This is a genomic window from Listeria cossartiae subsp. cayugensis (assembly GCF_014229095.1).
Classification (GTDB): Bacteria; Bacillota; Bacilli; order Lactobacillales; family Listeriaceae; genus Listeria; species Listeria cayugensis.
The window spans coordinates 1-57671 of record NZ_JAARZC010000002.1 but is presented as its reverse complement, the minus strand read 5'-3'; the positions used below and the strand labels follow the sequence as shown (position 1 = coordinate 57671).

Genomic DNA, 57671 nt, shown 5'->3' with positions numbered 1-57671 from the left:
AGTGAAACACACGCATGTTTCAATTAAAAGCAAACGGTACAGATGTTAAAACGGAAGTCATCTCTGGTTTTACTACATTCCTAACGATGGTATATATCGTAGTAGTTAACCCAGCTATCCTCTCCGCAGCAGGTGTTCCATTCAATACAGTCTTCATGGCAACAATCATTTCAGCAGTAATCGGTACATTATGGATGGCGATTTTCGCTAACTATCCAATCGCGATTGCGCCAGGACTTGGTATGAACGCTTACTTCGTCACAGTAGTTACAACACAAAAACTAGATTATTCGGTCGCATTCGCTGCGGTCTTTGTAGCAGGTATTATTTTCTTATTACTATCATTAACACCGCTTCGTGAAAAAATCATCGAAGCCATTCCACATAATTTAAAAGCTGGGATTACAGCCGGTATTGGTTTATTTATCGCTTTCCTAGGTTTCCGCATGACAGGCATTATCGTTTCAAACGACTCAAACTTAGTCGGTTTAGGTGATTTACATTCCAAAGAAGCTATTTTAGCTATTGTCGGTCTTTTAATTACTTTAATCCTACTTGCTTTAAACGTAAAAGGAGCTTTATTCATCGGAATGATTGCAACTGGTATTATCGCGTTTATCACTGGTGAACTTAAATTTACAGAAGGTATTGTTAAACTTCCACCAATGCCAGAATTTGTTTTTACTAATCCACTTAATGCTTTTGGGGATGTAATGAGTTACGGGCTATACGCCGTCGTCTTGTCCTTCCTACTCATAACGATTTTTGATACAACTGGAACAATGATCGGTGTTGCGAAAAAAGCCGGCTTAATGAAAGGCGAATCATTACCAAATGCCAAACAAGCATTAATGGCTGACGCAGTTGCAACAAGTGTTGGTTCGATGTTTGGTACAACACCTACAAGTGCTTACATCGAGTCATCCGCTGGGGTTGCAACAGGTGGACGTACTGGTCTGACAACACTTACAGTAGCAATTTTATTCATGATTTCCGCATTCTTCGCTCCACTTGTTGGTGCTGTATCCGGAATTTCTGCTATCACTGCACCTGCTCTTATCATTGTTGGTAGCATGATGATTGGCGCTGTTAAAGAAATTGACTGGGATACGCTAGATGAAGCATTCCCTGCTTTCTTAGTTATTCTAGCTATGCCACTTACTTCAAGCATTGCAATCGGCCTAGCGTTCGGTTTCATTTCTTATCCAGTACTAAAAGTATTCACTGGCAAATGGCGCGAACTTAACTGGTTCCTAATTGTGATTGCCGCACTATTCTTCATTCTCGTAGCATTTTTACCACATTAATAACGAACTAGCGTCTGCCGAACTCGGTAGGCGCTTTTTTATTGGACAAAAACCCTGTCTTTTGCTATAAAGAAGAGAGAAACTAATTAGAAATGAGTTGAACTTGTTGTGTTTTTAAAATCACTGCTCGCCGGTGTCGTACTTGCTGTTGCTGTTTTTCTAGCAAGCTTTTTGATACCTGATTACACTGTATCCACATTATATTCCATCGTTACAACTATTATTGTTTTTGCATCCATTATTCTATCCGCATTCGTTTCCTTTGGCGGGCGAAGTGGAAATCCTAGCCGAAAAAGCCAATTACGCTGGAGTATCCTGCTTTTAGTAGCAGCAATCCCTAGTTTCATCGGCTTTATCGTTACTTTTTACTTCTAAACTAAAAAGAAGCATCCCCCACTCGAGGAATGCTTCTTTTTTAATCTTCTAAAGCGGAAATGAACGCTGGTAAATATTCTGGTAGGTCTGGTGGGCGACGACTTGAAATAATGTGTCCGTCTGTTACAACCGGCTCATTATGCCAAATAGCACCCGCATTTGTCATATCATCTTTAATTCCTGGCGTACTTGTTACATTCACACCTTCTAAAATCCCGGCAGAAACAAGCACCCAACCTGCATGGCAAATTTGTCCGATTGGCTTTTTCGCTTTATCGAAAGCACGAACCAAATTCAGTACACTATCAAAACGGCGTAACTTATCTGGGGACCAGCCACCTGGGACTAAAATTCCATCATAATCTTCTGCGCGAACAGAATCAAAATCATAATCAGAAGTAACAGGAACTCCGTACTTACCGTGATAAACTTTCTTCGCTTCCTCCGCCACTAAATGTACCGAAGCACCAGCCTCGCGTAATCTAAGCACTGGATACCAAAGCTCTAAATCCTCAAAGTCTTCACTGACAAGCGCAATAACTTTTTTACCTTTTAAAGTCATATAAATCTCCTCCTATCCTCTCCTACAGTATAACAATAACTAGTTTGTTATTAAATTATTCCGCCTATAAAAGAAGACAAAAAAAGACGCTCGAAATAAACATTTCCAGCGTTGCCATCATGTTCGGGCGCCTATGCATAACGGGATGAGGCATAGACATGAACTACACGGCCAATGAGATGAATGAAAACAAATAATGATTTTGGTGTCTAAACAGATGTCTGACTAGTTGCCATTCTATTGGAAGATGGATACACCAAAAGTCATTATAACCATGATAGGGTCTTATCCCCATGAAAATCACATTAGTAAAAATGAAACTTTCATCGAGGTAAAACTCTATCCTATAACTTATTTTACTATTGTTCTTGAAAAAAGCAAGTAAATAAATATAGATTTTTTGTGACGAAGCCAAGAAAAGCTATAAAAACCTTACTATTATCACTGTTTTCTGTATAGAAACAACTATATTATGCACAAAAAGAAACCTTTGCGGGTCTCTTTTAGCTGAAAATTTCTACAATCATCCAAGAAACAATAGCGACTAATGGAATTAAGACCCATACATTATGACCGAGTAAACTAGAACGAGCAGCTGGTTTATCTTCAAGCAGTTGAATTCTAGCACGTAAATCATGCACTTCAAGCTCTAGGTCTTGTACTTTATCTTCTAGTTCATATAAACGTTCTTCCATTTGAATCCCTCCACACCTTTTCTATTGTCTATTATACGCCACACGAAATGAAACGCATCATTCCATAGGCTGATTTATTGCTAATTTATTGTCATATCGTTCAGGCATTTGCTACAATAAAAGAAAACAATCAACTGTTGGGGTGGAAAAATGGAAATTCAAGTAGAAGAAGCTGTTGTAAAACTTATTTTGCATGGTGGAAACACACGAAAAGAAGCATATAAAGCTATTGATTATGCAGAAAAGTATCAATTCGACAAAGCAGATGAACATCTACAAATGGCACAAGACCAATTTCAAGAAGGCCATATTTGGCAAACAAAATTAGTATCCATTCGTGACTCAGAAACAGTAGCTCACCCGTCATTTTTATTAATTCACGGGCAAGACCACTTAATGACTGCACAAGCAGAATTACAACTCGCTAAAAGAATCATCGAACAATACAAACATCAACAGCGTTTAGAGGAACGTCTGACAAAACTTGAAAATCAAGCGTGAGAAGTAGCTGGAAACAAGAAATAAGGCTCACTTGTAAGTATATTGGGACGCACAAACAACATATCTTCTGTTTCAATGATATGGGCCGCATCAATGTATTTGCTCTTTTCTGGCGTAAATAGAAGATGAATCGTTTCGATTTTTTTAGCTGGCAGATAACTTAGAACTTCCACCACATCTAGTTTTTTCGTACTAAGGATATCAAGTACATATAAATCAGCATCTTCCTGTTCCATCAGAACGATCGTATCTATTTCTTCAATATAGTAAAGTTCATTTTTTAATGCGATTAATACATAAAACATCAGTAAATCTTCACTTTCTTTGACATCTAATATGTTAGAAAGTGGAGTTTTTTCAGATACAATACGACTTATTAGCTGAAAATCGGCATTATTATCGGGATTCAGTTTTTTTATATTAGCAGGTTTTCTTTTCAAACTACTTGCATCGACAGTAAAACTACTTTCCTCGACACGCTCAAAACCAAATTTTGGATAGAAATCTAATACAGAATCATTGGCAAATAGATACAGGAAGTCATATTGTGCTTCATATTTGGCTATTACATGCTCTAATAATTTCTTAGCAAGCCCTTGACCGCGGTAATTAGGGTGCGTCATAACGGTGCCAATTTGGAGTGCGTTATAATCCTCGCCTTGATAAATTAAGCTCATTTTATTAATGGAGACATTCGCGATGACTTCCTCATTATCGATATAAGAATAACAAACGTATTTATCATTCCAAAAACCTTGATGGAACCATTCTTCAAAATTAATATCAAACGTACTTTCAGCAAGTCTATTAAAACTATCACGATATAATTTATTATCTTTGTAGTCACTTATCATTTCATAATTCATTGTCTTATTCCTCTACTCATTTCTATAAAAATAACAGGTACAACGCGAATTACGTTCTACCTGCTCATTTTTATTTAATTAGCGTATCCCGAGCGCTATTTTTGCATAGCGTGACATACGATCTTTAGTCCAAGGTGGATTCCAAACAAGGTTTACATTTGTATCCTTCACTTCCGGAATATCACTTAACGCCATTTGTACTTGCTCAGTCAAAATACCAGCAAGCGGACATCCCATTGTTGTAAGCGTCATTGATACCGTGCAAAGCCCGTCATCATCTAACTCAACATCATATACAAGCCCAATGTTCACAATATCAATACCAAGTTCTGGATCGATAACTTGTTCTAGTGCGCCCATTAGGTTTTCTTTCAGTTGCTCATCCATGAAGCATATGCCTCCTTTTTGCAATTTTGTACACTTATTGTATCATATATGAGAATGATTTTCATTATAAGAATTTCTCGAAAAAACTAACTCCTTGCAGCATTCCTTCGACGGAAACTTTATGTTTCGCATTATCGTCAATGATAAATTGTACATTATCCGCCAAACTTTCTTCCACAAGTGTTTGATATAATTTTTCACTATAAGCAAATGGTACAACATCATCTTTTTTTCCGTGCCAAAGTAGCAATGGACGGTTGTTTATTTTAGTAATATTTTGAGTTAAGTCGTATTTTTGTAAGGATAAAATTCGCTCATCAACGTCATAAGGGAATGTTAATCCTTGCGCCAATGCATATTTAGATAGCTCCTTAGCAAAATCAACGTAATATGCGCTCCCCATTAAACTAACTGCCACTTTAATATCTTCATGTTGCCCAAGAAGTCCTAGAGAAGTTATAGCCCCCATCGAAACTCCGCCAACACCAATACGATTCGGATCCGTTTTCCCAGCTTTAATTAGTTCATTTGTAATTAACGGGAATTCCTTGATATTCGTTTCTATCACATCCCAAAAGAACGTAGCTTGATCTTCTGGATTCGCTCCTTGAAGACGTTCCCCGTGTAACTTCGCATCTGGTAACACCACTCGAAAGCCGCGCTGTGCAAGTAAATAACCATAATGTAAATACAGTTCTTTTTGAGAAGTAAAACCATGATAAAAAATGATTGTTGGTAACATTTTATCAGCATTTTCGCTGTTGCTAATATGTAAAACTGGTATTCCCGCAATTTGTTCATTTTCTACTTGAATCATTGTGAAGCCTCATTTCTATAAGGTTTATTAAGCTATTGTAAAGGTCAGAATCATTTACAAATTTGTGATTAACGTCTATCATTAATGTGTGCCCTTATTTTAGCATGAAGGGGCAGTTTTCAACCAACCATATGAATTAAAGGAGCAAACTATGTCTAAAAAATTAATCGTACTAGACCTTGACGGCACAACACTTAGAGATGATCTAACTATCTCCTCGCATACAAAAAATACGCTAGAAAAAGCACGCATGGCTGGCCATGAAGTAATGATTGCAACAGGCCGTCCATACCGAATTAGTGGTTCTTACTATCACGAACTTGGATTAACCACACCGATTGTTAATTTCAACGGCGCTGTCTATCATCATCCTAGACTCACTACATTTGCTGAAGGATACCATCATGCCATTGATTTACACGTTGTTCACGAATTACTTGATTTCTCCAACGGCTTTGCATTAGATAATATCGCAGCCGAAGTACAGGATAATGTCTTTTTGAAAGAACACAACAACAGTGTCCCTGAAACATTCCATTTAGGTACGGAAAATATTGTATTTGGAAATATCCGTGACGCTATTCAATCTGATGCTACTTCCTTATTATTTTTCGGGAAAATGGATCAACTAGATTTAATCAGCAAACATTTAGATGAATCACTTTCTGGCGTTATTTCCCACCATACCTGGGGCGCATCCGCTTGGCCTGCAGTAGAAATTATTAAATTTGGTATCCACAAAGCAATCGGTGTTCAAGCTGCTGCCAAAACACTAGGCTTTGATCGTAAAGATATCATTGCATTCGGTGATGAAACGAATGATTTACAAATGCTAGATTATGCAGGTGTTGGTGTTGCAATGGGAAATGCTGCTGAATCTGTAAAAAACGTAGCGAACGTCGTAACCGCCTCTAACCAAGATGATGGCATCGCTCTATATTTAGAAGAAAATTTACACTTATAATAAAAAGCTGCAAGTATGGTCTTACAAAAGTTAGGAGTTCTAATTTTTGGTTCAAGAGCCATTACCTTGCAGCTTTTTTACATCATTTTATTTTTGTACATTGCCATTGCCAATTTTTGGTCTGCTTCAGAACGGAAATCACCGAACACGCTAGAGGTTTCCATGACATTAATAAAGGCTTTAGGGTCGAATTCTCCGACAATATGCGTAATATCATATAATTCATAACGCGTGATTACCATAATCAGCATCGCCACATCTTCTTTTGAGTAACCGCCCATCGCATCTACAACTGTAATGCCCCGCACCATATTTTCATGAATTGCTTTAATAACGGTTTCGGAGTGTTGCGTCATAATCATCACTGTTAATTTCTGATGTCTCGTATGAATAATATCAATCACTCTACTTTGAACATACAAAGAAATGAGCGTATAGAGCGCGAATGTCCAATCATACGCGAACCCTGCCACAATTATAATAACCCCATTTAGAAGCAAGAAATACTTTCCGAAAGAACGCCCGGTCTTAATTGTTATGTACATTGCTACGATATCTAGTCCACCAGTAGAAATACCGAATTTCAAAGCCAAACCAATACCTACAGAAGCAATTAACGCCCCAAAAATCGCATTAAGCAAAATATCGTTGGACACTTGCACTTCTGGAATAACAATCAAGAAAAAAGACATAAAAGCAACTGTCAAAAAGCTGAAAACAGTAAAGGATTTCCCTACTTTTAACCAGCCTAAAATTGCCACTGGAATATTTAATAACAGAACAAGCAGCCCTGTCGAAATTGAAATATTCATTGAATCACGTAACATGTCTGAACCTAGTTGTGCAACCCCATTTAATCCAGCAGCGTAAACTTGTGCTGGTATTAAAAAGAAGTTCATGCCAATTGCATTTAAAAGTGCTGCTATAATCGCAATGGCGGTTTTTTTAGCATATTCTCTATATACTATTTTTGAACTCATTTTCTTCTCTCCTTTTTTGGCCCTAACATAACATACCAACTTTCCAGAGAAAAGAGAAGTCTTTTTCATTATTTTTTTGATTTTTAGTTAAATAATGGATATCCGCCTGATAAATAGAAGCCCAGCGATACTGTAATTACTACCACAATAACAAAAATCATTAAAAACATGCCGGTCGGTTTTTGTTGTTTTCGATAACTAAGTAGCATCTCCACAACACCAATCACAATAATCCCCATTAGAATTTTAAATATCGCTAGAATCCAACTTTGTTCCACGCTGTACTGTACCATCATAATTCCACTTAATATAACGAGAATATAAAAAACGCGATTAATCATTTGTAACATCGTAAAACTTTTTGCTGATTTGGAATAAATGAGTAAAGCTGTAACTGTTAATACAACAATGGCTACCCAAGAAATTAAATGAATATAACCCCACATAATAATTCCTTCTTCCTTTTTAAGATTTTCTTACTTGATTAGTTAATGTTCCAATTTTATCGATAGTAATTTCAACAATGTCCCCGTCCTGTAGAAACGTTGGAGGGTTCATCCCCTTACCTACACCACTTGGAGTTCCCGTAGCTATTATATCACCAGGAATTAGCGTATGTCCTTTTGATAGATCCGAAATAATTCGAGCCAAGTTAAATATAAACTTATCTGTAGAGTCCGATTGCCTCACGTCACCATTCACTCTCGTCTCAATATGGAAAGTAAGTTCTTCGCTTGAATCATTTTCAAGTACATACGGACCAATCGGACAACTTGCATCAAGGCTTTTCCCAATATAAAACTGTTTATGTTTTTTCTGAAGGTCTCGAGCTGTAACATCATTTAAAATAGTGAATCCAAAAATAGCAGATAATGCTTCTTTTTCGGATATATCTCTGACTTCTTTTCCTATAATAACCGCGAGTTCCCCTTCGTAATCGAGTTGCTCGGTTACCTTTTGATGAAGCTCAATCTGACCGTTGTGAGGCAATAAACTATTAGCACTTTTTGTAAATACAAGAATTTGCTCCGGAACATCTTCTTTACTTCCCATTTCCAACACATGATTATAATAATTTTTTCCAATAGCGATGATATTATTTGGTGGTGTAAAAGGAATTTGAATTTCCACATCAGCTAAATCGATATTGCCATGCATTTCTTGTAATACAGGAAGTGTTGGTTTTTCTTTAATGAAATCCAAAAGGGTCGCTGGTGGATTTGCAAAAATTGTTTTTGCAGGGATAATTTTACTTTCAGGTGCTAACAGGCCATATTCAATGTTCCCTTGATACAGATAACTCAACCATTTCATTTAAAGACCTTCCTTTGTGTTTATTTGACATATATGTTGTCCATCGAAGAAATATAGATATGCTTTCGTTACTTTTTTCCCAGTAATAGCTTGGATTGCTTCTGCATAAAGCTTAATCTGTATTTGATATCGTTCTTTCATTACTTTTTCAGCAGCTTCCCAATCCGCGTAGCGCCCTTCTATTTTATCTGTTTTATAGTCAATTAAAATAATGGATTCTTCCTCTTCAATCATACTATCAACAACACCTTGAATGAGTACATGTTCGTCTATATCGGCTTGTTCATATAGTTTGGATACAGGGAGCAAATAACTGAAAGGTACTTCGCGCTTGACTAGATTTTTTTTCTGTAACATTGTTTTTCCTAATGGCGATTCAAAGAAACCGATTATTTGTTGTATATTGATTGCTTTAATTTGCGCCTCAGTTAAGATATCTTTTTCACGCATCGTTTGTAAAAGGTGCTCTAAGTCTTCCTTCACCGGTTGCCCCTCTAGCGGAACTGCTTGCATAAGGGTATGCATTGCTGTACCAATTTCTGTGGCAGACAACTTATTTTGTTGCAAAAATTTGGGTCTATCTAGTGATACTTTTTGGAATTCTTTTAGTAAGGTGGTATCACTCCAGCTATCTTGCAAAGAGAATTGTCGTTTAAGCTCTGTTACAGACTGTTTAGCGCGAATTTCTGTCGCTGCCTCGTTTCCGTACTCATAGTTCATATATCGCTGAATTTCGTCTTTATAAGGGCTGTGGACAGGTACTGGTTGATGTCCCTTTATGTTTTCCATCCAATTATCCGATTCTGATCTTTCTTGCTCATTTTCTAAAAACATTTCTTTTGTTTTGATTTCAATCTGGAGCTTCATATCTGTCGGAAGCGTTTGAATCATTTCTTCACACAATAAATCTTTAAAACTTTCATGTCTAATAGTCGCGTTCCCTATCCAATCCAAATAACACTTCGCCTTCGCTCTAGTTGCTGCTGGTAGAATAGTTTCTTTCCCTTTGGCAACTTGCAACCAGTTTTTACTTGTTTTTTCAAAATCTGGTACAGTAGCCGTCAAAATCAACTTTTCTTCCGCACGAGTGAGGGCAACGTATAAAACACGCATTTCTTCCGCAATCATTTCGCGAGATTTTTTTTGTTTAATCGCTTGTTGCATAATAGTCGGATAAACAATCATTTTCTGGATATCTCGATAATTAGATGCAAAGCCATAATCTTTGTCTAGCAGTGTTTTACTATAGATATCACGCATATTAAATTTCCTGCTGAGTCCAGAGATGATCACCACGGGAAATTCTAGTCCTTTGCTTGCATGGATAGTCATCATCCGAACGACATCTTCTTTTTCACCAAGTGTTTTTGCTGTTCCCAGATCATCACCCCTAACTTCCAAACGCTCGACAAAGCGAACAAAACGGAATAAGCCACGGAAGGAAGTCTTTTCGTATTGATTCGCACGATCATACAATGCTCGTAAATTAGCTTGGCGCTGTTTGCCACCAGGTAACCCACCGACAAATTCATAGAAGTTCGTTTCTTGATAAATTTGCCAAATTAAAGAAGTTAAATTTTCTCGGATAGATAATTCACGCCAAGTGTTTAGTTGCTGAATAAAGTCACTTATTTTATCTGCTGTTTCTGAAACGGTTATATCCTTATATGCTAATAAAGCATCAAAGAAATAGCCATTTTTCTTCGCCATACGTACTTGTCCTAGTTCTTCTTCATTTAAGCCGATTATCGGTGAACGTAGTACAGCCGCTAAAGGGATATCTTGATACGGATTGTCGATTACTTTCATAAGCGCAATCATCGTGGCTACTTCTGTCGTTTCAAAATAGCCAGAATTATTATTAGCATAGAATGGAATATCTTGAACTTTCATCGCTTCTTCCATATCCGGAGCACTCGTCATCGCTCGCGCTAAAATAACTATATCTCGGTATTGAATAGGTCTGTTCTGCTTTAGTTTTTTATCATAAATAGGAAACTTGTTATCTATCATTTCTCTAATTTCCGTGGCAATTGCGCGTGATTCTACTTGGCTTTTCTGCAATTCTTGTGGTGATAATTCATCTTCTGTTTCTTTTTCTTCTGATTTCATATCAATCAATAAAAGTTCCGTTGCCATTTCATTTGTTTCTGGAAAACTTGCGCCTAAAGTCAACTCTGCCGCTGTATCATAGTCAATTTCCGCAATATGCCTATCCATCAATTGATGGAAGATAAAATTAGTTGCATCTAACACTTCTTTTCTACTTCTGAAATTTTGTGATAAATCAATACGTATCCCAGTTCCATTACCGTCTTGCTGATATGCTTGATACTTCGTCATAAATAAAGTTGGCTCGGCTAAACGGAACCGATAAATAGATTGCTTTACATCTCCAACCATAAATAAATTTCCATGCTTATCATCTGGATTAGTTACAAGGCGTAAGATGGTTTCTTGGACCATATTAGTATCTTGATATTCATCGATTAATACTTCTTTAAATTGTTTTTGATAATTGCGAGCAACTTCCGACGCTTCATTGTCTTTTAATAAAATTTTTAATGCTAAATGTTCTAAATCATTAAAATCCAATACGCCTCGTTGTTGTTTTTCTTCAAAGAAATTCTTGGCGAAACTTTTTACTAATTCACTCAAAGTTTGAATGTCTGGTTTCATTTTTTCTAAATCCGCCAAATAATTGGTCTCTGCTCTCGAAAACCAATCTATCGCGATGTTTTTAATTTCTTTTTTTGCAGCATCTCGGAATTTTTTTGTTTCTTCAACATAAGTTTCATCATAATCACTTTTATTTTTGAGTGTTGGAATTCGTTTGAAATCAATGCTTTCGGTAGCTAACTGTAGATTCTCCCAGCTAGTCCAATCCAACGCGGATAATGTATTGATTTGAGCTAAATCATTTTCTAATGTAGGTAAATATGGTGCCGGACCGCCATTTTCGTTTGCATAGTCTATCGCATTCAACAAGTAATTTTTAGCTTGATTAACTCTTAATTCAATATCTTCTTTAATGATTGGAAAATAGGGTAATTCTGTAATCGAAGTAATTTGTTCGGTATTGTAGAAATCTACCATTGTTGCTAGCCATGCATTTGGATCTGGATTCGCCCTAGAGAAATCATAGAGTTTAGATATTAGCATGTGTAACTCTGCATCAGATCGATCTCCGGTGAAAGATTCTACCAAGTGAAAAAAAGCCTCATTATTTTCAATACTATATTCTCTTTCCAGCTGTTCTTCCAAAACTTCATCTCGAATCATGCTACTTTCAATTGGTTCAATCAAGCGAAAACTTGGATCTATATCTGCTTCAAAATAATATTTTCTAATAATTTCTAAACAGAAGGAATGGAGTGTGGAAATAGAAGCATAGTTAAGTAAAGCTACTTGCCTTTTCAAATGGGCAGAATCTGGATTTTGTTCTAAAGCTTCCTCCAATCCTTTCCCTATTCTAAATTTCATTTCGGCAGCAGAAGCATTTGTAAAAGTCACTATAAGTAACTCGTCTACATTTAAATTGGCCGATTCATCTATTAACCTTTCAATAATCCTAGTAACTAGAACGGCCGTTTTGCCTGAGCCCGCAGCAGCAGCTACAAGTACATTATTTCCTTTTGCTTGAATGGCTTTCCACTGGTCATCCGTCCATAAAGAATCAGTTGGTTTTGATGGTATATCTAAGCTCATGCTACTGCGTCCCTCCTTCTACGTCCATTTTTGTTAAAATTGTTTCTGACTTTTCATTTGTTAAATGTCTATATTGATTGCTAGTTAAAGATGGATCGAATCCGCAGAAAGAACGGAAACCACAAAATTGACAAGGTGTTCTTTCTTTTAATTTATAAGGGTTAATCGCAACTGCCCCATCAAGTATTTTATTACCTGCTTCTTGGTATTTATGTCGCACAAATTGGCGCATTTTATCAAATTCTGCTTTTGTAGCTGTTCTTGACCTTGCACTTAAATCACCATTTTGCTTAATTTCGGCTGGAATAATGTTGGATGATTTTCCTTTTTCAAGTGTCGTATCCATTAATGACACAGCAACTGGGTCTGACAAAATCAACCCTTTCATTTTGGAACTTTTTTGTAATTCTTTTGCGATAGCTTCATCGCTTAATTCCTTCTCCGCTTGCACAAATTGATTGTGCATATGGAAATACAGTACGCCAGCTGGTTCTGCAGTTTTCCCAATCATTTTCTGTGCATTTGTTACAACAATATCTAAATACGTAAGCATCTGTAGCGCTAATCCATAATAGACCTCAGTAAGCGCCAAATCATGCGAACTAGATTTATAATCAATGATTCGAAGGAATGTTCGATCATCCTGTTCCGCCATATCTATTCTATCAATTCGCCCTTGTAAAAGAAGCTCACTATTAGAATGTAATGGGATTTTTAATGGTGGAATATCTCCTTTTAGCCCAAAATCAACTTCTAATCCCACTGGACGAAATGCGCTACTTTTGGCTTGTTCATTTAAGACTGTGGTAGCTCTCGTTATAATTTGGAGTAACTTATATTGAATGTATTCCATTCGTTTAGAGCTTAGCAAAATCTCATGCTGAATCTTCGGTGCTAAAAACGTCATCGCCAGTTTCGCCATTTGTCGACATTCTTCCTCTGTTAAATTGCCCCAGTCTAAATTATTTCGCTTTAATTCAGCTGAAATCCACTCCATAGCACCATGGAAAATCTCTCCCATATCTACAGCTTGCAACTGAAAATGACCTCTTTCTTCTAGTTTTAATCCATATTGCGCAAAATGTTGGAATTCGCAACTGAAAAATTTCTCCATTCGAGAAACACTTGCATGAATAGTTTCTCCAAATAGATTTTTGGCTGTTGTTTCTTGTAAAGACTTAGTTTTATTTTCATAATATAAACTGGACAATATTTGTTTTGCCATTTTGGATTCTTTGGCATCTTCAAAATAGCTATTATAGGCATCCCACCACACATTAGATAGTGGATAACCTCGTTTGTACATTTGTAATTGACTCGTCAACAAGCCTAATGTTGCTTGTTTGGAGCGAATATAATTACTTTGTTCTTCATCACTTAATAAACTCGGATCTGTTAAGTAAACCGATTCGTTTAATTCTTTAAACTGACCTTTTATTTTTCTTAGATAATTTGATTCGCTAAGAACTTTTCCTTCTTCATCAGCAACTGGATAACTAAGAAATAATTTATCGCTTGGTAGACTAATAATTTTATATGCTAATAAATCTTCTTCACCAATATTATTTTTAGCAGATGGCTTTAAATTACTATCTTCTGCACGCAAAGCATCTCGATCTTGGTCAGACAGAATACCTTTATCTTTTTGGCGAAGTGGCATAACACCATCATTCATTCCAATTGCAAAAATAACTTTCATATCTAGCAACTTTGCATTTTCCATATCAGCTAAAACGACTTGATCTAAGGAAGGTGGTAAAAGCGAAAATTCAAGTGCGTCTAAGCCAGTTGTAATGATTTCCGTAAAGCTAATTAAATCTAACGTTTCCTCGCCTAGGACCTCTACAAATTCATCCAAAAGGGCAGAAATGGAACTCCATGCTTGCTCATGTTCTCTCGCAAGTTCTAAATAACCTTGCTCTTCTGCTCGTTGTCTCCATGATTCCAAGCGCTCTACAGCTTTTACTTGCTCTAAATAATGATAGAGTGCTAGCGCAAATTCCATTCCAGTATTCGCTTTGCGTAAATTACTTTCCAATGTTGAAAGAGGCGCTACTATCAAGTCTCTCATCTCATTAATAATCGATTGTGTATGGATTTCTTCATCCGTTTGCGGTAATAGATTGGTAGAGAGTCCCCGAATTTTCCGGTAAATCCAATCACCTTCTTTTTCCCATTTCCATTTATTTTGAATACCGTTTTCTAGTACATAGTTTTCTAGTATATCTGATTTACGTCGCAAGTCACTTGAATTATCTGTAATATCAAAGAAAAATTCTGTTTTAACTGCTTGAAAAATAGGTTCATACTTCCAATTAAATATAATAGCCTCTAAGCTGGAACGAACAAACTCAATAAACGGGTGTTTGGCCATGGCTCTTTTTTTATCAATAAAAATTGGGATATCATATGATTCCATCACTGTTTCACATAAAATATCATAATCTCCAAGATTCCTTGTTAAAATGGCCATATCTCGATATCTATAGCCACTCAATGCAAGTTGTCTGATTTCACGTGCTATGCCTTCGATTTCTGCACGTCTATTGTTTGCTTGATGAATTTTTAAATTACTTGGTTCTTCTTTGAAAGCCATAAATTTATTATGACCCCAAGCATTTGCTAGAAATTCTAATGAGTCTGTTTTTGCTCGTTTGTTTTCTAAGAAAAACTTATCTTGCTCTACTTGAATTCCGTTCGATTTAGCCAAATCTAATAAAGCATAGTAAGCTTCTGTACTTGCTTTAAACATACTATATTCATCTAAACCATGTTGGATTTCTGGAACATTTAAAGTTAGCGAAACTGTCACTTTATCACATTTTCGCATTAATTCTCCAATAACTGAGAGTTCTTGTTTTGAAAAAGAAGTAAAACCATCAATGACTATTTCAGTCTGATTTAGATAACCGCTTTCTACAATTTTCTCTGCAAGCAATCTCAAATAGTCTTCATTTTCGAGAAACTTATCCGCTAAAAGTTCTTCATACTTTTGATAAATCAGTGAAATATCATGTACTTTGCTATTTACACTTGTAGACAAATTGGTAGCGCTGTTAACCATATCTTCTATAGAAACTTCTTCTTGTTTCATTTCTTTAAATAAATTTGCTAACTCTGAATAAAAGCCCTTTCTAGAAGTAGCTTTAGAAAAAATCTTTAATTCATCTTTTTGATCAAGTGCAGCTTTTCGGATAACCATTTCGATTCCTGTTTGACTTAGAAAAGTCTTGGATAATCCACCTGTTTCCTGAAGGATTTTCCATGCCAAACGACTAAAGCTGAATATTTGTGTCCCAAGCATACCCGCTAAATTTTCTTTATTTAAAAAGCTCGTCTCCATCTGAAACGTCATTTGGTCTGGAACGATAAAAATATAGGTCTTGGAATTTTGTTTAATTTTCGCTCCAACTTCATCCATTAAATAAGTTGTCTTCCCTGTTCCTGATCTACCAGCAATTATTTGAAGTGTCATACCCTCACCACCGAACATATGTTTTTATTTAGTTTACCATATTTGAGCAATCTGTCCAGAACTTTTTTCGAGACTTTTTTTGCTTGAAAATCTATAAAACAGCTCAAAAAAACTAAGATAGCTCTCACTATCTTAGTTTTTCATATATTCTACTCAAAAGCCAGCATTTCCTGTTGAATTTTATTCATTTTTTCTGTTAGTTGCATAAATTCAGCTTTGTTCCTATTATCGAGAGCTTTATCAATTTCAGCTCTAAGTTGTTCTAATTTTCTCTCTTCTAGGAGCATCGTCAGGAAGCATTCGATAAAAACGTTTGTTAATTCTTTTTCTCCTTTAAGGACACCCACCTGATTCATCAATGAATTAGAAAAATCACGCATTTCCACGACTACCACTCCTTCACTCATATTTATTACAATCTCAAAAAATTGTAATATGCCTAGAAAAAACAGAAAACAGCTTGAAAATACAACTTTACGAAAATCTAATGACTTGTAAATTTCCATGTGCTATAATGACAAAAAATAACTCATATCTTACTTTGGTGCTCAGTCGTTATTTGGAATTGTTGCGTATTAAGCAATAATTCTAGGTTTCTTCTTAGACATAAATACAAACATAGAGGAGTTGAATGAAATGAAAAAAGAACAAATCAGTACTCAGTTTTATGAAGTAAACCCGCACACGATGATTATTTTTCCGAAAAAATCTGGAAGTATAGTCTATTCAGAAATTTATGAAGTTGATTCTCATTATACTTCTAAATTTACCCCGTTTGAGCTAATTAAAACCAGCTGCAACTTTTTCGGATCAAGCTATGAGGGTCGTAAGGAGGGCACCAAGCATTTAATAGGTGTTACTCATAAGCCACCTATTATTATTGACCCTGTTACTTCCACTTATGTATTTCCAACTGTAGCACCAAGTTCAGTAGACTGTATTTGGATTTTCCCGCAACACATCAAAGACTATCATGCAATTGGATTTAACCACACTTTAATCACATTTTCTAATATGGAAACTTTTGAAATCGATATGTCTTTAGCATCTTTTAATAATCAGATTGCTAGAACCTCCATGTTACATATGAAATTTTCTCAAAAAATGCGTATGATGGAGAGTAACTTCCCTTCAATGAATATGTTTTTTCCACCTACTACACTAGCCGCTGAATCAAGACGTTTTTACAATACTATGCTTCCCGATAAAGAAGACCCTAAAGATCCTGAGCAGTAAATTTAAACTAAATAAAGCCAGCTACACAATTGCGTAGCTGGCTTTACCTTAAATTATTTTTTATTCTCAATCGCATCTGCAATTCGTTTTAACATTAATAATTCATCTTCTGAATATGTATACGGCAATTCTAAATACCATTTCTCAAGCTCAGGATTTCCAATCAACGGAAAGGCGTTTACTGAATTTTTTTCTCGTAAACCCGCTACATCATCTAATAAAAAATCTGTCGTTGTTCCAAGAATTTCTGCTAATTTTGCCAAAATAAAGATTGGCGGTCGGTGGTTATCATTTTCATATTTGCTTATTGTGGATGCAGTTGTCCCAATTTTCGCCGCTAATTGTTTTTGTGTTAACCGATTTTTCTTTCGTAAATGAATTAATTTTTCTCCAAATTCCAATACGCCCACCTCGCTTCATTTCCAGTATAGCAATTTTTTAGAAAGAATTCGAGAATTTACTAAAAAGAAATCGCCTTTTTAGTTTCAAAAGACGATTTCAATATTATTATACAGTTGGTTTCTTACGTAGAACACCAATTAATGCTGCACTGATTAATGTTCCAATAATAATTGCAATGATGTAGAACCATGGTTGAGATACTAGGAAGATAACGAAGACTCCTCCATGTGGTGCTAATACTTTGATATTCAAGAACATAACGATTGCGCCTGTGATTGCACTTCCGGCAATGAAACTTGGAATCATTCGAAGTGGATCTGCCGCCGCGAACGGTATAGCTCCTTCTGTAATGAACGAAGCTCCTAAAATAGAGTTAGTTAAGCCTGCATCACGTTCTTGAGCTGTAAATTTATTTCTAAAAATAAGTGTCGCTACAAATGTTGCAAGTGGTGGTACCATACCAGCAGCCATTGTCGCTGCCATGATTGCACTACCGCCTGTCGCTACACTTGCTGCGAGCGTTCCAGTTGCGAAAATATAAGCTGCTTTGTTAATTGGCCCACCTAAATCGGCTGCCATCATTGCTCCAAGCAGTAATCCTAAAATAACTGCGTTTGTACCACTTAAACTATTTAAGAAATCATTTAACCAAGTATTCAACGCGCTCATTGGCACATTTAATAGCAACATTAACAGTCCTACAATTAAAACAGATAAAACTGGATAGAATAAAACTACTTTGATACCGTCTAGTGTTTTTGGTAATTTTTTAAGTGCAAGTTTTACTAGTTCTACTGCATAACCTGCAAGGAAACCGCCGACTAATGCACCTAGGAATCCTGCGCCGCCAACAGATGCTACTCCGCCTGCTACAAAACCTGCTACAAGCCCTGGTCTATCGGATATACTGTAAGCAATGTAACCGGCAAATACTGGTAACATAAAGCCGAATGCAACATCGCCAATTTGTTTTAATAATGCTGGAATTTCGTTATATGAACCTAGTTTTGCAAGTTGATCTTGAGGAACACCTAGCATTTGATCAAGCATAAATGCAATTGCAATTGCGATACCGCCACCAATAACAAACGGTAACATGTGGGAAACACCACTCATTAGATGTTTGTAAATTTGTTGACCGATTGAAAGTCCATCTGCGCTTTCTACCGCTTGGCTTCCTTCTTCCGCTTTATACACTGGGGCATTTCCAGATATTGCTTCATTAATTAATTCTTCTGGCTTATGAATTCCCGCTGCAACTGGTTTAGCGATTAAATGCTTTCCATCAAAGCGAGGCATATCCACTTGTACATCAGCAGCGATAATAACACCGTCTGCTTCGGCAATTTCTTTATCTGTTAGACGGTTTTCAACACCTCTGGAACCATTTGTTTCTACTTTGATTCGAACGCCTAATTTATTTGCTGTTTCTTGTAATTTTTCTGCTGCCATATAAGTATGCGCAATACCTGTCGGGCAAGCTGTAACTGCTACGACTGATTTGCCAGTATCGTTATTTGATGTTGGACTGACAACTGTTTCTTCTGAATCTTCTTGTTCATGATTAAAAAGATTGATTACTTCATCTGGAGTTTTAGCATCTTTTAATGATTGAACAAATGCCGGGTGGACTAATAATCTAGAAAGTGCTGCTAAGGTTTCTAAATGAGTTGCATTAGCGCCATCTGGAGCGGCAATCATAAAGAATAAATGGGCTGGTTGACCATCTAAAGCATCATAGTCTAATCCTTTTTCGCTTTTAGCAAAAACAACGGTTGGTTCATTTACAGCTTTTGTTTTCGCGTGTGGCATTGCAATCCCTTCACCTACACCAGTGGAACTTTGTGCTTCACGGTTCATTATCGCTTCTTTAAAAAGGACCTCATCATTAATTTTTCCATTGCTTTTTAACGAAGCAATCATTTCATCGATAGCAGCTTCTTTTGTCGTTGCTTGTAATGACATAATCATAACATCTTTGCTTAATAAATCAGTGATTCTCATTTTAGTTCCTCCCTGTTATTTTAGTTATCTTCACTTGTGGTAGTAATTCATCTATTAATTCCTTTTGGGCTAAATCTGTTGAGAAAGCAGTTGCTCCACCTGTTGCAACACCAGCAGCGAAAGCTTTAACTGGGTCTCTTGTTTTATCAAAAGTTCCAACAAATCCTGCAATCATAGAGTCTCCAGCACCAACAGAATTTTTCAGTTCCCCTTTTAAAGCATCGGCGAAATAAACATCTTCTCCAGTAAATAGAAGGGCTCCGTCGCCAGCCATGGATACGATTACGTGTTGCGCACCTAGCTCCAGACATTTTTTCCCATATGGGATGAGATCCTCTACGCTTTCTAGTTTAGCGCCAAATAGTTCTGCTAATTCATGATGATTTGGTTTAATCAGAATAGGACGATTTGGCAATGCATCTAGTAGTTCTTGTCCTGTAGTATCAATCATAAACTCTGCTTGTTTTTCTTTACAAATCTGAATTATCTTATCGTAAAAATCATTTCCAAGTGAAGGTGGTACGCTACCAGACAAGATAACAATATCTCCAGCAGTTACTTTGTCCATCACTTTTAAAAATTCATTGATTTCCGTTTCTGAAATTGCTGGTCCTAAACCATTAATTTCTGTTTCTTCACCGTGTTTGAGTTTAATATTAATTCGAGTATCATCTTTTACTGTTACAAAACCAGTTTTGATACCTTCGTTTTGTAGCCAGTCGTTAATAAAATTGCCAGTAAATCCACCTAGAAACCCTGTAGCGAGACTCGGTACTTTCAATTGATTTAGCACTCTGCTGACGTTGATTCCTTTGCCACCAGGTAATTTATAATCTTGTTTCATGCGATTAAGTTCACCAAGGTTTAATTGGTCGATTTGCACAATATAATCAATTGATGGGTTTAAAGTAATTGTATAAATCATTTTTCTACCTCGATTATTTTAGTTTTTTGGATAAAGGATTCTTTTAATGCTGAAGGAATATAGTCTGTCACAATGGTAGCTTCTTCTATTGAAAACATTTTTGAAAAATTCACTTCATTAAATTTTGTATGGTCTGCTACAACAAAAACGCGATCAGCACGTTCTTTTGCGGCACGTTTTACAAAGGCTTCTTCCATATCAGGTGTTGTATAGCCATGCTCCGGATGCATCGCGTTAGTACCAATGAAAGCTTTATCAAAATGGTAGTTTTGGATATTATCTAAGGCAACGGCACCAATTATTGCTTTTGTATGCACTTTCATTTTGCCACCTAATAGATAAGCATCAATATTTTGACGAACTAGTTCTTCGATATGAGTTAATCCGTTTGTAACCACTGTGATATTTCGATTAGCTAAATGAGTAATTAATTCTAGTGTGGTGGAACCTGCATCTAAATAGATACAATCATTTTCTTCCACTAGGCTTGCACAATATGCAGCAATTACTTTTTTACTTTGAATGTTTTTGAATGATTTCTCATTCATACTTGGTTCTTGGTTATGAAGCTTTACAAGTTTAGCTCCGCCGTGTACACGCTGGATTAATCCTTGTTCTTCTAATTCGATTAAATCGCGACGAATGGTCGACTCTGAGGTATCAAGGCCTTCAACTAATTCTTGTAATTTAATCACACCAAGTTTCCCAATACTCTCCATAATAAGTTGTTTACGCTCTGCATTTAACATTATTACTCCTCCATCCAAAGTTAGTTTATCATCTTTTTCTTTCAAAATCAACCGTTTTCATTCAAAAACAATCACCGTAATTCAAATTCATTCATATTATAACATGTACACGCTCAAAAACCTTCATAATTATTCATCCAGCGCTTTTCTTATACAGTTCTAATTTTTAGCAGTATACTTGTTTAGAAGATAATTTTTGGTATTAGGAGGAGTTATTCATGCATACGGAATTAACATTCGATCAATTAGAAAGTTTTTCAAAGAAATGGCGTGAAAATCCAGATAAATTGGTTTTTCAAGCTAGTATTATGAAAAATGGGATTAAAGCCGCTACGGAGAATCCAATTTCAAAAGTGAACGTTCAGCCTGTTTTTTCTCATGAGGTTACTACAGATAAAGTTTCTAATCAACAGCAAAGTGGAAGATGTTGGATGTTTGCAGCATTAAATACATTTCGGCATAAATTGAATGGAACACTTGGTTTGAAAGATTTTGAGTTGTCGCAGAATTATACTAACTTTTGGGACAAACTTGAGAAAGCTAATTATTTTTTAGAGAATATTATTGAAACTGCTAATGAGGATGAAGATAGTCGCTTAGTCTCATGGTTGCTTGATACACCACAGCAAGATGGTGGTCAGTGGGATATGCTAGTTTCGATTATTGAAAAATACGGGGTTGTTCCTAAGTCTGCTATGCCTGAAACGTTCCAAAGCAGCAAGTCAGCAGATTTAAATCATTTATTAAATGAAAGACTTCGCACGGATGCGGTTATTTTGAGAAAAGCTGTTACTGAAAAGAAAGATACTGCCAGTTTGAAAGAAGAAATGCTTGCGGAAGTTTATCAGCTTTTGGTAATAACTCTTGGTGAACCGCCTAAAGTATTCGATTTTGAGTATCGAAATAAGGACAATGAATTTAAGCAGGATTTGCAGATTACGCCCAAAGAATTTTATGCGCGGTATGTAGATATTGATTTGAAATATTATATTCCACTAATAAATGCGCCGACCAAGGATAAACCTTTTAATCAGGCTTTCACGGTCGATTATTTAGGAAATATTGTAAATGGGACGCCTATTAAGTATTTGAATGTAGAAATGGATGTATTAAAAAAAGCCGCCGCTGATCAAATCAAAGACGGTGAAACGGTTTGGTTTGGCTGTGATGTTGGTCAACTTTCAGAAAAAACTACTGGTATTATGGATACGGATATTTTCTTGTTTAATCAGACTTTTGGATTTAAAACTGCAATGACAAAAGCAGAACGTCTTGATTATAAACATAGTATGCTTACACATGCGATGGTTCTTACTGGTGTGAATGTTGCCGGTGGTGAGGTAAATCGCTGGAAAGTGGAAAATAGCTGGGGAGAATCCATTGGTAATAAAGGTTATTTTGTTGCTAGTGATACTTGGATGGATGAATTCACATTCCAAGTAGTCGTGCATAAAAAATATTTATCCGAAGAATTGATTGCTGCTTTTAATCAGGAGCCGATAGCATTAAAACCTTGGGATCCAATGGGCTCACTGGCACTTTAAATCGTAAATTCTGAAATAATTTTTATGCCGTTCATTTGAAAAAGAGCTGCTGCTACGCCGGTACCGTCTTTTATTTTTCCAGAGAAGGTGCCGTCGTAAATAGCACAGCTACCGCAAGATGGACTTTTTTCTTTCATAATTATTTGTGTAATTCCGAGTTCTTTCATTTTAGCTAAAGTGAGGCTCGCTCCGTTTTTGTATTCTTCTGTTACATCTGTTCCTTGATTATCCATGACTTTAGCATGGCCTAACCAAACATCTTTACCGTCTCCTCCTACTATTTCTGCTGGAAACCTCGGTGTAGGCAGGCCACCTATAACTTCTGGGCAAAAAGAAATCGCTTCGCCGTTTTCAACCATTTGCTTTATTTTAGTAATTTCTTTATCTTTTCCATCATATCTACAGGCAATTCCCGCTAAACAAGCACTTACTGCTATCATTTGGTTTTTCCCCCTTTATTTATGTTTCATTTTAACATAAAAAGCTGTCACCATATGTAGGCGACAGCTCTTGTGTTATTAAATGTTTTGATAAGCTACGGCGATTTGGGTGCCGATTAATGCATTGTGTTTTACTAGTTCGATGTTTGCTTCAAGGCTCTTACCATCTGTTAGTTCTTTTACTTTTCCAAGTAGGAATGGTGTCACGTCTTTTCCATGGATGTGGTTTTCTTCTGCTTCTTTAAGCGCTGTGTGGATTACGTCGTTAATTACTTTTTCGTCCATCGCGAATTCTTCTGGGATAGGATTTGTAATTACTGCGCCGCCCTCGATTTGAAGATCCCATTTTGCTTTAAGGGATTCTGCGATAACTTCTGGATTATCTGCGCGTAATGTTAATTCTACATCGCTTGAACGTGTGTAAAATGCAGGAAGTACGTCTGTTTGGTAACCAATTACTGGAACGCCTTTCGTTTCTAGGTATTCCATTGTTAAGTTTAAGTCTAGAATTGATTTAGCTCCGGCACAAACTACAGCAACATTGGTTTTTGCCAATTCTTCTAAGTCAGCTGAAACGTCCATTGTTGTTTCGGCACCACGGTGAACGCCGCCAATTCCGCCAGTTACAAAGATGCCAATTTCTGCTAATTCAGCACAAATCATTGTTGCTGCTACAGTTGTTGCACCTAGTTGTTTCGTTGCAATAAGGTAACCGATATCACGACGAGAAACTTTTGCTACATTGCTGCTTTTAGCGAATAGTTCTAATTCTTCATCAGAAAGTCCGATTTTAATTTTCCCGTCAATTAAAGCGATTGTGGCTGGTACTGCGCCGTTATCGCGAATAATTTGTTCCACGTCACGCGCCATTTCCACGTTTTGTGGATAAGGCATACCGTGAGAGATAATAGTAGATTCTAGGGCAACGATTGCTTTTCCTTCTGCTTTTGCTTGTTTTACTTCCTCGGATAATGATAGATAATTTTTCATTTGAATTCCTCCAGATCTTTTTGTAGTTGGGATGTGGATAAATTTTGACGAACAGTGTACTCAGATTCGAGTGTTCGTGCAGCATTTACACTTCCCGCTTTTAAAATTTCTTGTAACGCTTTTCCTTCTAGCCATGCGTAGATAACCGCGGAGCAAAATGCGTCTCCTGCTCCAGTAACATCGACAATATTTTCAATCACAATTGCTGGTTCAAAAATGATGCCTTCTGCTTTATTTGCTGCAACTGCGCCTTTACTGCCATTTGTGACGATGACATTTTTCACGCCTAAATCTAACCATTTTTGTGCAGCTAAGCGCCAGTCATCATCATTTTCGATAGTCATTCCTAGGTGCGTTTCTGATTCATCTCGGTTGCAGATTAGCCATGTTACGTGATCAAGCCGTTCTGGTAAATGAGACATTTTTGGTGAAGACACAGGAACTAGGACTAATGGAATCGAGTTAATCTCAGCGAAACTGCCAAGATATTCTAATGTTTCTTTCGGACAATTCAAATCGGCAATGATGGCACTTGCTTGACTCAGCAAGCCTTCATTTTTTGCAAGCACATCTGGGGTTAGGTGGTCGTATGCATCCATGTCCGCTAGTGCAACGAGCAAATCTCCGTTGTTTTCGAGTACTGCTGTATAAGAACCTGTTGCGATGCTCGGGAATGCCGTGACATAATCTAAGTTCATATATGTATTACTGGCACTTTTAACAGCTTCCCAATCGGAATCTGTTCCACAAGCAGTGAGTAGTATAACTTCTTTTCCAAGGCGGCCAAGGTTTTCACCAACATTTCTAGCGACTCCGCCAGCACTTTGTGTTGAGCGCACTGGGTTTGATGTAGCTAGTTGGGCCTTGTCTTTAATATAAAACTTCCGATCAACATTCGCTCCACCTATACAAACAATTTGTTTGGCTTCATTTAAAATATAGGCTTTTCCTAAAATACGACCTTTTTTAATCAGGCCGGAAATGAGGTTCGCTACTGTCGGTCTCGATAAATCAAGGATATCAGCAAGTTCTTGTTGAGAAATGTAAGGATTTTTACGGATGGAATTGAAAATTATCTCTTCCTTTTCGTTCATTTTCGCTTTATTATTCTCCACGATATAATGCACCTCCATTCCAAACTTTTGTTTTAATTTCAAACACATGTTTATTATATATGTAAATGCTTTCTTTTGCAAACTAAAAAACGAAAATCCACTTCTTTTTAGGAAGAAAATTTTCGTTTAGGTTTATTTATTTTGGAGGATAGCTAGTTCTGCTTCGGTTAATGGGCGGTATTCACCGAGTGCAAGTGACTCATCTAATTGTAAATTTCCCATCGAAATTCGTTTTAAATAGCTGACTGTTTTTCCTCGAGCGGCGAACATTCTTTTTACTTGGTGGAATTTGCCTTCTTGGATAGTTACTTTTATTTCGTTTGGTGTGATAATTTCTAAGCGTGCTGGTTTGCAAGTGTAGCCATCGTCGAGTTCGATTCCGGCAGCGAAAGCTTCTACATCCTCGGCCGTAACATCACCATCAATTTTAGCATAGTATGTTTTATCTATATGCTTTTTAGGCGAGAGCAAATTGTGCGCGAGGGTGCCATCGTTCGTTATAATCAGCAAACCTTCTGTATCTTTGTCTAACCTGCCCACTGGGAACGGATCTGTAAGCGTGTCTTCTTGAGCGAGCAAATCGATGACGGTTTCTGACACATTATCCTCGGTTGCGCTCACGACATTTTGTGGTTTGTGGAGCATGAAATAGACGAATTCTTGGTAAACGACTGGGGTTCCGTGGACAGTTATTTGATCTTTGTCGGGATTTACTTGGGTTTTGCTGTCTTTCTGGATTGTGCCATTAACGACAACTGCCCCTGATTTAAGCAGTGGTTTCACTTCTTTTCGACTCCCGAAACCTGTATGGGACAATAATTTATCTAAGCGCATGGTTTAGCTCCTTTTTTCTTTTATTGTAACAAAAAAACGAAGCTTCCTCAAAGGCGCTCCGTTTTCTTTCTATTATTTAGTTTCGACGGCTTGTTTATTTTGGGGTATCGTTAAGCCGAGGTTACCTCTTAGTGTTGTCGCTGGGTATTCGTTTCGGTACAAGCCGCGACTTTGTAAAAGTGGAATAACTTGTTCGACAAAAGTTTCAAACGTTCCGGGAATGTCGGATGCGATAATGAAGCCATCCGCGGCCTCATTTTGAAACCAAACTTCAATTAAATCGGCTACTTGTTCTTTTGTTCCGATGAAAGGTGTTTTTGGTGTTGCTGCTTCGGTCGCTACTTGGCGAAGGGTTAGCTGACGTTCTTTGGCTTCTTTTTTGATTCGATCTGTAGTACTTTGAAAAGCATTTTTGCCAATATCGCCAAGGTCCGGGAATGGTTCATCCAAATCGAATTGGCTTAAATCATAGTCATCGAAATAGCGTGCTAGATAAGTGACGGCATTTTCTATTGGAATAAGATTGGCAAATTCAGTATATTTAGCTTCTGCTTCTTCCAAAGTATCGGCAACTATCGGGCTAATTCCCGGGAAAATCCGGATTTCTGCTGCATTTCTACCAGCTTTTTCGGCGCGAGTTTTCACATCTTGATAAAATTCGACAGCTTCTTCTAAGGAATCGGAATGCGTAAAAATAGCTTCTGCATTTTGAGCAGCGAAATCGCGTCCTGTACTGGAGGCGCCTGCTTGAAAAACGACTGGTTCGCCTTGTTTGGAGCGCCCGATATTTAATGGACCTTCGACTTGAAAATAATCACCTTGATGATTTAAGCGATGTAATTTTTCAGGATTAAAAAATTCACCGGTTGCTTTATTATAAGTAAACGCATCGTCTTCCCACGAATTCCAGAGCCCACGAACCACTTTTAAATGTTCTGCCGCAATGGTGTAGCGGTCGCTGTGGGTTGGGAGATTTTTCTTGCTATGGTTTCGCGCGGCACCTTCTTGCGGAGAAGTGACTAGATTCCATCCTGCTCGACCGCCGCTAATATGATCGAGGGATGAAAGTTGTCTTGCGAGTGTGAATGGTTCTGTAAATGAAGTCGAAAATGTCCCAACAAGGCCAATGTTTTTCGTAGACTCAGCTAATGCCGATAAAATCGTAATTGGTTCAAAACGGTTAAGAAAATGCGGAATCGATTTTTCGGAAATAAAAAGACCATCTGCAATAAATACAAAGCTAAATAGTCCTTGTTCCGCAATTTTAGCACGAGTTTTATAAAAATCTAAATCCGTACTTGCTGCTGGGTTAATGTCCGGATGGCGCCAACCGTCTGTTGTTCCGCCAACGCCGTGGATGATTGCGCCGAACTGGATTGTTTCTTTTCTAGTCATTTTACTTCCTCCTTTTCAAATAATGCTTTTTCTAAATGGTCGATGCCGATTTCTACGACCGCTTGGTAAGTCCCTTTTTCAATGTCGCCAATTTCTACGACTGGAACATGGCGAATGCCGTATTTCGCTTGCAGTACTTCTCGCAAATAATCATGGTCGGTAACGTCGATATCTTGGAAGACAATTTTTTGCTCAGTTAAATAATCTTTCACATCTTTACAATAATGACACCCTACTTTACTCCAAACAACGACATTAGCCATGAACAACTTCCTCCTTTATTGATTCACTTAATAATTGGTATGAATAACGCTTGATTTCAGTTGATTTAATTGGTGTTAAAATGACAAAATCTTGGATATTATATTCTGCTGAAAGTCGTTTGATCTCTGTTCCGACTTCTTGTTTTGTTCCTGTGATTGCGCCAATTCGTTGGGTAATAAACTGATATGTTTGGTCGATATCTTTTACGTAGGCTTCCGCTTGTTCGCGCGATCCGACATTAACCCTCCGTCCGTCTGCAAGCTCGACTTTGATTGATTCTCGCTCAGGAATATGTCGGTCTGCCGCGATTTTGGTTTCCGCGACTACGACAATAGGCGCTAATTGAAAACTGGCTTTTGGATTAATTTGGTATTCATCAAAGGTTTCGCGCGCTTCTTTCAAGACGCTCTCTTCTCCGTTAATAAAATAAGCGAAAACAAAGGAAATTCCTAGCTCAGCGGCTTGTTTCGCGCTCGCCGTACTCCCTCCGAGTAAAAAGATTTCTGGATTAGTTGCTGGAAGTGGTTTTGCTGCGATAGCGGTGGGTGATTTATGCGAAATCAGCTCAACTAATTCTGCCAATTTAGCATCGAAGGTTCGGACTGGTTTGGCAAAGTCTTTTTGGAGGGCATCGGTTGCTGGTTGGAATCCGCCTGGTGCTTTTCCGACTCCAAGCGAAATCCGGTCTGGCGCTAAATTTGCTAGCACATGAAATTGTTCGGCAACTTTATAAGGGCTGTAGTGTTGGAGCATTATCCCGCCAGATGCAAGCTTGATGGTATTCGTTTTTGCAGCGATATATCCAAGCAGTACTTCCGGCGCAGCCCCTGCTATTTCGTCTGAATTATGATGTTCCGCAACCCAAAAGCGATAATAGCCAAGTTGTTCCGCGAGTTGCGCAAGTTCTACAGTATTTTGCAAAGTTTCACTTGGGTGCTCGCCCGGATTAATAATACTTTGATCCAAAATGCTCAATCGAATGGTCATATGACACGCTCCTTTTTCACTTCTTTGATTTCATATAAATAATCCGCTGAAACTCGGTGTAAAAAGCGTTTAGTTCGTTCTTCTTTTGTATGATTGAATACTTCGTCAGGCGTGCCTTGTTCGACAATTAATCCCCCGTCCATGAAAACGACTTGATCCGCGACCCGTTTCGCGAACTCCATTTCGTGTGTAACAACTATCATTGTCGCTCCCGCCCGCGCAATCTCTAGCATCACTTCTAAAACTTCACCGACAAGTTCTGGATCCAGTGCGGCTGTTGGTTCATCAAATAAAATGACATCCGGATTAATCGCAAGTGCTCGCGCAATGCCAACGCGTTGTTTTTGTCCACCAGAAAGTTGGGAAGGATAAGCACTGTATTTATCTGCTAATCCTACTTTCGTGAGCTCGCGTTCGGCAATTTCGCGCGCTGCTTTTTTCGGGATTTTTCTCGCAACGGTTAGTCCTTCCATCACATTTTGAATGACCGTTTTATGCGAAAAGAGATTATATTGTTGAAAAACCATCGCGGTATTTTTTCGCAGTTGCAACACTTCTTTCTTGCTTGGTTTCTTGCAGTTAATTATTTGGTCATGCATCGAAATTTCGCCATTTTCGGGTCGTTCCAGTAAGTTTAAGCAACGTAAAAAGGTCGTTTTCCCTGATCCACTTGGACCGAGAATCGTTACTACTTCTCCTTTTTTCACGGTTAAATCAATTCCTTTTAAAACCTGATTTTCGCCAAAGCTTTTTTGAATATTTTTAATGGTAATCATACTGCCCCTCCTTGGTATTTAGCGATATTCTTTTCCAAAATATAATTAATTGCTTCAATCAACATAGTTAAAAACCAATAAATGAGTGCGGCACCAATAAATGCTTCGAGAAACGCGTAATTGTCGGATGCTACAATCGTTGCCATTCCTGTGATTTCGGGGACTGCGACGATAGCTGCGATGGATGTAGTATGTAAAAATCCAATGCATAAATTGGTGAAATTCGGCAGAGCAATCATAAAAGCTTGCGGCAACAGAACCTTCCGAATCGCTTGACCATGCGTGTAACCCATGGAGTACGCAGCTTCCATTTGCCCAATATCAACTGCAATGATGCCAGAACGCAAAATCTCGGTGAGGTAGGCCCCCGCCGTGAAAGATAGTGCGATAATCACAAAAATCACAACCGGAATTTTATTCGCAGATATGCCTAAATCAAATGACTTTCTTAAAAAATCAACAACCAGTGGAATTCCTAGGTAAATTAACATAATATGCAAAATTGCTGGCGTACTTCGAAAAAAGGAAACATAAAACTTAGCAATTGGTTCTAAAAAACGTATATGATACATCCGAATCAGCGTCAAGCCAATTGCGATAATAAAACCGAACAGTATCGGAAAGAAGGTCATCGCAAGTGTTAGTGGTATCGTTTTTAGCATTGCCATTACGGCTGTTCCAATAAAAGGCACATCAAGCGGCATCATCATCTCTCCTTTACAGTTCTATATCGAAAACACTTGTAAATCTGGTATTTTCCTTTTTGACTCGTTTTTCAATCCATTTGAAGGAATATTCAAGTAAGACGGCTGTAATATAGTAAATAATCGATAGCGAAATATAGACTTCCAGCGCGTGATTGCTCAGGGTTATTAAGGTTTGTCCTCTTCCCGACATATCCATCACCCCTATCGAAAACGCGAGCGATGTATCTTTCAAATAGCCAATGACTAAATTTCCGAAATTCGGTAACGCTTGATACAACGCTTGTGGCAAAATAATCCGCAAAAATGTCTGACGCCCGTTTAGCCCAACACTATAAGCTGCTTCGGCCTGCCCAGCATCCACACTATTTACCCCAGCGCGAATCACTTCTGCAATCGTCGCCGCACTACTTAACGCATAGGTTGCAATCGCGGCATAAAGTGGATCCATTTGGGATAAATCAATCCCAAAAACACTGGAAAGCGCCGGAATTCCGTAGAAAACAATAAATAATTGCACCATAATCGGTGTCCCACGGAAAAACGAAATATACACTCGCGCAAATTGATTCAAAACCGGAATCTTGTAAATTCGGGGTAACGATAAAATTACGCCTAATATAAAACCGAAAATAAGCGAGAGTGCCAAAATATACAACGTAATCGGTAAATAACCAGCTAACGTTGGAATAAAATCAGCAATCATTTTCACATCGAACGCTTTATCCATTTTGATGGCACTCTCCCTCTTTTAATATTGTTCTTTTGAATAATCCGCACCAAGCCATTTTTCACTTAATTTTTTTAAGGTCCCGTCGTCAATAATGGACTGCAGCGCCTTATCTACGTCTTTACTCAGTTTTGTTTCATCTTTTCCAAGCATGAAATATACTTTCGCATTAGATAAAACATCGCCAACTACTTTTTCTTTGATTGCACTCGTTTTATTTTGGAAATCAACTGCAAATGGTGTGGAAATCGTTGCATCAGCGCGACCTGTTTTTAGTTGGTTCGCTGCGTCATTTGATCCTTGCCCTTCATACGCAATTTCAAAATTATTACCTTGTTCTTCATTAATTTTCTTCAAAATTAGTGCGCCGTTTGAAGTGGCACTTGTGATAACGCGTTTTCCAGCTAAATCTTTTGTGCTATTGATGCTGTTGTTACTATCTAGTACCGTCAACTGCAACGGGAAATTATTATACGCTACATCATTAAATAAAAATTTCTTCTCACGTTCTTTGCTTTTTTCCATTTGATGCGCGACAATATCCACTTTTCCAGCACCAAGGCTAACGAGTAAATTGGAAAAATCCATCGTTTTAAATTTGAACTTATAGCCTGGCAAACGTTTATCGATTTCTTTCACTAGTTCGACATCATAGCCAGTCAATTTGCCATTTTCATCTAAAAAGCAGACATTTGGAAATTGCGTCCCTGTTCCGACCGTGATTGTTTGTACTTTTTCATTGGCTGCTTCTGGTTCATCTCCTGCTCCACATGCGCCTAATGTTAATACCGCCGTGAGTGCCAGTGCTAAAATCCCGTATTTCTTTTTCATCCTTTTTCCCCCTTTTTATGTCCAGCTAGGTATTCCAAGTAACGCGGCGTCGAATTTTTCTGGAATTAAGATTTTCCGCATCATCACGCCAACATCACCGTCTTCTTCATGTTCAAAATAAACTTCATAACCACGGCGCAAATACATATCAAGCAGCCACGGGTGTTTTCTGGCAGATGTTCCAAGCGTAAGCGCCGGGGCTTTCAATGTATCACGAAGGACTCGCTCTTCCACATACGTTAATAATTTATCGCCAATCCCTTGTCCTGCAAGTTCTGGAGCCGTTGCAAACCACCAAACAAATGGATATTTGGAAGGTGGAGAACTACTCTCCCATGGAAAACGAACGGTAATTGTCGAGATTAATTTACCATCCCGTTCTAGAACAAACGCAGAAGAATTCACAATATTTTCTGTTACCATCGTCAAATCTGCATTAGTTGAAGGCCAATCAATCCCTAGTTCCTTCACTGATTGAAAAGCACTTGATAACAATTCCAGAAACTCTGGCGCATCTTCTACAGTCGCCACTCTAAAAATATCTTCTGTCATTTACCGTTCTCCTCCTTACACTTCCACTGAATTTTGATTTAATAATGAAATAAATTGGCTTAATGCGAGATCTAGTCGTTCTTTTGCAGTAGCTTCAATTTCATAAAGCCCATCCCCGAGCCGTTCAATTTGCTTGTCCACCGTAAACTGACCTTTTAAAATGGTTTCAGCTCCAAGCTCTTTTAAAACTGGATCAAGTGCATATTGCAGTGCCAACAAATGACCATTTGACCCGCCAAGCCCGAGTGGCAATACGACTTTCCCTTTCAACGCTTTGAGTGGCAATAGGTCTAAATAGGCTTTTAGCACACCCGAATAGGCCGCTTTAAAAATTGGTGTTGCGATTATCACACCTGAACTACTCTCCACTTCACTATTCGCGAGCTGAATATCTGGATGTGCGAAATCCGCGTTCACTAAAGCTTCTGGCTGAATTTTGTGCACTTCGATAATTCTCACTTCCGTACCATTATTTACTAATTCATTTGCTGCTAGTTGGATTAAACCCGTAAGTCGAGATTCCGTTTTGATTCCCCCAGCAATAATTGTCACTTTTCCCATCAAATCGCCCCTTTTAATTCACATCAACTTACTTGGTTTTCAGATATTAGCTATACTATAAAGTAAAAGATTCTGTTTGGCTAATCAAAAAAACTAATGGCTAACCACAGTAATACTAATAGTTAGACTTCAATCCGCATTATTCCTATGAATTTTATCAGATTAATAAATTGCTTCTACTAATTTTACGGTGTATACTGTTAGAAATATCAAAAAACTCCAATATGAAGGGGGAATTATATTGGAATTTCGAACCATTAAAACTTTTTATACAGTGGTTAATACGGGAAGTTTTCAGCGCGCAGCAGAAGTATTAAATTATTCGCAGCCGACCATTTCGATGCGCATTAAGCAATTGGAACAAGATTTAGATGTTCAATTATTCGAACGTGGCAAAACATTAAAACTAACACACGCAGGCAGACTTTTTTATGAAAGAGCCGGTCAGCTTATCGCACAATATGAAGTGCTTGACCACACCATTTTCGACTTAAAAAATGGCAACGCTGGACTAATTAAAGTAGGCATATCCGAGCCTAGTGCCAGCCTTGTTTTACCGCAGATTTTAAAGCAGTTTCTTACTGATTTTCCAAAACTCATGGTGAATGTGGCAGTGGATGACGCCAACACATGTAGTCAAAAATTAATTGACGGGGAAATTGATTTCGCAATTTGCGGGGAACCAGAGCTGATTTTGGAGAATTTTTACTTTCCATTTTTCCATGATACGTTAGATTTAATTGTGTCAGAAAACCACCCTTTGGCTTCGAGATCATCGGTAGATTTACTTGATTTACGTGATGAATGCTTTATTTTCACTCCAGCAAACTGCCCGATTCGCATTCAAATTGAACAACATCTAAAACGCGCTATTGGTAGTGATTATAAAAAAATGGAACTCACAAGCAGCATGTCGCATAAATATTTCGTGCGTGAAAACGTTGGTGTCTCTATCTTTACTAGCACTGCACATTCTGAACTACTGGACGGGACGGTACGTATTCCAATTAACAATCTACCAATTTCACCACCGATTGGTCTGCTAACTAACCAAAAAGAAAAAGATTTTGATAGTACGACAAAGGAATTTATCGACCGAATTATTTATTATTTTGATGATAAAAAAAGACAGGTAGACTAACCAAATAGTCTACCTGCCTTTTTCTTAAAATTCTAATTGCAAATTTGCCTCAATTGCGAGCAAGTTATCACGATACACTTTCATTTCTTTCCGAGTAATCGTCCCTTTTTCAAAATACTGTTGAATCGTCTCACGTTCAATTTGAGAAGCTAAGTCAATGGTTGTTTGTAGCGTCTCATCATCGCTCTCTTTTTTATTCGACCGGTTACCTAACGCTCGCTCAAAATTCATCAAATAAAGTGAAATGATTTCTGGGTTAAACTCATTCGGATCCAGTTCTTGCAGTTTTTGAATGACGAATTGATTATTTTCATTTTGCAATTTGGCACGTTCTTTTCGGCGTTCTTCAAACGTAAGCGGTACAATGCGAAAATCGCGAATGCTGTGGCTAAGTAGTTGGCGGTACCTTTTTCTTGCGCGGTACTTCTCTGCTCGTGTTTGGACATAAAGTCGTTTCCCGAGTCGCATCATTAGCGAAAGCCCTACCCCAGTGTCAATTTCTCGCTCAAAAACTAACCTTCTCGTATTTTCAAGTTGCCATTCTTGCGTTAATCGCCGCAACTCTCGCTCCGTCGCACTGACTTCTTTATGTTCCATTAATGAGAAAATCCGATTATTATACATATTTAACACTTTATTCATTTCTACGGTATTTTCATCTGTTTTATAAGCTTGAAGTTGCTGTACGATATCACGAAGCAACAGTATGTCTGTCGTATGGTCCGCCGTAACAACATCCTTTTTCGCTGCAAAAAGTGGTAACGTAAAATTAGCCAGAAGTAGCGTCGTAATAATAACTCCTGCCGCAATAAAAATCAGCAAATCTCGCTCAGGAAAAGCATCGCCATTTCCAAGCACAAATGGTAATGACAGCGCACTGACTAAAGTTATCGTGCCACGAACCCCAGCCACCGTATATAGAAAAGTATTTTTCAACCGACTAACTAAATCAGCTTTCGGATTTTCCTCGTAATTGCGGAAGAATAAAATCCATAAAAATCGTAGTCCGAGTAGCAAGAAAGTAATTCCTATAATATAGACAAACAGCATGCCTTTTTGGATATTTGCATCTTGCCAAATGGTCGTCAAAATTTGCGGCAACTGCGTCCCAAGCAGAATAAATACTAAGCCATTTAAACTAAAAGTAATTACTGACCAAGTGTTTTTTGACAGCAAATTCAATTGCGCCATTTCAGGATTTATTTTTTTATAACTAAATGAATGCACCATTCCACCGCTGACTACGGCCAAAATCCCGTTCACGCCAACTTTTTCTGCTACCATAAAAATCAAAAATGGCAACAAAATTTCCATTAGCATAAAGGAAGTCATGTTTTCTATCCCCAACTGGCGTAAACCGCGCATAAGACCAATTTTCAGCACACTTAGTAACGCTCCAAGCGCAATCCCACCTAGCGACAATAGCAAGAAACTAGTTCCCGCAGACATAAAGGAAAAGGTTCCCGTCACAAGTGCCAAGACGGCGAATTGAAAGGAAACAAGTCCAGAAGCGTCGTTGATAAGCGACTCACCTTCTAAAATGTGCATAATTTTATGTGGCACTCTTACTTTTTCAGCTAGCGCACCGACCGCAACTGCATCGGTTGGTGCCAGCGCCGCAGCAAGTGCAAACGCAGCCGCAAATGGTATCGCTGGAATTAAGTAATGAATAAACGCACCTAAAATCCCCACCGTAACAAAGACTAATCCAATCGACAACGACAAAATAGCCTTCCGATTTTTCCATAAAGATTTTTTATCCGTACTAGCCCCATCATTAAAAAGAATCGGCGCCATAAAGAGTAATAAAAACAACTCCGGATTCAAATCCATCGTATGATCCCCAAGCGGAATTGCTAAAATAATCCCGAGCAGCACCTGAATTAAAGGTACCGCAATACTCGGCAAAAATCGACTTAGCACATTCGACAAAAACACTGCGCTTAACATTAATAAAATCAGTTCAAAAATCTCCATTAATACATCCCTCGTCCCCATCTTCCTGCCATACAACAAACCCCCGAGCATGGCATTTCTACCGTTCCCATATTAGCAAAAAAACTTTGCGGAAGCATCCGTCTCTGTATGGAGTTTTTTATCTAGCATCCTCTTTTTGATAAACGATTTGCTCATTCACAACCGTCATCACAACGTTCATATCACGCAGTTGCGCTTGTTTCACTTGGAATGGATCTTCCGCCAAAATCGTGAAATCCGCTACAAAACCTGGCGCAATTTGTCCGCGTGTTTCCTTTTTATAGCTCGCAAACGCAGCACCTTTTGTATAAAGTTGAATCGCTTCAAACACCGTGAGCGCCTGATCGGACCAATACACTACTCCGTCCAAATCTGCATTTGCCGTCCTCGTAACAGCAGCATGAATTCCCCAAAATGGATTCGGTACTTCAATCGGCGCATCACTCCCTCCAGCTAAAGGAAAACCAGCTTGTAGCAATGATTTCCAAGCAAAAGCAAGTGGCGGATGATTTTCGCCCAGCACATCTAAAGCCCACGGAAGGTCACTTGCCATGAATTGCGGCTGTATATCAAACAATACCGGCAAACCCGCCGTCTCTGCTATCAATGCTTCTGTAAGCCAAGGCGTATGAATTAATCTGTCATATTGCCCTTCTTTAGGCGGATATGCTCGTAACGTACGAATTACATTGGCAAAAGCTTGATCTCCTAAAATATGGATCGCAACAGGCAATCCCGCTTTTCTTGCCGCTTTCACCAAATCTTCAAACGCTTCATCAGAATGAATTTGTAGCCCTTTTTCCGCGCTATTATCCGCATATCCTGCACTCATTAGCGCCGTACGTGAGCCAACCGTTCCATCATAAAAAATCTTCATAGCACCTAATTCTAAAAATCCATCGCCATTAACAAAACTTTCTTCTGAAGCTGAAAAAGCTGCTAGTTCCGCATGATGAATTAACAAATGCGCGCGAAATGGCAAAGCATCTGCCCCAACTGTATTCCGAAATGCAGCAAAAGTAGACTCAAATCCTGTGAAATAATGTAAATCTTCCGAGTGTGCACCCGTTACCCCTTTTGACCATAAATCCGTTATCGCGATTTCTAGCCATGCTCTTAATTCAGCAGGAGTTGCTGCTGGAAAAGCATCAATCGCTAAAGTCGTTGCATTATCTCTTAAAACACCTGTAAACTCACCCGCTTTGTCGCGAACAATTTCCCCACCACCATCAAAACCATTTTCCGAAAAGTCCACGATATGGGTTTTTAAAGCAGAATTAATCGATACGCTATGATAATCAATTCGTCGCACTAAAATCGGGTTCGTCTGACTCACTGCATCTAAATCCGCCAAAGAAATCAGACTTTGTTCATCTGACCATTTATTCTCGTCATACCCTTCCACAAATAGCCACTCATCAGGCGCTAGTTGCTTGGTTCGTTCCGCAATCAGTGATAGAGCCTCTTTTTTCGTTGCCGTTTGGTTCAAGTTAAGTCGTTCTAACGCTTGACCATACCAAAGCAAATGAATATGCGCATCAACAAATCCAGGAAAAACAACTTTGCCATCCAAATCAATTGTTTCCGCAATTTCAGTCTCAAATTGTCGTTCTAAGTCCGCCGCTTCACCAACCGCACGTATCTGACCATTTTTTGTTACAACTGCCGACACTCGCTCGCCTTCCGTAGTCATTTGATAAAAAATACCGTTTTTCCACAATTTCATCATTTATTCCCCCTGATTAATGGAAATTTTCAAGGCTGCTTTTTCTTGTTGGTCCTTTTTCTGTAAAATTTGTTGTAGTGTGATGCTGACTAGCGCGCATCCTAGTAAAATAAATGCGCCAATGAATAGAGCTTTCATACCGCCAAGATTTTGAACAACGATGGCACCTAAAAACGGTGCGAGCATTCTAGCTGCTGTTGCCATACCGTTCACTAGCCCTTGATACAACCCAGCTGCTCCTTTTGGTGCCAGTTGATAAGCAATTGTTGGAATCGCTGGCCAAGCAAACATTTCCCCAATGGTTAAAAACGTCATCCCTAACACAAATCCGCTATACGCACTTGCATTCATTGCAACAACAAACGATAAAATAAATAATACAATCCCAATATAAATTTGCACTAATAAGTACTTTTTAAATCTATTAACAACTGGGATTAAAACTAGTTGTCCCAGTACGATAAGTGCCCCATTCAAGCTCCATAAATTACCGTATTCGCTAGATGTTACACCTTTTATTTCTGTCATATACGTAGACAAGTTCGACTGCCACTGCACATGCGGCAATTGGCAAAGCAAGTATGTCAGCAATAATAGCACAAAAGAGCATAGCGCGAGTTTTGTCGGAAATTCTCGTTTTGCTCCTTTTTTACGATGTTTCGTCTCAGCACTGACATTTTCTGATTTCCAGTCAATCTTATGGAAATAAAAGAAAAAATAGGCCGCAAAAGCAATCGCAAAGACAAACGAACCGATATAAACATGGCTCATTCCTTGTTTAGCTAAAAGTCCTGCAAGTAAAGGTCCGATAGCAACGCCGATATTTTGAGCCACATAAATTGCATTAAACCCAGTTCTCCCGCCAGTCGGATGTGTTAACCCCGCCGCTGCATAAAGACCTGAAAACACCATTCCCATTGCGATTCCAACCGCCCATAAATTCCAAATAAAGAACGGAAAACCGTGAAAGAAACATAGCGAAGCCGTTGAAAGCACTAAAATAATCGTGCCAATCGTAAGCGAAATAAAACCAGAAAAACGGTCGAAAATAAGTCCACCGATAATACTAGAAATAATCCCTACGCCTGAATTAATCAACAATACTAATGAAGCATCCGTTGTCGACATGCCTAACTCTTGTGTCATATAAATCATATTAAAAGGCCAAATAAACGAGAGCCCTGTATATAGTAACACCATTCCAATAATAACAATCCATAAATCTTTTGGTAACCATTTTGTCATTTCCTACACTTTCCCTTCATTAAAACTCACCTTTTTTAGGGTATCACACCCAACCACTTTCGCAAAGAAAAATTTCACCAAAAAACCACCTAGCAAAATTTGCTGGTGGCTAATAAGGGACTGGTGATAAATCCCTATCATGGTTACTTCTAAGTGTACTATGAATTCGAATATTTGTCTGTGCTAATATAGGAAATATTTCAATTAATTTTTTTTACTATTTTATCATACGCTAAATCTCGCAAATAGCTATGAAATTCTGCTACATCTATTTCAAGATAATAGCCTAACTCAAAAATAATACCATGCTCTTTCAGTTCCTTTACTTGGCAAGCACATAATTCTTTCGGGACAACTTGCATAGCTTCTTGACGAAAAAAATCTTGCGCAATTTTCCATGAGGTAGTGTGCAGTCTCAATGGCATTTCTTGAATAAACCACTGAATACAGTCATTTGTCCCTCTATCTAAAAAGTTCATTTCCACAGCAGTCAAATCTGCTATATCCATGTCACCCATTGTTTTCAATATTTCGCCCACATATGTTAAGGGAATTTTCCATGCTACAGTTTTACAAAGTGGTTTGATCGTTGTTTGTTCTCGCGTAAAGCCAAGGATACTTCCTTTGCCCCAAGAACTATTTTTTTCGGCACATTGTGTTACGTTGCCTTCATCAATTGCGTAAACATACTCACTATTTTCTGGGCAGTTAATGATTTCGTCCTCGTCCCAATATACTAGTTCTGCTACTTCTTGAAATCTTGGGTCGTTTGTCAAAGTAAGCATCAATTCCATAGTAAACTTTTCTTGCATTTGTTTTGCCTCCTAAAAAATCATTACGCCATTGCAGCTCCCTTTATCATAATAAAAAAGAAGCAAATGAATAGTTCTCAAAGAACCATCTGCTTGCTTCTTTTGTCCATTTTGTGACAAAATTACTGACACACTTTTTACAATGTTAATTTTTTAACATTTTATTTGAAATTAATATAAAAATACATCATTATTTCCCAGACTCACCTTTTCGAATAACCCACCAAAGAGAAAGACAAGTAATTCCTTGGAAGACGAAAAACAATCCAAGAATAATACCAATCGCGATTGCTACTAATGTATTTGTGAACAAGGAAATGACCGCAATAATTAATCCGATAATCCCCATAATAAGCAACAATGTCCATCCCGGAAAACCTTTGACAGCAAAAGCCGTTAAGATTCGTAAAATCGCGGATGCTAAAATCCAAATCGCGAAAATGATAATGAAGATACGTTCCGCCATATTCGACTCAAAAATCGCAAAGCCACCAACAAGGATAGATAAAATTCCATCAAGCATAATCCATTTGGAAATACTCCAATATTTTCGTTCGCCAAAATAAGAAATCACTTCATTGATCCCATTTAAAACTAAAATAATCCCAATGAAAATTGTTAGTGCTTGCAGTGATGTGCTTGGGTTAAACATTAAATAAATACCAAGACCAATCATCGCCACACCGAGAATTAAAACAAAATATGTGTATAACTTTCTCATGTTTCCACCCCTTTTTAATGGTTAGTAAGTAATGATCCCGCCGCTTCATCGATAATAAAGACCACATTCGGATGGTTTCGTAAAATCGATGCTGGGCAACTTTCGTCAATTGGTCCTTCAAGTAAGCCTTTGACCGCTTCTGCTTTACGTTCGCCGGAAGCAGTTACTAAGATTTGTTTCGCGTCCATCATATCTGCTAAGCCAAGTGTCAGCATTTGGGACGGCGCTTCATCTTCTTTTAAATTGTTGTACATAATCGTGCTTTTGATAGTAGATTCATCGCTATCCGCCAAAAATAAACGCGCATCAAATGGCGTACCTGGTTCGTTCGCGCCAAGATGTCCATTTACCCCTAAGCCTAAAATTTGCAAATCGCGTTCATTTTCAGCCAAAATTTTCTTATAACGAGCAATTTCGTCTGTAAAATCAGCTAAACTACCATCTAGTAATTCTACTCTTTTTGGCATTTTGGTAATTAAGTCATAGAATTTTTGGTGCATGTACGTGTACACGGTGAAAGAATCATCGCGCTTCGCCACATACTCATCTAAATTCATTAAAAATACTTTCTCGATTGGAATTTCGCCGGCATTGATTCCTTTGACAAGTCCCTCGAACATACCATCAAAACTTGCTCCTGTTGTTGTGTTGATGACTGGATTGTCATTTGCGCTAATCACTTGTTTGACAACTTCCAGTGCTTCTTGTGACATTTCTTCGTATGTTTTTGTTCTAATTAATTTCATTAAAAAATCCTCCTCTATATGCTTTCATTACCCGAACTATTATTTCTAAATCAAGCCATGCTTTTGGAAACTAGCAAATAGGCCATCTTCATCAACTGATTTAGTTACGTCATCCGCCAGTTGTTTTAATTCTTCTTTGGCGTTTCCCATAGCAATACCAGTTTCACAGTATACAAGCATTTCGGCGTCATTCATGCCGTCACCAATGCCAATCGTAGCTTTTTTATCGCCACCAATATGTTGAAGCAAGAACTCAATTGCCGTCGCTTTATGAATATCCGGAACCATTAATTCCCCGCTGTCATCTCCAAAAATAGGCACAGTACAATGCATTACTTCAAACTTGCCGCTAAATTCTTTCTTAATTTCTTCAAATGGCACAGCTTTATTTTCTAGGAAACAAGCTTTATTCACATCTGTACGATACAGGTTTGTTTCCCCGTAAGTTAAACCTTGGACAAATGGATGCGGGTTGTTCACTTTTTTCTCGCGTGCGATTGGGTCGTTTTCCACATCACCATACACTAATTTATCTAAACGGGCTTCAAGTTTTGGACTAGCAAATAAGCCCCCATTCGATTCTAAATAAAAGTCTAATTCTTTTTCCATAAAGAAATCTACCATATGAACCACATCTTCGTTCGCTACTTTTTTATGATAAATAATTTCGTCATCTACTTCAATGTAACCACCACCAGCTCCGATAATACCATCAAAACCTATCGATAAAATGGAGTCATATAGTTCGGGTTTTGAACGTCCTGTACATAAATATACTTGATGTCCGTTGTTGCGGGCTTGGATTATCGCTGTTTTTGCAGATTCTGGAACAAGTCCATCATCACTTACAAGCGTACCATCTACATCTACAAATACTATTTTTTTCATCATGCAATACCTCTTTTCGCTCGTTAATAGTTTAATTATAGCATTTCTTCGCAGGGTAGGCGCCCCATTACACAACAAAAAACATCGTACCATGAATTTCCATCACGATACGATGTTTTTAATTACTATTTTAAAACTGGCCAAAAGGCTTCATTTTCAATAATCATTTCATCTAGTACTTTTTTAGCAACGGTTGCGTTTGGTACAGATTGGTTAAGCGTGAATGCTTGCAAGGCTTTTTGATAGGAATTTTCAAAGAATGCGTCTACTAAAAGTTTTTCAGCCGCAACTTGTGCTTCCATCATCCCTTTGTGGAAATCGCCAATCGCAGGTAACGAAATTGCTTCCACACCAGTCGCACCCACATACGCTGGTACTTCCACTACTGCGTCACTACGTAAATTAGGAATAGCTCCTTTGTTTTCTACAATCAACATAAAGCGACTTTTCTCGTCGTTCAGCAAGGATGTTGCGATATCTACAATATATAAGCCGTGTACGCCGAAGTAGAAATCAAGAACATCTCCTTTTGCTTTATTACGAATTTTTTCTGCCATTTCATGTGTTTTTTGTTCGCGTCCATCCATGACTGTGTTGGCACGTGTATAGTTTGGATCTGCGTAATCAACATACATATCTGGGTACAAGTAATATTCTAGATAGTTATTTGGTAAGTTATCTGGGAAGGTTTGTACCATGAAGCGAATCATATTGAATGCACGGTTCCAACTTGGATCTTCTTCTTTGATTTCCTGTACTTTTAGTTTTTCTAATAGTTCTGGCATAATATCACGTTTTAAGGATTTATCATAGATTTTTGTATACCAGCCAAAATGATTTAAACCGTAGTACGTAGCAATCCAGTTATCACGATCATAACCATAATTTTTTGCTAGAGTATCTTCAATACCAATCGTCATATCACAAACATTAATCATCTGAATACCAGGGAATTGTCTGCGTACTGCTTCAGAAATAATTGTTTCTGGGTTCGTATAATTTAAAATCCACGCTTCCGGTGCATACTTTTGAATATATCCAACTAATTCTAAAAGTGGTCCAATGCTTCGTAGTCCGTATGAAAAACCACCAAGGCCACATGTTTCTTGTCCAACTAAACCATGTTTCAACGGGATTTTTTCATCTTTTTCACGCATTTTAAGTCCGCCAACACGAATTTGTGAGAAGATAAAATCCGCACCCGTAAATGCTTCTTCCGGGCTTAATGTCTGAACTAATTTAATAGAGGAAAATCCTTGTTGGTCTAACATGTATTGAATGATTAAATACATGTTGTCATTTCTTGTTGCATCAATATCATATAAACGAATTTCCGCAACTGGCAATCTTTCTTGACCATTTAGTACGGCTTGAATAATCCCAGGTGTGTAAGTACTGCCACCACCGGCGATAGTAATAATTTGTTTTTTCATGTCTAGTCACTCCTTATACTTAATCATTGTTGTTATAAATAGTCTGTAGTAACTCTATGCATTGATTGTATGTCCCGCACTCACTTATTTTTTCTACATATGATTTATTAGATGCTATCAATGACAAAAAATCATTAATAAGTGGCGCTTCCGTTCCATCTAATTCTTCAATCATCGGAATAGTAATTAGGCTAACTTTGTGCGCATCCCACGTACACGGCTTTTTCAAAATGCAAAACAGGATACCACTTTTATTGGCAACATTTTTAATCGGATGGGGTAACGCAATACCCGTCGGAATCGCCGTTGAAAATAGTTGCTCTCGATTGTATAATTTTTCTGTAAAACTAGCCGGTACATAATTTTTATCAATACAATATTGGCTGAGCACTTCGATTGCTTGATATTTCTGTTCATAGTCAAAGCTAGTTAAGAACAATTCTTCGTGCAAATATTTCTCTTTAATATAGGCAAATTTTTTCTGTTTATTCGCTTCCATCGTTGCCGAAAGTTGTTTTTTGATTGTCACTTCTTCAATTAAACCAATATTACCAGATAAAACGATACAGGGGACTTCTGCCGGCAAGTCTATTTTTTTAGTAGAAATGCACAAATCTACATCGATATTTTCCGATAATAACAATTGAAACTGTTTGTTATCCGTAACGTCAATCACTTCTACATTGACGCTTCTTAAAACTTCTGCCAATTGTTCACGTAAGTAATACAGTGCAGCCTTGCCTTCCAAAACAATTAATGCAATCCGTACTACTTGGCTCAATTGGTGCCTAGCTTCTATTTTCCGGTAATATTGATACAAATACATGACTAATAAAATAATTTCTTCTTGATTCAAAATCACCCCAAGACGTTCGAGTAATTTTTCACCAATAAAGATAGCAATATCGAGTAAATAACTGTACTGTTGCGTAATAATATGGGTAACTTGATTTTTAATAACAATACCTCGTTTAGCACGTTCAATCGCAATAAAAATATGTTTCGTCATATCACTTGTTATTTCTAAATCAGTCGTAAAATCGATCAAATACACCTGTTTTATCTCTTCTAAAACTAGTAAAATTTCTTGATATAAACCATCCTCGAGCACCATTTTGGTCGTAACTTTTGCTTCAAAATCATTCATCGTAACTATTTTTTCGTGAGCAGCTACTATAAATTGTTTCATTTCAGCAGAAACATCATAACCCTCCTGATGTAATGTCTCAAAAAGTTGTTGTAAAAATGGGTTATGAATGTCAAATATTGTCTGTAAATCTGGATGTTTTCGGTAAAACGCACTACCATAAATAAGTTGCGCGAGTAGAATAGTTTCATCAAAATATTTTAATACTAGCTTGTGTTCATCCATCACCGCTAAAACGATTTGGCGGATTTTATCATGGTTAATCTCCGGAAAGCATTTTGTTAATAACACTATTTTTATCGCATCATCAAAACTCGCAATCCGGTTTAATAACTCCATTTTCATTAGTGGCGTGGCGCTAATTGCATAGACCCCATCACTCGAATGGATAACGACATCCAAGCCGAGTAATTGCTCAAAGTAACCACGTAGCCACTGAATGTCACGTTGTATAGTAGATTCAGAAGTGAACGTTTCTGTTGCAAATTCATAAAGGTCCACGCCATCATCTACAAGTAATTTTTGAATTAACAGAGCAATTCGCTTTTGTTCAACTCCGGTTTGCTCCTCAACGTCAAACGGGAATGGTTTTTCCATATTATAGGCATATCCCAACTTTTTAGACGTAAAGATAAAATCCTCACCTAAATTTTCTTTAATAACACGTATATCATTTCTAATTGTCCGATCACTTATTCGGAATAAGTCCGCTAATTTTTTCCCAAGCAGCCAATTATTTTCATTATACAATGTACTTAAAATGTTTTTTTGACGTTGATTAAGCATTTTTTAATCACCTATTTCATTTTTTTGGAATATCATGATAGGAAATTAATTCTACAATATTGTCATTAATAAACTGGCGCATTCTTGTGGAAATCAAACTTTCTAATTCATTCGCGCGTGGCATTGAAAATGTCGAATTTTCCAGAATAAAACTATCAAGATAACCAGGATGAGTCATGATTTCTACATAATCATAACATAAAATGGAAGACGCATAATCATAAATATAATCTAAGTTTTCATATGCTCCATACGGAATTCCAAGCGGCTTTTCCCACATAAATTCTACATGTTCAAACCCATTTGTATCATGATTTCGAAGCGGAATACCCACTTCTTCCGCAAGTTGTTTCGCTGCATTAATCGCCGCTTGATAAATATCTGTTGAGAATAAGTGACTATCTAGATGACTTGGTTTTTTCTTCATAAATTGAACGAATCTTTGGTATTGCGCTTTAAACTCTTGGTAGACTTCTTCTTCGACATACGGATAATCCGGCGTAATAAATTTTGGCTTAATCATTTCACCAGTTTCATCAACTAAAGATGCTCCATTTGTCATTGGTTTCCCAAGTGTTAAATTGAGATGTAAACCAATTCCAAGCGTTGGCGTTTGTTTAGACAGCTCCACAGCATGTTCAAATGCTGGCATTGTTACCATTAAGGTCGTTGAAGTAAGTACACCTAAATTATGCGCATCAATAATCCCGTAGTTAATCGCACGTGTGAATCCAAAATCATCTGCATTTATAATTAGCTTCATTGCTGCTCTCTCCTTACTTTTCATCCAAGCGCTTATACAAGTTAAGCACTGATTTTACTAGGTCGCAGTAAACGAAAGCATTCATTAAATGATCTTGCGCATGAATAAGTAGTAGAGAAACTTCTTTAGCATCGCCACCTGATTCTTCTTGAATAAGCGCTGTTTGTACATGATGAGCATCTTTCAAAGACTGATTCGCTTGCTCGATGCATTCTTCCGCTTTATCAAATTCACTTTTTTCGGCGTGTTGGATTGCTTTTAGGAATAATGAAGAGGCATCTCCAGCACTTGAAATGATTTTAAATGATTGTAATTCTGTGCCTTCCATTATTTCCCCTCCGTCGTAAATGTATTCGTGCCAGCTTCTTTGATCTTTTGGAAAGCAGCGATAAGGATTGGAACTGCATTCATATTTCCATAGTCTTCTTTATCAATAACCTCAACAGGTACATTTAAACCGCGTTCTTTTGTTGTTTCGATAACTTGCTCGTAAGCCATCGACAATTGTGGTCCAAGTAAAACAATCGATACGTTGTCTAGGTGGTCCGAATACTCATCTTTACCCCAAGCCTCAATTGTAATACCTTTATCTTTAAATTTTTCTGACGCGGCAATAGCTTCTTCCATTTTTTTCACTAAAATAGAAGTGGATAATCCGCCAAAACATACTAACATAATTTTCATAACAATTGTCCTTTCCTACTTAAAAATCGAAATCATCTAGACTAGCTTCCAAATCACCGCTATTTTCTTGCGTAAGCGCCTCTTTTTCCGCTATTTTAAAGAATGGATAGTAAATAAGTGCTGAGCAAATCAAGATTAAGCCAAGTACGATTACGTATCTCCAGTCAAATGAAGCGATAATAGCCCCGATTGGAACTGGAACATACGGAGAAACCATCGTGAATGGATTCATTAGCCCTAATTTGATAGAGAACCAACCAATCAGTGCAGCAATTTGAGGTGCAGCCATCATTGGAATGAAAAATCTCGGGTTTAATACAATTGGAACCCCAAACATTACTGGCTCATTAATGCTGAAGAATGTTGGCAGTAACGCTAATCTGCCAAGTGTTTTATAGCGTTTCGATTTAGAGAACATCATGATAACTACCAGCGCTCCAGTCACTCCAGCTCCTGTTACACCAACGATGCTCCACATGAAGTCAGGTGTGAAAATAAGCATGGAAGAAAGCGGCTCTCCTTTTGCAAGTGCAGCTGCGTTCGCGTCCACATTTTGGAAAGCAACACTAAGCCAAACTGGCGCCATTACAGAATAACCATGAATACCAAACCACCATAATAGTTGTTGAATAAAAATGATTAACATAATACCAGGTAGCGTATTTACAAGTGAAGTTAATGGCGAGAATAACGTTTGAATCAACGCAACAACACGAATTCCACTAAGTGACTCCACCCCGAAACTTAAAATGGCAATAATTAATACGGAGAATAAAATCGGCCATAAGTTTTCAAAAGAGCGTAAAATTGGCGTTGGAACACCTTGCCCTAAATTAATAGTAAATTTCAGTTTGTTTTTGAAAATATGAAGAATTTCTACAGATAGTAAACTAATAACTAAAGCAACAAAAATCCCTTCACCAGCAAGATAAGTGACATCACTTCCGCCAGTTTCAAGTGGTCGTACAGCAACAACTACAAAACTCATTAAAGCTGTAACAATAGCACCGATGTCCCATAAGTTACGTTCCTTGGCATAGTAATAGGCAACAAAAACAGCAACATACACAGACATCAAACCGAATGTAGCAAAATAAATCGGTGAGGTAATGTTGTTAATATACGCGGCAACAGATGCGATCCAACTAGGTAATTTTGGAATTCCGCCTAGTTGTTGGAATAATACAGGTACAGCACCTACTAAAGTAATTGGTACTAATGCCATCATTCCTTGACGTATTGCCTTCATCTGGGTGTTACTTTCTAAAACTTTTGCAAACGGTAATAGCCATTTTGACAGAAATCGTTCTAATGCTTTCATTAATTTCATTTCCTTTCCCTAAGCTGTTATAACCTTATGATAGCGCATACAAAAAAACCTCACAATTATTCTTATTTCCTAAGCATAGGAAATCATTATCCACTTTCTTATAAACACAAAAAAATCCTTATAAAGTAGTAGCTACTTTATAAGGATTTCACTATTTTAGTTTTCTAAAGCCATTAATTTTTGATTATCGTCTAGTGCTGATTCGTGCGCATCGTGACGTTTTTTCAAGTGACTCATGGATAGATAAAGTAAGCCAACACATGCAATCATGATAATTGTAAGAACGAGCATCGACATACTGTATACATTTGGTCCCATACCGGCTGCCAGTGACTCTCTAAAGGCATAAATCGAGTAAGTCATTGGTAGGAACGGATGGATTAAGTTGAAGAACCATCCTGTAAGTGGCATTGGGAATGTTCCGCCTGATCCCGCTAATTGAACAATGAGTAATACCATCGCGATGAATCGTCCTGGATTATCAAATGTCATAGCAAGGAGCATGATAAGGAACATATATGCAAGTGCTGTAATTATCGCTGTTCCGAAGAATTCAACAATGCTATCTGGTCTTAACCCTAGTGCTATCATAATACCACCTTCAAGCAGTGCCATCGCAACCGCTGCGACAAAACCAAGGGATAATTTACTTAACCACCATTTATAAGCTGGTTGACCTTCCATCGAAACACGTCTAATTGGCATAATGAAGTTGAATACCAGTGCTCCAACATATAGAGCAAGGGATAATACATATGGTGCTAATGCATGACCATAGTTGCTTACGTGTGTGTATTCGTTATGTGCTAGTTTTGTTGGAGCAGCAATCATATTGAATGTTTTATCTGTTGCTTTTGTATCTTTCACTTGTTGTGCTCCGTCAGCAAGTTTATCGGTTAACTCTGTACTTCCGTCTGTCAATTTAGTTAGTCCATCGCCTAATTGGAAGGAACCGTTCGCTAGTTTGGAAGAACCATCGGCAATTTTAGAAGAACCGTCTGCGAGTTGTCCTACGCCTGAAACTAGTTTTGGTGAATTAGCTGATAATTGATTTAAACCGCCTGCTAATTGACTAGAACCAGCTTGAAGTTGGTTAACTCCGCCAGCAAGTGTTGGAACTTTGGCAGCTAGTTGATTTGTCCCGCCTTGTAACTCTGTTGCCCCGGAACGTAATGCCGCTGAATTGCTTGCAAGTTTGTTACCGCCAGCATTTAACTGACTTAATCCATTTTCCATATTGGCACTACCAGCAGCAAGTTGACCGACGCCAGAAGTTAGCGTTGGAATTTGGCTGTTTAGTTGGTTCGTTCCAGCAACTAATTTCGCGTTACCAGCTTGTGCTGATTTTAATCCCGCAGTTAGTTGGTTCGCGCCGCCAAGTAATGTTTGACTGCCAGAACCATTGATTGCTTGGTGGATGCTGTTGAATGCTTCGTTTGTTCCACCGTGAACTACTTTGTATCCAGCCGAAATTTTCGCTACACCAGTTTGCAATTCTTTAACTTGTGTTTGAAGTGCTGCTAAATCAAGACCTGATAAGCCGCTTTGCAGTTGTTCGACTGTCGCTACTTGAGTGGCAGATTTTTGTGTTTCTTTATCTAAATCGGCTTGAATTGCATCAATGATTTTTTGTTTATCTTCTGCACTCACGCCAGCTGTTGCATTAATTTTTGTTTTAATTGCTTCGGCATCGAAGTTTGCGTTCGATTTAATAAATGTTAAGCCACTTTGTAAATCGGTTAAACTTTTTTGTAATGCTTCTAATTGTTTAGCAAGTGCTGCATCTTCGCCATTTACGCTTTTATTTAATTGGTCAATACCTTGTTGTAGGTCGTTCATACCTTGTTTTAATTGCGCAATTTTGCCTTGTGGATCGGTTAAATTACTATCTAACTCTTTTAATCCTGCTGAAAGTTTATTGCTGCCATCAACGAGTGAATCTAAACCTGTTGCAAGGCTGTTTTGACCATTATTTAGTTGTGTTACGCCAGATGCTAGAGCCGGTACGCTGCCATTCATTTTGTTCAATCCATCCGATAAGGCAGTGGATCCAGTGTAAGCTTGATTAATTCCACCTGCTAAAGTGTCTACGCCTGATGTATAAGTGGAAACCCCGCTTGATAATTTCGTTGCCCCGCCGTCAAGTGCTGCGACACCGTCTTTTAGTGGTCCTACACCAGCAGCAAGCGTCGAAACACCAGCATTTAGTTTATCGCCACCAGCGGCTGCCGTATTCACGCCATCTGTGTAAGTTTTTAAGCCAACTTCTAATGTATTAGCGCCATCTTTGAATGTTAACGAGCTATCTGCGAGTGTTTTTAAGTTGGTTGAAATGGTTTTATTACCTTCTTGTGATTTTTCAAGGCCATCTTTAATTTTTCCAGAGCCATCTGCAGCTTGGGCGAACCCTTCACCAGACTCTTTAATTTTATCGAAAATTGCTTCCGCGTAGGATTTTGTTACCTCAGCGGAAACCTCGCTTTTCAGCTGTTTGGCACCTTGTTCACTTACGACTTGCCCTAAATAGTTAAGCGAGCCGTTTGTTTGATAGCTTAATTCCATTTTTTTAGGATCTTTATCTAAAACGGATGCTGCATTTTTAGAGAAATCTTTTGGAATTGTGACAACCATATAATATTTGCCATCTTTTAAGCCTTGTTCCGCATCTTCTTTGGAAAGAAAATTCCAATCGAGTTCTTTGTTGCTTTTCAGTTTTGTGACTAACTGATCGCCAACATCCATCGTTTGACCATTATAATCAACCGGTTTGTCATTGTTAACTACCGCTACTGGTAAATCCCCTGTTTTGCCGTACGGATCCCAGACGGATTTTAAGAAAAAGCTTGCATATAAAAGTGGAATAAACAGAATAACTACAAATGATAAAAGTAGTATTTTGTTTTTAAATAATTTTTTCCACTCATTTTTTACCATATCCATTTTATTACCGCACTTCTTTCTTTTAAAGATTTATTACGCTTCGTTCCAATCTATGATAGTGGTTCGTTCTTTCCCAATCACTTGCTCTACTAAAACAGATAATTTTTGTGAGTATAAATAATTCGCGTATTCTTTATCAGCGTTTCTAAAAGCACTTGTAATGGTGTGAATGCCGGACTCTGCAAATTCGTGATAGTCCGAGAAAACAGTGTGGATTAAGTCAGAATCTGGGTATGTATCAATTTTTCCTTCCACTGCTTCTACGATATCCAGCAAATTAATTTCTTCCGGGTCTTTAGCAAGTGTGAAGCCGCCGTTATTACCGGAAACTGAATTAATCAGCCCACTAACGACTAACTTTCTCAAAATTTTACTAATGTAAGACGGTGACGAATCACGCAAACGGTGATGAATAGTTACGGAAGAAATGGGAACATCTACCTTCTGGGTGTACAACATCGTCATAATACAAAATACCTGGTCCATACTTTTGCTCAACTTCATCATTAAATCCTCCCTCTTCCCATTATTACCTTTCAATATCCTTAATGGACATTTAACATCTATATACAATACACCCATTTTTTTTAAAGTGCAAGTGTTTTTTACTAAAAATGGAAAAAAATTTAATGAATGCGTTTGCTGCGAATAGAACAACTACAAGCATTGTCTCAAAAATTTTTCCTGGCTAAGAAAAAAACTGGAATAATTTTCGGAATCAAACGTGCTAATCTTATAACTGTTCCAACAAACAATTACTTAGGAGGTGCTTTTCTCGTGTTAACTGATGATGTTCCAAAAAAATCACATTTACCATTAATTAAGCATCATTCTAATTATTTATAGCTTCGTTTAAACGTATTTCCGCAAACAAAAATATTTTGGAGGTAATACACAATGACTAAACAAGCAAAGTCTTTAACCTTATTCGGATTTTTCGCTATCACGGCTTCCATGGTTATGACTGTTTATGAATATCCAACATTTGCCACTTCCGGCTTTCATCTCGTATTTTTCTTGCTACTTGGCGGATTTTTATGGTTTTTGCCTGTCGCTTTATGTGCAGCAGAAATGGCGACGGTGGATGGTTGGCAAGAAGGCGGTATTTTTTCTTGGGTAGGAAACACACTCGGGGAACGCTTTGGTTTTGCCGCAATCTTCTTTCAGTGGTTTCAAATAACAGTTGGATTCGTTACAATGATTTACTTCATTCTCGGCGCGTTATCCTATGTATTTGATTTTCCCGCGCTCGAATCGAATCCTTTTATTAAATTTATCGGAGTGCTAGTTATTTTTTGGGGACTTACTTTTTCCCAACTAGGTGGTACGAAAAATACGGCTAAAATCGCAAAATTTGGTTTTATTATCGGTATTCTCATCCCAGCAATCATTTTATTTATTTTAGGTATTGCTTACGTTGCTGGCGGAAATCCCCTCCACGTCACTTTTTCAAAAGAGGCGTTTATCCCGGATTTCTCAAAAGCTTCAACATTAGTCATCTTCGTGTCATTTATACTCGCTTACATGGGTGTTGAAGCTTCCGCGAGCCACGTCAATGAAATGACCAATCCAAAACGCGATTACCCACTAGCAATGATTATGCTCGTTATTTTAGCTATCGCGCTGAATACAATCGGCGGCTTAACAATCTCCGCTGTGTTACCTTTAAAAGATTTATCCCTTAGCTCCGGTGTCGTGCAAACATTCCAAGCATTAATTTTACATTTTGGTTCCGGCTTAGGTTGGGCAGTAAAACTAATCGCGATAATGATTGCGCTAGGTGTCATGGGTGAAGTCAGTGCTTGGGTAGTCGGTCCATCACGAGGCATGTACACTGCAGCCGAACAAGGCTTACTTCCCGAAAAAATGAAAAAAGTAAATAAACATGGCGTACCAGTCCCACTTATTATGGTTCAAGGCGTCGTAGTGACCATTTGGGCAGCAATTCTCACATTTGGTGGCGGCGGAAATAATTTATCCTTCCTAACCGCAATTTCCCTAACCGTAGTCATTTATTTAGTCGGCTATTTACTCTTTTTCATCGGTTACTTAGTACTTATTTTCAAAAAATCGAGCTTAAAACGCACTTACCAAATCCCTGGTGGCAAAATTGTCAAAGTGATTGTGGCGCTCATCGGCTTAATAACATCTGTATTCGCTTTATGTATCTCATTTGTCCCGCCAGCATCCATCGCCGCAAAAAGCGATATGACCTACATTATTATCTTATCAATCAGCTTTATCGTCACCGTGTTAATTCCATTTATCATCTACGCCGTGCACGATAAAAAAGACATTACGCCAAAAGATATTACGCATTTAGGTGCAAGTGACATCAATAAATTTACCCATCCTAGAGCTCGCGGCGAACACATTATTAACCCCGACGAAAAACATATTATGAAGCAAGACAAATTATAGGAGGAAAAAATCATGTTATATAGTAAAGAAAATCAAGAAAGTTATTTAGAACCCGTTTTTGGATCCAGTGCAGAGGATCGTGATATCCCTAAATACACCCTTCCTAAAGAACCACTCGAACCTCGGATTGCCTATCGTTTAGTGAAAGATGAACTTTTAGATGAAGGTTCCGCCCGTCAAAACCTGGCTACTTTTTGCCAAACCTATATGGAAGATGAAGCAACCAAATTAATGTCCGAAACACTAGAAAAAAATGCGATTGATAAATCCGAATATCCTAGAACAGCCGAACTAGAAAATCGTTGCGTCAATATTATCGCTGACTTGTGGCATGCACCTAAGGACCAAAAATTCATGGGGACTTCGACAATTGGCTCTAGTGAAGCGTGTATGCTTGGCGGAATGGCGATGAAATTTGCTTGGAGAAAACGCGCTGAAAAACTTGGGCTTGATATATATGCGCAAAAACCAAACCTAGTTATCTCATCCGGCTACCAAGTTTGCTGGGAAAAATTTTGCGTCTACTGGGATATCGATATGCGCGTTGTTCCAATGGATAAAGACCACATGCAACTCAACACCGACCAAGTCCTTGATTACGTCGATGAATATACAATCGGTGTGGTCGGCATCCTCGGCATCACTTACACAGGTCGCTACGATGACATCTACGCACTTAACGAAAAATTAGAAGAATACAATAGCAAAACAGATTACAAAGTCTATATTCACGTCGACGCAGCAAGCGGTGGTTTCTTCACACCATTTGTCGAACCTGACATCATCTGGGACTTTCGCTTAAAAAATGTTATCTCGATTAATACATCCGGTCACAAATACGGCCTCGTTTATCCAGGTATTGGCTGGGTCCTTTGGAAAGACGAAAGCTATTTACCAAAAGAACTCATTTTTAAAGTCAGCTATCTTGGCGGAGAAATGCCAACCATGCAAATCAATTTCTCCCGCAGCGCCAGCCACATCATCGGTCAATACTACAATTTCTTACGCTACGGCTTCGAAGGCTACCGCACCATTCACCAAAAAACTAGCGACGTCGCACAATACCTTGCCCACGCAGTCGAACAAACCGGCTACTTCGACATATACAATGACGGCTCCCATTTGCCAATTGTCTGCTATAAACTAAAAGATAACTTAGATGTAAAATGGACCCTCTACGATTTAGCTGACCGTCTACAAATGCGCGGATGGCAAGTTCCCGCATACCCACTACCAAAAAATCTAGAAAACATCATCATTCAACGTTACGTCTGCCGCGCCGACCTCGGTTTTAATATGGCAGAAGAATTCATCCAAGACTTCCAAGCTTCCATCGAAGAACTTAACAACGCCCACATTCTTTTCCACGATTCCCAACAATCCGGCGTCCACGGCTTCACACACTAAAAAAAAGGCTAGCCCCTCAAATAGGCTAGCCTTTTTTCATGTTCTTTTATTCTAAGCGACTGAATCGCACTTTCCAAATCTTCTAAATCCCGATCAAAAAACGCCAGCGAAATCGGAATAATCGTCCCTTGCACCGCTTCCTTCAATTCCATTTCACAATTCGGGTGACAAAGCACAACGGTCGGCTCACTCGACTCCGCTAAAACTTTATTCAACTCATCTACCGAATTAAACATCGACTCATGCACCGTAACCTTCCGCCCAAGCTCCTGTTCCACTTGAAACTTACACGACTCAAAATTAATCAAATTAAACGAAAAAATACAAATTTGCACCGGATTATTCCATTTATAAATAAGCGGATATAAATGAATCGTCAAATAATTAATATGCGAATCACTCAACAACGTGCGCCGCCCACTCGCCTTATTCCAGCGCTCCAAAACACTTTTCACAACCAAATAAAGCGGCTGATACTTCTTATCCAACAACCGTTCATTACTCGGAATAAGCCCTTGCAAGTTAAACAATGTCTTTTTCAAAAAATAACAAAGCGCCGCCCGAAAAAGCGAATGATTCACAACTTCCTCGCCAAAATATTCCTCAAATAAATTAAGCAAAGACTGCAAATCCTCATTTTTCAAGATTAATTCATTAAACTGCTCGAGTTCCACTTTTTTCATAGAAGCATCAATAATACTAAAATTAGTTGAATAATAAATCAACATCAAATACAAATAATCATTATACGAAAACTCCGTGCCAAGTCCCTTTTCTAGCGTTTCCTTACTACTTTTTCGAACCATATCAAGAAACCTCGAAGACTCAATATATTTCTGACACTGTTCATCCAAAATAATCGCACTAGTCGGAATATCCCTTTTAAATACCATCGAAATCAGCGACCGAAAATAAGCATGACCTTCCGCATTATGCGCTAATGAATCAATATTAATCCGCAAATTCAAAGTCGCCATAAAGTCATCAATCATACGCTTCTCCTCATCCAAAAGTGGATAAATACGCACACCATATTCCGCCTGAAGAAGCGCAATCAAATATCTAACCCGGTACTCTTTCCCAGTAATCCGATTATTCTCTAGCGTCAAATCAATTTCACGAAGAAACTCCTCTACCTTATGCTTCAACCGATACGCATGCGAATGAGAAATAAAATAAGCATCCATAAAATCAGTAAACTTATGCTCCTCCACATTCGTAACAAAAAAAGCCATACAATTCAAAAACATCGAGTTATCATACAACTTATACAAAACTTTCCGCTCTGTCATCCCGTTTTGCAACTGACATCGATACACCCAATTTTCTGCACATTCTTTCATCTGAATAACAATCCAGCCATCCAATTCCTCATTCAACGCATGAATATCCGACCTCACCGTTACCCTCGAAGTCCCCATATATTCTGCAATTTCATCTAAATTCGTATGCTTATTCTTAAGTAGAAAATCACAAATCAAACATTTCCTTTTGATATCCTTTTCAATATAATTCGTAAGCATAACTATCCTCTCCGTGAAAGATTAATAAACAATAATTTTTAGTTTTTTCGCATGTTAATATAGTCACATAAACCAGTAAAAACTAACATTTAACAACAAATTATTAGGATATTGAACTTGTAAGATATCCTCCTACTAAATTGTTGTTTATCAGTTCTATTTATAACACAACTTTCAAGCATAATCTACCATTGAAATAAAAAATACCAACGAATCGTTAGAAACGTTGGTATCATAGTATACCGGCGGCCGGGGTCGAACCGGCACGCCCTTGCGGGCACAGGATTTTGAGTCCAGCGCGTCTGCCAATTCCGCCACGCCGGCGTAACAATATAATAAATTATAACTTTAAAACATTAATTTTGCAAATGGAGGCGCCAACCGGATTTGAACCGGTGATAAAGGTTTTGCAGACCTCTGCCTTACCACTTGGCTATGGCGCCGCACAATGTTCAATTTAAAAGCGGAAGACGGGGTTCGAACCCGCGACCCCCACCTTGGCAAGGTGATGTTCTACCACTGAACTACTTCCGCATTAACTGGGCCAGCTGGATTCGAACCAACGCATGACGGAGTCAAAGTCCGTTGCCTTACCGCTTGGCTATGGCCCAACAATTATATTAGACTTAAAAACAAAAAGGGCGGATGATGGGAATCGAACCCACGAATGCCTGAACCACAATCAGGTGCGTTAACCACTTCGCCACATCCGCCATTATTTTAATATATGGCAGGGGCAGTAGGAATCGAACCCACACTGGAGGTTTTGGAGACCTCAGTTCTACCTTTAAACTATGCCCCTATAAAAATGGTGGAGGGGAGTGGATTCGAACCACCGAACCCGAAGGAGCGGATTTACAGTCCGCCGCGTTTAGCCACTTCGCTACCCCTCCATATTAAAAAAAGAAAAAAAGTGGCTTGGGACAGAATCGAACTGCCGACACCTTGAGCTTCAATCAAGTGCTCTACCAACTGAGCTACCAAGCCATAA

General features: G+C 38.2%; 53 protein-coding genes, 8 tRNA genes and 1 pseudogene. 9 read left to right on the top strand and 53 right to left on the bottom strand.

Annotated features, from left to right (window positions below):
- Positions 1-14 precede the first annotated feature (14 nt).
- Both HCB49_RS07365 and HCB49_RS07360 read left to right on the top strand, forming a co-directional pair.
- Positions 15-1307 carry an NCS2 family permease gene (locus HCB49_RS07365; protein WP_185392468.1) on the top strand — a complete coding sequence of 431 codons (1293 nt, stop codon included), beginning with the start codon at positions 15-17 and terminating at the stop codon, positions 1305-1307.
- A gap of 108 nt (positions 1308-1415) precedes the next feature.
- Entirely contained in the window at positions 1416-1682 is a 267-nt protein-coding gene (locus tag HCB49_RS07360) for a hypothetical protein (RefSeq protein ID WP_185392467.1), read from the top strand.
- A 40-nt stretch (positions 1683-1722) separates the two neighbouring features.
- On the opposite strand, the gene HCB49_RS07355 is transcribed toward HCB49_RS07360, so the two are convergent.
- The 3 genes and pseudogenes from HCB49_RS07355 to HCB49_RS07345 form a co-directional block, all read right to left on the bottom strand.
- Positions 1723-2244: a type 1 glutamine amidotransferase domain-containing protein gene (locus HCB49_RS07355; protein ID WP_003723656.1), complete on the bottom strand. Its 522-nt coding sequence runs from the start codon at positions 2242-2244 to the stop codon at positions 1723-1725.
- 163 nt (positions 2245-2407) lie between these two features.
- A pseudogene (locus tag HCB49_RS07350) lies at positions 2408-2722 on the bottom strand (hypothetical protein).
- Positions 2723-2747: 25 nt separating this feature from the next.
- Positions 2748-2939 carry a hypothetical protein gene (locus tag HCB49_RS07345; RefSeq protein ID WP_185392465.1) on the bottom strand — a complete coding sequence of 64 codons (192 nt, stop codon included), beginning with the start codon at positions 2937-2939 and terminating at the stop codon, positions 2748-2750.
- Between the two features lie 150 nt (positions 2940-3089).
- On the opposite strand from HCB49_RS07345, the gene HCB49_RS07340 reads away from it, so the two are divergent.
- On the top strand, positions 3090-3440 hold the full coding sequence (locus tag HCB49_RS07340) for a PTS sugar transporter subunit IIA (protein ID WP_185604556.1): 351 nt from the start codon (positions 3090-3092) through the stop codon (positions 3438-3440).
- On the opposite strand, the gene HCB49_RS07335 is transcribed toward HCB49_RS07340, so the two are convergent.
- The 3 genes from HCB49_RS07335 to yjfP form a co-directional block, all read right to left on the bottom strand.
- Positions 3431-4306 carry a GNAT family N-acetyltransferase gene (locus tag HCB49_RS07335; protein WP_185604555.1) on the bottom strand — a complete coding sequence of 292 codons (876 nt, stop codon included), beginning with the start codon at positions 4304-4306 and terminating at the stop codon, positions 3431-3433. The two genes, HCB49_RS07340 and HCB49_RS07335, sit on opposite strands and share 10 nt — an antisense overlap.
- A 78-nt stretch (positions 4307-4384) precedes the next feature.
- Entirely contained in the window at positions 4385-4693 is a 309-nt protein-coding gene (locus HCB49_RS07330) for a metal-sulfur cluster assembly factor (RefSeq protein WP_003720638.1), read from the bottom strand.
- 64 nt (positions 4694-4757) lie between these two features.
- Positions 4758-5510 (bottom strand): esterase, encoded by a 753-nt coding sequence (gene yjfP, locus HCB49_RS07325; RefSeq protein WP_185604554.1) that lies wholly within the window; start codon positions 5508-5510, stop codon positions 4758-4760.
- Positions 5511-5661: 151 nt separating this feature from the next.
- Here yjfP and HCB49_RS07320 point away from each other — a divergent pair, with 151 nt between their 5' ends.
- Positions 5662-6474: a Cof-type HAD-IIB family hydrolase gene (locus HCB49_RS07320; protein ID WP_185604553.1), complete on the top strand. Its 813-nt coding sequence runs from the start codon at positions 5662-5664 to the stop codon at positions 6472-6474.
- A gap of 77 nt (positions 6475-6551) precedes the next feature.
- Here HCB49_RS07320 and HCB49_RS07315 read toward each other — a convergent pair whose 3' ends face one another.
- The 6 genes from HCB49_RS07315 to HCB49_RS07290 all read right to left on the bottom strand — a co-directional run bounded on the left by HCB49_RS07315 (position 6552) and on the right by HCB49_RS07290 (position 16457).
- Entirely contained in the window at positions 6552-7454 is a 903-nt protein-coding gene (locus HCB49_RS07315) for a YitT family protein (protein WP_185392461.1), read from the bottom strand.
- A gap of 83 nt (positions 7455-7537) precedes the next feature.
- Positions 7538-7900 carry a YisL family protein gene (locus HCB49_RS07310; protein ID WP_185399479.1) on the bottom strand — a complete coding sequence of 121 codons (363 nt, stop codon included), beginning with the start codon at positions 7898-7900 and terminating at the stop codon, positions 7538-7540.
- 19 nt (positions 7901-7919) lie between these two features.
- Positions 7920-8768 carry a fumarylacetoacetate hydrolase family protein gene (locus HCB49_RS07305; protein WP_185604552.1) on the bottom strand — a complete coding sequence of 283 codons (849 nt, stop codon included), beginning with the start codon at positions 8766-8768 and terminating at the stop codon, positions 7920-7922.
- Positions 8769-12476, bottom strand: coding sequence for a helicase-exonuclease AddAB subunit AddA (gene addA / locus HCB49_RS07300; RefSeq protein WP_185604551.1), 3708 nt, complete (start codon positions 12474-12476; stop codon positions 8769-8771).
- 1 nt (position 12477) lies between these two features.
- Positions 12478-15951, bottom strand: a complete 3474-nt coding sequence (gene addB, locus HCB49_RS07295) for a helicase-exonuclease AddAB subunit AddB (protein WP_185604550.1) — start codon at positions 15949-15951, stop codon at positions 12478-12480.
- A gap of 149 nt (positions 15952-16100) precedes the next feature.
- The gene (locus tag HCB49_RS07290) at positions 16101-16457 is read right to left on the bottom strand and encodes an IDEAL domain-containing protein (protein ID WP_185392456.1); all 357 of its coding nucleotides are present in this window, start codon (positions 16455-16457) and stop codon (positions 16101-16103) included.
- 130 nt (positions 16458-16587) lie between these two features.
- Here HCB49_RS07290 and HCB49_RS07285 point away from each other — a divergent pair, with 130 nt between their 5' ends.
- Positions 16588-17187: a competence protein ComK gene (locus HCB49_RS07285; RefSeq protein ID WP_008948579.1), complete on the top strand. Its 600-nt coding sequence runs from the start codon at positions 16588-16590 to the stop codon at positions 17185-17187.
- A 53-nt stretch (positions 17188-17240) separates the two neighbouring features.
- Here the strand turns inward: HCB49_RS07285 and relB are convergent, their stop codons facing one another.
- The 4 genes from relB to HCB49_RS07265 all read right to left on the bottom strand — a co-directional run bounded on the left by relB (position 17241) and on the right by HCB49_RS07265 (position 21267).
- Positions 17241-17588, bottom strand: a complete 348-nt coding sequence (relB, locus tag HCB49_RS07280) for a type II toxin-antitoxin system RelB family anti-toxin (RefSeq protein WP_003739618.1) — start codon at positions 17586-17588, stop codon at positions 17241-17243.
- 106 nt (positions 17589-17694) lie between these two features.
- Positions 17695-19593, bottom strand: coding sequence for a PTS fructose transporter subunit IIABC (locus HCB49_RS07275; RefSeq protein WP_185604549.1), 1899 nt, complete (start codon positions 19591-19593; stop codon positions 17695-17697).
- Between the two features lies 1 nt (position 19594).
- On the bottom strand, positions 19595-20518 hold the full coding sequence (pfkB, locus tag HCB49_RS07270) for a 1-phosphofructokinase (RefSeq protein WP_185604548.1): 924 nt from the start codon (positions 20516-20518) through the stop codon (positions 19595-19597).
- Complete coding sequence (locus HCB49_RS07265; RefSeq protein WP_185604547.1) at positions 20515-21267, bottom strand: DeoR/GlpR family DNA-binding transcription regulator; 753 nt, start codon at positions 21265-21267, stop codon at positions 20515-20517. The genes pfkB and HCB49_RS07265 overlap by 4 nt, the downstream gene beginning before the upstream one ends.
- A gap of 218 nt (positions 21268-21485) precedes the next feature.
- Between HCB49_RS07265 and pepC the strand changes: the two genes are divergently transcribed.
- Positions 21486-22811 (top strand): aminopeptidase C, encoded by a 1326-nt coding sequence (pepC, locus tag HCB49_RS07260; protein ID WP_185604546.1) that lies wholly within the window; start codon positions 21486-21488, stop codon positions 22809-22811.
- Here pepC and HCB49_RS07255 read toward each other — a convergent pair.
- The 13 genes from HCB49_RS07255 to ssuE all read right to left on the bottom strand — a co-directional run bounded on the left by HCB49_RS07255 (position 22808) and on the right by ssuE (position 32990).
- The gene (locus HCB49_RS07255) at positions 22808-23251 is read right to left on the bottom strand and encodes a 2-thiouracil desulfurase family protein (RefSeq protein ID WP_185604545.1); all 444 of its coding nucleotides are present in this window, start codon (positions 23249-23251) and stop codon (positions 22808-22810) included. The genes pepC and HCB49_RS07255 overlap by 4 nt on opposite strands.
- A gap of 78 nt (positions 23252-23329) precedes the next feature.
- A complete protein-coding gene (locus tag HCB49_RS07250) occupies positions 23330-24241 on the bottom strand; it encodes a pseudouridine-5'-phosphate glycosidase (protein WP_185392450.1) in 912 nt (303 codons plus the stop codon).
- Positions 24238-25356, bottom strand: coding sequence for a carbohydrate kinase (locus tag HCB49_RS07245; protein WP_185604544.1), 1119 nt, complete (start codon positions 25354-25356; stop codon positions 24238-24240). Before HCB49_RS07245 ends, HCB49_RS07250 begins: the two co-directional genes overlap by 4 nt.
- 132 nt (positions 25357-25488) lie before the next feature.
- Complete coding sequence (locus tag HCB49_RS07240) at positions 25489-26190, bottom strand: pseudouridine synthase (RefSeq protein ID WP_185604543.1); 702 nt, start codon at positions 26188-26190, stop codon at positions 25489-25491.
- 72 nt (positions 26191-26262) lie between these two features.
- The gene (locus HCB49_RS07235) at positions 26263-27585 is read right to left on the bottom strand and encodes an LLM class flavin-dependent oxidoreductase (RefSeq protein ID WP_185604542.1); all 1323 of its coding nucleotides are present in this window, start codon (positions 27583-27585) and stop codon (positions 26263-26265) included.
- Positions 27582-27848: a glutaredoxin family protein gene (locus tag HCB49_RS07230; protein WP_185604541.1), complete on the bottom strand. Its 267-nt coding sequence runs from the start codon at positions 27846-27848 to the stop codon at positions 27582-27584. Before HCB49_RS07230 ends, HCB49_RS07235 begins: the two co-directional genes overlap by 4 nt.
- Positions 27841-28836, bottom strand: coding sequence for an LLM class flavin-dependent oxidoreductase (locus HCB49_RS07225; RefSeq protein ID WP_185604540.1), 996 nt, complete (start codon positions 28834-28836; stop codon positions 27841-27843). The genes HCB49_RS07230 and HCB49_RS07225 overlap by 8 nt, the downstream gene beginning before the upstream one ends.
- Positions 28833-29612, bottom strand: a complete 780-nt coding sequence (locus HCB49_RS07220) for an amino acid ABC transporter ATP-binding protein (protein WP_185604539.1) — start codon at positions 29610-29612, stop codon at positions 28833-28835. Before HCB49_RS07220 ends, HCB49_RS07225 begins: the two co-directional genes overlap by 4 nt.
- Positions 29609-30316 carry an amino acid ABC transporter permease gene (locus HCB49_RS07215; RefSeq protein ID WP_185604810.1) on the bottom strand — a complete coding sequence of 236 codons (708 nt, stop codon included), beginning with the start codon at positions 30314-30316 and terminating at the stop codon, positions 29609-29611. Before HCB49_RS07215 ends, HCB49_RS07220 begins: the two co-directional genes overlap by 4 nt.
- A 13-nt stretch (positions 30317-30329) precedes the next feature.
- Complete coding sequence (locus HCB49_RS07210; protein ID WP_185604538.1) at positions 30330-31046, bottom strand: amino acid ABC transporter permease; 717 nt, start codon at positions 31044-31046, stop codon at positions 30330-30332.
- 21 nt (positions 31047-31067) lie between these two features.
- Positions 31068-31877, bottom strand: a complete 810-nt coding sequence (locus HCB49_RS07205) for an amino acid ABC transporter substrate-binding protein (RefSeq protein WP_185604537.1) — start codon at positions 31875-31877, stop codon at positions 31068-31070.
- A gap of 15 nt (positions 31878-31892) precedes the next feature.
- The gene (locus HCB49_RS07200; protein ID WP_185604536.1) at positions 31893-32429 is read right to left on the bottom strand and encodes a GNAT family N-acetyltransferase; all 537 of its coding nucleotides are present in this window, start codon (positions 32427-32429) and stop codon (positions 31893-31895) included.
- 15 nt (positions 32430-32444) lie between these two features.
- Positions 32445-32990 (bottom strand): NADPH-dependent FMN reductase, encoded by a 546-nt coding sequence (gene ssuE / locus HCB49_RS07195; protein ID WP_185481321.1) that lies wholly within the window; start codon positions 32988-32990, stop codon positions 32445-32447.
- Between the two features lie 241 nt (positions 32991-33231).
- Between ssuE and HCB49_RS07190 the strand changes: the two genes are divergently transcribed.
- Positions 33232-34131: a LysR family transcriptional regulator gene (locus HCB49_RS07190; protein WP_185604535.1), complete on the top strand. Its 900-nt coding sequence runs from the start codon at positions 33232-33234 to the stop codon at positions 34129-34131.
- A 24-nt stretch (positions 34132-34155) separates the two neighbouring features.
- On the opposite strand, the gene HCB49_RS07185 is transcribed toward HCB49_RS07190, so the two are convergent.
- The 15 genes from HCB49_RS07185 to HCB49_RS07115 all read right to left on the bottom strand — a co-directional run bounded on the left by HCB49_RS07185 (position 34156) and on the right by HCB49_RS07115 (position 51833).
- Positions 34156-36108: a Na+/H+ antiporter gene (locus HCB49_RS07185; RefSeq protein ID WP_185604534.1), complete on the bottom strand. Its 1953-nt coding sequence runs from the start codon at positions 36106-36108 to the stop codon at positions 34156-34158.
- A gap of 118 nt (positions 36109-36226) precedes the next feature.
- A complete protein-coding gene (locus HCB49_RS07180) occupies positions 36227-37834 on the bottom strand; it encodes an amidohydrolase (RefSeq protein WP_185604809.1) in 1608 nt (535 codons plus the stop codon).
- A gap of 3 nt (positions 37835-37837) precedes the next feature.
- Positions 37838-39079 (bottom strand): MDR family MFS transporter, encoded by a 1242-nt coding sequence (locus tag HCB49_RS07175; RefSeq protein ID WP_185604533.1) that lies wholly within the window; start codon positions 39077-39079, stop codon positions 37838-37840.
- 200 nt (positions 39080-39279) lie between these two features.
- Positions 39280-39891, bottom strand: coding sequence for a hypothetical protein (locus tag HCB49_RS07170; RefSeq protein WP_185604532.1), 612 nt, complete (start codon positions 39889-39891; stop codon positions 39280-39282).
- Positions 39892-40081: 190 nt separating this feature from the next.
- Positions 40082-40612, bottom strand: coding sequence for an HdeD family acid-resistance protein (locus HCB49_RS07165; RefSeq protein ID WP_185392436.1), 531 nt, complete (start codon positions 40610-40612; stop codon positions 40082-40084).
- A 14-nt stretch (positions 40613-40626) separates the two neighbouring features.
- Positions 40627-41358, bottom strand: a complete 732-nt coding sequence (locus HCB49_RS07160) for a glucosamine-6-phosphate deaminase (RefSeq protein ID WP_185504127.1) — start codon at positions 41356-41358, stop codon at positions 40627-40629.
- Between the two features lie 45 nt (positions 41359-41403).
- The gene (locus tag HCB49_RS07155; protein WP_185604531.1) at positions 41404-42249 is read right to left on the bottom strand and encodes a Cof-type HAD-IIB family hydrolase; all 846 of its coding nucleotides are present in this window, start codon (positions 42247-42249) and stop codon (positions 41404-41406) included.
- 122 nt (positions 42250-42371) lie between these two features.
- The gene (locus HCB49_RS07150) at positions 42372-43679 is read right to left on the bottom strand and encodes a family 4 glycosyl hydrolase (RefSeq protein ID WP_185604530.1); all 1308 of its coding nucleotides are present in this window, start codon (positions 43677-43679) and stop codon (positions 42372-42374) included.
- A gap of 19 nt (positions 43680-43698) precedes the next feature.
- Entirely contained in the window at positions 43699-45612 is a 1914-nt protein-coding gene (locus tag HCB49_RS07145) for a BglG family transcription antiterminator (protein ID WP_185604529.1), read from the bottom strand.
- A 16-nt stretch (positions 45613-45628) separates the two neighbouring features.
- The gene (locus HCB49_RS07140) at positions 45629-46375 is read right to left on the bottom strand and encodes a carbohydrate deacetylase (protein WP_185604528.1); all 747 of its coding nucleotides are present in this window, start codon (positions 46373-46375) and stop codon (positions 45629-45631) included.
- Positions 46376-46388: 13 nt separating this feature from the next.
- Positions 46389-46703, bottom strand: coding sequence for a PTS sugar transporter subunit IIA (locus HCB49_RS07135; RefSeq protein WP_008948613.1), 315 nt, complete (start codon positions 46701-46703; stop codon positions 46389-46391).
- Positions 46703-47059: a PTS sugar transporter subunit IIB gene (locus tag HCB49_RS07130; protein ID WP_185604527.1), complete on the bottom strand. Its 357-nt coding sequence runs from the start codon at positions 47057-47059 to the stop codon at positions 46703-46705. The genes HCB49_RS07135 and HCB49_RS07130 overlap by 1 nt, the downstream gene beginning before the upstream one ends.
- 19 nt (positions 47060-47078) lie before the next feature.
- Complete coding sequence (locus tag HCB49_RS07125) at positions 47079-48389, bottom strand: PTS sugar transporter subunit IIC (RefSeq protein ID WP_228463568.1); 1311 nt, start codon at positions 48387-48389, stop codon at positions 47079-47081.
- Between the two features lie 156 nt (positions 48390-48545).
- Entirely contained in the window at positions 48546-51329 is a 2784-nt protein-coding gene (locus tag HCB49_RS07120) for a YhgE/Pip domain-containing protein (protein ID WP_185604526.1), read from the bottom strand.
- A gap of 33 nt (positions 51330-51362) precedes the next feature.
- On the bottom strand, positions 51363-51833 hold the full coding sequence (locus HCB49_RS07115) for an Rrf2 family transcriptional regulator (RefSeq protein WP_003723817.1): 471 nt from the start codon (positions 51831-51833) through the stop codon (positions 51363-51365).
- A gap of 393 nt (positions 51834-52226) precedes the next feature.
- Here HCB49_RS07115 and gadC point away from each other — a divergent pair, with 393 nt between their 5' ends.
- Together gadC and gad are read left to right on the top strand one after the other, a co-directional pair.
- Entirely contained in the window at positions 52227-53750 is a 1524-nt protein-coding gene (gene gadC, locus HCB49_RS07110) for a glutamate/gamma-aminobutyrate antiporter (RefSeq protein WP_185604525.1), read from the top strand.
- A 12-nt stretch (positions 53751-53762) separates the two neighbouring features.
- Positions 53763-55157, top strand: a complete 1395-nt coding sequence (gad, locus tag HCB49_RS07105; RefSeq protein ID WP_185604524.1) for a glutamate decarboxylase — start codon at positions 53763-53765, stop codon at positions 55155-55157.
- 8 nt (positions 55158-55165) lie between these two features.
- Here gad and HCB49_RS07100 read toward each other — a convergent pair whose 3' ends face one another.
- From HCB49_RS07100 to HCB49_RS07060, 9 genes are all read right to left on the bottom strand, one after another.
- Positions 55166-56680, bottom strand: coding sequence for a helix-turn-helix domain-containing protein (locus tag HCB49_RS07100; protein WP_185604523.1), 1515 nt, complete (start codon positions 56678-56680; stop codon positions 55166-55168).
- 240 nt (positions 56681-56920) lie between these two features.
- A tRNA-Leu gene (locus HCB49_RS07095) sits at positions 56921-57004 on the bottom strand.
- Positions 57005-57049: 45 nt separating this feature from the next.
- A tRNA-Cys gene (locus HCB49_RS07090) sits at positions 57050-57123 on the bottom strand.
- Positions 57124-57142: 19 nt separating this feature from the next.
- A tRNA-Gly gene (locus tag HCB49_RS07085) sits at positions 57143-57214 on the bottom strand.
- Positions 57215-57219: 5 nt separating this feature from the next.
- A tRNA-Gln gene (locus HCB49_RS07080) sits at positions 57220-57291 on the bottom strand.
- Positions 57292-57320: 29 nt separating this feature from the next.
- A tRNA-His gene (locus HCB49_RS07075) sits at positions 57321-57393 on the bottom strand.
- A 15-nt stretch (positions 57394-57408) separates the two neighbouring features.
- Positions 57409-57482 (bottom strand) — tRNA-Trp (locus tag HCB49_RS07070).
- A 7-nt stretch (positions 57483-57489) separates the two neighbouring features.
- Positions 57490-57573: transfer RNA gene (locus tag HCB49_RS07065), tRNA-Tyr, on the bottom strand.
- Between the two features lie 21 nt (positions 57574-57594).
- Positions 57595-57667 (bottom strand) — tRNA-Phe (locus HCB49_RS07060).
- Positions 57668-57671 lie beyond the last annotated feature (4 nt).

Excerpts from the sequence above, each read along its gene's own strand:
- HCB49_RS07150 (WP_185604530.1), bottom strand. The coding sequence starts at position 43,679 with ATGAAAAAACAAATTATTACTATCGCCGGTGGTGGCAGTACTTACACA.
- gadC (WP_185604525.1), top strand. The coding sequence starts at position 52,227 with ATGACTAAACAAGCAAAGTCTTTAACCTTATTCGGATTTTTCGCTATC.
- HCB49_RS07160 (WP_185504127.1), bottom strand. The coding sequence starts at position 41,358 with ATGAAATTAATTAGAACAAAAACATACGAAGAAATGTCACAAGAAGCA.
- HCB49_RS07355 (WP_003723656.1), bottom strand. The coding sequence starts at position 2,244 with ATGACTTTAAAAGGTAAAAAAGTTATTGCGCTTGTCAGTGAAGACTTT.
- HCB49_RS07185 (WP_185604534.1), bottom strand. The coding sequence starts at position 36,108 with ATGGAGATTTTTGAACTGATTTTATTAATGTTAAGCGCAGTGTTTTTG.
- yjfP (WP_185604554.1), bottom strand. The coding sequence starts at position 5,510 with ATGATTCAAGTAGAAAATGAACAAATTGCGGGAATACCAGTTTTACAT.
- HCB49_RS07225 (WP_185604540.1), bottom strand. The coding sequence starts at position 28,836 with ATGACCATTCGATTGAGCATTTTGGATCAAAGTATTATTAATCCGGGC.
- HCB49_RS07250 (WP_185392450.1), bottom strand. The coding sequence starts at position 24,241 with ATGAAAAATTATCTATCATTATCCGAGGAAGTAAAACAAGCAAAAGCA.
- HCB49_RS07275 (WP_185604549.1), bottom strand. The coding sequence starts at position 19,593 with ATGAGAATCACTGATTTATTAAGCAAAGATGTTATGATTATGTCATTA.
- gad (WP_185604524.1), top strand. The coding sequence starts at position 53,763 with ATGTTATATAGTAAAGAAAATCAAGAAAGTTATTTAGAACCCGTTTTT.
- HCB49_RS07340 (WP_185604556.1), top strand. The coding sequence starts at position 3,090 with ATGGAAATTCAAGTAGAAGAAGCTGTTGTAAAACTTATTTTGCATGGT.
- HCB49_RS07100 (WP_185604523.1), bottom strand. The coding sequence starts at position 56,680 with ATGCTTACGAATTATATTGAAAAGGATATCAAAAGGAAATGTTTGATT.
- HCB49_RS07315 (WP_185392461.1), bottom strand. The coding sequence starts at position 7,454 with ATGAGTTCAAAAATAGTATATAGAGAATATGCTAAAAAAACCGCCATT.
- HCB49_RS07320 (WP_185604553.1), top strand. The coding sequence starts at position 5,662 with ATGTCTAAAAAATTAATCGTACTAGACCTTGACGGCACAACACTTAGA.
- HCB49_RS07200 (WP_185604536.1), bottom strand. The coding sequence starts at position 32,429 with ATGACAGAAGATATTTTTAGAGTGGCGACTGTAGAAGATGCGCCAGAG.
- HCB49_RS07155 (WP_185604531.1), bottom strand. The coding sequence starts at position 42,249 with ATGATGAAAAAAATAGTATTTGTAGATGTAGATGGTACGCTTGTAAGT.
- HCB49_RS07285 (WP_008948579.1), top strand. The coding sequence starts at position 16,588 with ATGAAAAAAGAACAAATCAGTACTCAGTTTTATGAAGTAAACCCGCAC.
- HCB49_RS07145 (WP_185604529.1), bottom strand. The coding sequence starts at position 45,612 with ATGCTTAATCAACGTCAAAAAAACATTTTAAGTACATTGTATAATGAA.
- pepC (WP_185604546.1), top strand. The coding sequence starts at position 21,486 with ATGCATACGGAATTAACATTCGATCAATTAGAAAGTTTTTCAAAGAAA.
- HCB49_RS07120 (WP_185604526.1), bottom strand. The coding sequence starts at position 51,329 with ATGGATATGGTAAAAAATGAGTGGAAAAAATTATTTAAAAACAAAATA.
- HCB49_RS07220 (WP_185604539.1), bottom strand. The coding sequence starts at position 29,612 with ATGATTACCATTAAAAATATTCAAAAAAGCTTTGGCGAAAATCAGGTT.
- HCB49_RS07125 (WP_228463568.1), bottom strand. The coding sequence starts at position 48,389 with ATGAAATTAATGAAAGCATTAGAACGATTTCTGTCAAAATGGCTATTA.
- HCB49_RS07210 (WP_185604538.1), bottom strand. The coding sequence starts at position 31,046 with ATGGATAAAGCGTTCGATGTGAAAATGATTGCTGATTTTATTCCAACG.
- addA (WP_185604551.1), bottom strand. The coding sequence starts at position 12,476 with ATGAGCTTAGATATACCATCAAAACCAACTGATTCTTTATGGACGGAT.
- HCB49_RS07175 (WP_185604533.1), bottom strand. The coding sequence starts at position 39,079 with ATGACAAAATGGTTACCAAAAGATTTATGGATTGTTATTATTGGAATG.
- HCB49_RS07265 (WP_185604547.1), bottom strand. The coding sequence starts at position 21,267 with ATGTTAAATGCAGAGCGTAAACAACTTATTATGGAGAGTATTGGGAAA.
- HCB49_RS07305 (WP_185604552.1), bottom strand. The coding sequence starts at position 8,768 with ATGAAATGGTTGAGTTATCTGTATCAAGGGAACATTGAATATGGCCTG.
- HCB49_RS07240 (WP_185604543.1), bottom strand. The coding sequence starts at position 26,190 with ATGCGCTTAGATAAATTATTGTCCCATACAGGTTTCGGGAGTCGAAAA.
- HCB49_RS07180 (WP_185604809.1), bottom strand. The coding sequence starts at position 37,834 with ATGAAATTGTGGAAAAACGGTATTTTTTATCAAATGACTACGGAAGGC.
- HCB49_RS07135 (WP_008948613.1), bottom strand. The coding sequence starts at position 46,703 with ATGGAAGGCACAGAATTACAATCATTTAAAATCATTTCAAGTGCTGGA.
- HCB49_RS07215 (WP_185604810.1), bottom strand. The coding sequence starts at position 30,316 with ATGCCGCTTGATGTGCCTTTTATTGGAACAGCCGTAATGGCAATGCTA.
- pfkB (WP_185604548.1), bottom strand. The coding sequence starts at position 20,518 with ATGATTTATACAATTACTTTAAACCCATCAATTGATTATATTGTGCAA.
- HCB49_RS07130 (WP_185604527.1), bottom strand. The coding sequence starts at position 47,059 with ATGAAAATTATGTTAGTATGTTTTGGCGGATTATCCACTTCTATTTTA.
- HCB49_RS07140 (WP_185604528.1), bottom strand. The coding sequence starts at position 46,375 with ATGAAGCTAATTATAAATGCAGATGATTTTGGATTCACACGTGCGATT.
- HCB49_RS07230 (WP_185604541.1), bottom strand. The coding sequence starts at position 27,848 with ATGGCTAATGTCGTTGTTTGGAGTAAAGTAGGGTGTCATTATTGTAAA.
- HCB49_RS07235 (WP_185604542.1), bottom strand. The coding sequence starts at position 27,585 with ATGACTAGAAAAGAAACAATCCAGTTCGGCGCAATCATCCACGGCGTT.
- HCB49_RS07345 (WP_185392465.1), bottom strand. The coding sequence starts at position 2,939 with ATGGAAGAACGTTTATATGAACTAGAAGATAAAGTACAAGACCTAGAG.
- addB (WP_185604550.1), bottom strand. The coding sequence starts at position 15,951 with ATGACACTTCAAATAATTGCTGGTAGATCAGGAACAGGGAAGACAACT.
- HCB49_RS07310 (WP_185399479.1), bottom strand. The coding sequence starts at position 7,900 with ATGTGGGGTTATATTCATTTAATTTCTTGGGTAGCCATTGTTGTATTA.
- HCB49_RS07330 (WP_003720638.1), bottom strand. The coding sequence starts at position 4,693 with ATGGATGAGCAACTGAAAGAAAACCTAATGGGCGCACTAGAACAAGTT.
- HCB49_RS07365 (WP_185392468.1), top strand. The coding sequence starts at position 15 with ATGTTTCAATTAAAAGCAAACGGTACAGATGTTAAAACGGAAGTCATC.
- HCB49_RS07255 (WP_185604545.1), bottom strand. The coding sequence starts at position 23,251 with ATGATAGCAGTAAGTGCTTGTTTAGCGGGAATTGCCTGTAGATATGAT.
- HCB49_RS07290 (WP_185392456.1), bottom strand. The coding sequence starts at position 16,457 with ATGGAAATTTACAAGTCATTAGATTTTCGTAAAGTTGTATTTTCAAGC.
- HCB49_RS07205 (WP_185604537.1), bottom strand. The coding sequence starts at position 31,877 with ATGAAAAAGAAATACGGGATTTTAGCACTGGCACTCACGGCGGTATTA.
- ssuE (WP_185481321.1), bottom strand. The coding sequence starts at position 32,990 with ATGGGAAAAGTGACAATTATTGCTGGGGGAATCAAAACGGAATCTCGA.
- HCB49_RS07170 (WP_185604532.1), bottom strand. The coding sequence starts at position 39,891 with ATGCAAGAAAAGTTTACTATGGAATTGATGCTTACTTTGACAAACGAC.
- HCB49_RS07115 (WP_003723817.1), bottom strand. The coding sequence starts at position 51,833 with ATGAAGTTGAGCAAAAGTATGGACCAGGTATTTTGTATTATGACGATG.
- HCB49_RS07165 (WP_185392436.1), bottom strand. The coding sequence starts at position 40,612 with ATGAGAAAGTTATACACATATTTTGTTTTAATTCTCGGTGTGGCGATG.
- HCB49_RS07335 (WP_185604555.1), bottom strand. The coding sequence starts at position 4,306 with ATGAATTATGAAATGATAAGTGACTACAAAGATAATAAATTATATCGT.